General features: G+C 52.6%; 47 protein-coding genes and 1 tRNA gene (2 of these 48 only partly in view). 24 read left to right on the top strand and 24 right to left on the bottom strand.

The window, feature by feature from the left end; genetic code table 11:
* The 6 genes from lysS to ACOQPM_RS02405 form a co-directional block, all read right to left on the bottom strand.
* Window positions 1-1,044 carry the 5' portion of a lysine--tRNA ligase gene (gene lysS / locus ACOQPM_RS02430; RefSeq protein WP_420627633.1) on the bottom strand. It extends 486 nt beyond the left edge of the window, so 1,044 of the gene's 1,530 nt are visible here — the first part of the coding sequence; it begins with the start codon at window positions 1,042-1,044; its stop codon lies off the left edge, out of view.
* Between the two features lie 165 nt (window positions 1,045-1,209).
* Window positions 1,210-1,695 carry a transcription elongation factor GreA gene (gene greA / locus ACOQPM_RS02425; RefSeq protein WP_420627632.1) on the bottom strand — a complete coding sequence of 162 codons (486 nt, stop codon included), beginning with the start codon at window positions 1,693-1,695 and terminating at the stop codon, window positions 1,210-1,212.
* Window positions 1,696-1,882: 187 nt separating this feature from the next.
* Complete coding sequence (gene aroB, locus ACOQPM_RS02420) at window positions 1,883-2,956, bottom strand: 3-dehydroquinate synthase (RefSeq protein WP_420627631.1); 1,074 nt, start codon at window positions 2,954-2,956, stop codon at window positions 1,883-1,885.
* Window positions 2,957-3,074: 118 nt separating this feature from the next.
* Entirely contained in the window at window positions 3,075-3,584 is a 510-nt protein-coding gene (locus tag ACOQPM_RS02415) for a shikimate kinase (RefSeq protein ID WP_420627630.1), read from the bottom strand.
* 56 nt (window positions 3,585-3,640) lie between these two features.
* A tRNA-Lys gene (locus ACOQPM_RS02410) sits at window positions 3,641-3,713 on the bottom strand.
* 46 nt (window positions 3,714-3,759) lie between these two features.
* On the bottom strand, window positions 3,760-6,042 hold the full coding sequence (locus tag ACOQPM_RS02405; protein WP_420627629.1) for a DUF389 domain-containing protein: 2,283 nt from the start codon (window positions 6,040-6,042) through the stop codon (window positions 3,760-3,762).
* Window positions 6,043-6,130: 88 nt separating this feature from the next.
* On the opposite strand from ACOQPM_RS02405, the gene ACOQPM_RS02400 reads away from it, so the two are divergent.
* Window positions 6,131-6,376, top strand: coding sequence for a hypothetical protein (locus ACOQPM_RS02400; RefSeq protein WP_420627628.1), 246 nt, complete (start codon window positions 6,131-6,133; stop codon window positions 6,374-6,376).
* Window positions 6,377-6,513: 137 nt separating this feature from the next.
* Window positions 6,514-7,590 (top strand): hypothetical protein, encoded by a 1,077-nt coding sequence (locus ACOQPM_RS02395; RefSeq protein WP_420627627.1) that lies wholly within the window; start codon window positions 6,514-6,516, stop codon window positions 7,588-7,590.
* A gap of 38 nt (window positions 7,591-7,628) precedes the next feature.
* Here ACOQPM_RS02395 and ACOQPM_RS02390 read toward each other — a convergent pair whose 3' ends face one another.
* Genes ACOQPM_RS02390 through ACOQPM_RS02375 form a run of 4 tightly spaced genes read right to left on the bottom strand, consistent with a single transcriptional unit; the run spans window position 7,629 to window position 10,677 of the window.
* Window positions 7,629-8,390, bottom strand: coding sequence for a hypothetical protein (locus ACOQPM_RS02390; RefSeq protein ID WP_420627626.1), 762 nt, complete (start codon window positions 8,388-8,390; stop codon window positions 7,629-7,631).
* Window positions 8,391-8,394: 4 nt separating this feature from the next.
* Window positions 8,395-9,120, bottom strand: coding sequence for a hypothetical protein (locus ACOQPM_RS02385; protein WP_420627625.1), 726 nt, complete (start codon window positions 9,118-9,120; stop codon window positions 8,395-8,397).
* Window positions 9,117-9,980: an ATP-binding cassette domain-containing protein gene (locus tag ACOQPM_RS02380; protein WP_420627624.1), complete on the bottom strand. Its 864-nt coding sequence runs from the start codon at window positions 9,978-9,980 to the stop codon at window positions 9,117-9,119. Before ACOQPM_RS02380 ends, ACOQPM_RS02385 begins: the two co-directional genes overlap by 4 nt.
* A 7-nt stretch (window positions 9,981-9,987) precedes the next feature.
* Entirely contained in the window at window positions 9,988-10,677 is a 690-nt protein-coding gene (locus tag ACOQPM_RS02375; RefSeq protein ID WP_420627623.1) for a TetR/AcrR family transcriptional regulator, read from the bottom strand.
* Window positions 10,678-10,963: 286 nt separating this feature from the next.
* On the opposite strand from ACOQPM_RS02375, the gene ACOQPM_RS02370 reads away from it, so the two are divergent.
* From ACOQPM_RS02370 to ACOQPM_RS02355, 4 genes are all read left to right on the top strand, one after another.
* The gene (locus tag ACOQPM_RS02370; RefSeq protein ID WP_420627622.1) at window positions 10,964-11,797 is read left to right on the top strand and encodes an IS982 family transposase; all 834 of its coding nucleotides are present in this window, start codon (window positions 10,964-10,966) and stop codon (window positions 11,795-11,797) included.
* Between the two features lie 192 nt (window positions 11,798-11,989).
* Window positions 11,990-12,850, top strand: coding sequence for a hypothetical protein (locus ACOQPM_RS02365; protein ID WP_420627621.1), 861 nt, complete (start codon window positions 11,990-11,992; stop codon window positions 12,848-12,850).
* Between the two features lie 12 nt (window positions 12,851-12,862).
* Window positions 12,863-15,019: a methylmalonyl-CoA mutase gene (gene scpA / locus ACOQPM_RS02360; RefSeq protein WP_420627620.1), complete on the top strand. Its 2,157-nt coding sequence runs from the start codon at window positions 12,863-12,865 to the stop codon at window positions 15,017-15,019.
* 64 nt (window positions 15,020-15,083) lie between these two features.
* Window positions 15,084-15,812, top strand: coding sequence for a hypothetical protein (locus ACOQPM_RS02355; RefSeq protein WP_420627619.1), 729 nt, complete (start codon window positions 15,084-15,086; stop codon window positions 15,810-15,812).
* Between the two features lie 153 nt (window positions 15,813-15,965).
* Here the strand turns inward: ACOQPM_RS02355 and ACOQPM_RS02350 are convergent, their stop codons facing one another.
* From ACOQPM_RS02350 to ACOQPM_RS02335, 4 genes are all read right to left on the bottom strand, one after another.
* Window positions 15,966-16,661 carry a hypothetical protein gene (locus tag ACOQPM_RS02350; protein ID WP_420627618.1) on the bottom strand — a complete coding sequence of 232 codons (696 nt, stop codon included), beginning with the start codon at window positions 16,659-16,661 and terminating at the stop codon, window positions 15,966-15,968.
* Entirely contained in the window at window positions 16,630-17,634 is a 1,005-nt protein-coding gene (locus ACOQPM_RS02345) for an FAD:protein FMN transferase (RefSeq protein ID WP_420627617.1), read from the bottom strand. The genes ACOQPM_RS02350 and ACOQPM_RS02345 overlap by 32 nt, the downstream gene beginning before the upstream one ends.
* Window positions 17,635-17,754: 120 nt before the next feature.
* Window positions 17,755-18,018 (bottom strand): hypothetical protein, encoded by a 264-nt coding sequence (locus ACOQPM_RS02340; protein ID WP_420627616.1) that lies wholly within the window; start codon window positions 18,016-18,018, stop codon window positions 17,755-17,757.
* A complete protein-coding gene (locus tag ACOQPM_RS02335) occupies window positions 18,008-18,379 on the bottom strand; it encodes a hypothetical protein (protein WP_420627615.1) in 372 nt (123 codons plus the stop codon). The genes ACOQPM_RS02340 and ACOQPM_RS02335 overlap by 11 nt, the downstream gene beginning before the upstream one ends.
* Before the next feature lie 34 nt (window positions 18,380-18,413).
* Between ACOQPM_RS02335 and ACOQPM_RS02330 the strand changes: the two genes are divergently transcribed.
* The 5 genes from ACOQPM_RS02330 to ACOQPM_RS02310 all read left to right on the top strand — a co-directional run bounded on the left by ACOQPM_RS02330 (window position 18,414) and on the right by ACOQPM_RS02310 (window position 26,322).
* Window positions 18,414-19,238 carry a response regulator transcription factor gene (locus ACOQPM_RS02330; RefSeq protein ID WP_420627614.1) on the top strand — a complete coding sequence of 275 codons (825 nt, stop codon included), beginning with the start codon at window positions 18,414-18,416 and terminating at the stop codon, window positions 19,236-19,238.
* Entirely contained in the window at window positions 19,238-20,659 is a 1,422-nt protein-coding gene (locus ACOQPM_RS02325) for an ATP-binding protein (RefSeq protein WP_420627613.1), read from the top strand. The genes ACOQPM_RS02330 and ACOQPM_RS02325 overlap by 1 nt, the downstream gene beginning before the upstream one ends.
* A gap of 82 nt (window positions 20,660-20,741) precedes the next feature.
* Window positions 20,742-22,247, top strand: coding sequence for a cyclic nucleotide-binding domain-containing protein (locus ACOQPM_RS02320; RefSeq protein WP_420627612.1), 1,506 nt, complete (start codon window positions 20,742-20,744; stop codon window positions 22,245-22,247).
* A 268-nt stretch (window positions 22,248-22,515) separates the two neighbouring features.
* Complete coding sequence (gene gcvT / locus ACOQPM_RS02315) at window positions 22,516-25,602, top strand: glycine cleavage system aminomethyltransferase GcvT (protein ID WP_420627611.1); 3,087 nt, start codon at window positions 22,516-22,518, stop codon at window positions 25,600-25,602.
* A 216-nt stretch (window positions 25,603-25,818) separates the two neighbouring features.
* The gene (locus tag ACOQPM_RS02310; protein WP_420627610.1) at window positions 25,819-26,322 is read left to right on the top strand and encodes a phosphoribosyltransferase; all 504 of its coding nucleotides are present in this window, start codon (window positions 25,819-25,821) and stop codon (window positions 26,320-26,322) included.
* Window positions 26,323-26,375: 53 nt separating this feature from the next.
* Here the strand turns inward: ACOQPM_RS02310 and ACOQPM_RS02305 are convergent, their stop codons facing one another.
* The 4 genes from ACOQPM_RS02305 to ACOQPM_RS02290 are packed head-to-tail and all read right to left on the bottom strand — an operon-like array spanning window position 26,376 to window position 29,745.
* The gene (locus ACOQPM_RS02305; RefSeq protein WP_420627609.1) at window positions 26,376-27,080 is read right to left on the bottom strand and encodes a lysophospholipid acyltransferase family protein; all 705 of its coding nucleotides are present in this window, start codon (window positions 27,078-27,080) and stop codon (window positions 26,376-26,378) included.
* Between the two features lie 37 nt (window positions 27,081-27,117).
* Window positions 27,118-28,236, bottom strand: coding sequence for an FxLYD domain-containing protein (locus tag ACOQPM_RS02300; protein ID WP_420627608.1), 1,119 nt, complete (start codon window positions 28,234-28,236; stop codon window positions 27,118-27,120).
* Window positions 28,229-29,545: a serine hydrolase domain-containing protein gene (locus tag ACOQPM_RS02295; RefSeq protein ID WP_420627607.1), complete on the bottom strand. Its 1,317-nt coding sequence runs from the start codon at window positions 29,543-29,545 to the stop codon at window positions 28,229-28,231. The genes ACOQPM_RS02300 and ACOQPM_RS02295 overlap by 8 nt, the downstream gene beginning before the upstream one ends.
* Window positions 29,542-29,745, bottom strand: coding sequence for a hypothetical protein (locus ACOQPM_RS02290; protein ID WP_420627606.1), 204 nt, complete (start codon window positions 29,743-29,745; stop codon window positions 29,542-29,544). The genes ACOQPM_RS02295 and ACOQPM_RS02290 overlap by 4 nt, the downstream gene beginning before the upstream one ends.
* 293 nt (window positions 29,746-30,038) lie before the next feature.
* On the opposite strand from ACOQPM_RS02290, the gene ACOQPM_RS02285 reads away from it, so the two are divergent.
* The 4 genes from ACOQPM_RS02285 (at window position 30,039) to ACOQPM_RS02270 (ending at window position 39,431) form a co-directional block, all read left to right on the top strand.
* Window positions 30,039-33,407, top strand: a complete 3,369-nt coding sequence (locus ACOQPM_RS02285) for an ATP-binding protein (RefSeq protein WP_420627605.1) — start codon at window positions 30,039-30,041, stop codon at window positions 33,405-33,407.
* 104 nt (window positions 33,408-33,511) lie between these two features.
* A complete protein-coding gene (locus tag ACOQPM_RS02280) occupies window positions 33,512-34,075 on the top strand; it encodes an RNA polymerase sigma factor (protein WP_420627604.1) in 564 nt (187 codons plus the stop codon).
* Entirely contained in the window at window positions 34,065-36,263 is a 2,199-nt protein-coding gene (locus tag ACOQPM_RS02275) for a hypothetical protein (protein ID WP_420627603.1), read from the top strand. The genes ACOQPM_RS02280 and ACOQPM_RS02275 overlap by 11 nt, the downstream gene beginning before the upstream one ends.
* Before the next feature lie 66 nt (window positions 36,264-36,329).
* Entirely contained in the window at window positions 36,330-39,431 is a 3,102-nt protein-coding gene (locus ACOQPM_RS02270; RefSeq protein ID WP_420627602.1) for an aminotransferase class III-fold pyridoxal phosphate-dependent enzyme, read from the top strand.
* Window positions 39,432-39,479: 48 nt separating this feature from the next.
* Here the strand turns inward: ACOQPM_RS02270 and ACOQPM_RS02265 are convergent, their stop codons facing one another.
* Entirely contained in the window at window positions 39,480-39,665 is a 186-nt protein-coding gene (locus ACOQPM_RS02265; RefSeq protein ID WP_420627601.1) for a PspC domain-containing protein, read from the bottom strand.
* 242 nt (window positions 39,666-39,907) lie between these two features.
* Between ACOQPM_RS02265 and ACOQPM_RS02260 the strand changes: the two genes are divergently transcribed.
* Window positions 39,908-40,381, top strand: a complete 474-nt coding sequence (locus tag ACOQPM_RS02260; RefSeq protein WP_420627600.1) for an SRPBCC family protein — start codon at window positions 39,908-39,910, stop codon at window positions 40,379-40,381.
* Window positions 40,382-40,388: 7 nt separating this feature from the next.
* Here ACOQPM_RS02260 and ACOQPM_RS02255 read toward each other — a convergent pair whose 3' ends face one another.
* The 4 genes from ACOQPM_RS02255 to ACOQPM_RS02240 form a co-directional block, all read right to left on the bottom strand.
* Window positions 40,389-41,348, bottom strand: a complete 960-nt coding sequence (locus ACOQPM_RS02255; protein ID WP_420627599.1) for an NAD-dependent epimerase/dehydratase family protein — start codon at window positions 41,346-41,348, stop codon at window positions 40,389-40,391.
* A gap of 104 nt (window positions 41,349-41,452) precedes the next feature.
* Entirely contained in the window at window positions 41,453-41,818 is a 366-nt protein-coding gene (locus tag ACOQPM_RS02250) for a DUF488 domain-containing protein (RefSeq protein ID WP_420627598.1), read from the bottom strand.
* The gene (locus tag ACOQPM_RS02245) at window positions 41,815-42,960 is read right to left on the bottom strand and encodes a N(5)-(carboxyethyl)ornithine synthase (RefSeq protein WP_420627597.1); all 1,146 of its coding nucleotides are present in this window, start codon (window positions 42,958-42,960) and stop codon (window positions 41,815-41,817) included. Before ACOQPM_RS02245 ends, ACOQPM_RS02250 begins: the two co-directional genes overlap by 4 nt.
* Before the next feature lie 177 nt (window positions 42,961-43,137).
* Window positions 43,138-45,174: a thioredoxin domain-containing protein gene (locus tag ACOQPM_RS02240; RefSeq protein WP_420627596.1), complete on the bottom strand. Its 2,037-nt coding sequence runs from the start codon at window positions 45,172-45,174 to the stop codon at window positions 43,138-43,140.
* A 272-nt stretch (window positions 45,175-45,446) separates the two neighbouring features.
* Here ACOQPM_RS02240 and ACOQPM_RS02235 point away from each other — a divergent pair, with 272 nt between their 5' ends.
* The gene (locus ACOQPM_RS02235) at window positions 45,447-47,426 is read left to right on the top strand and encodes a hypothetical protein (protein WP_420627595.1); all 1,980 of its coding nucleotides are present in this window, start codon (window positions 45,447-45,449) and stop codon (window positions 47,424-47,426) included.
* Between the two features lie 25 nt (window positions 47,427-47,451).
* On the opposite strand, the gene trpA is transcribed toward ACOQPM_RS02235, so the two are convergent.
* The gene (gene trpA / locus ACOQPM_RS02230) at window positions 47,452-48,261 is read right to left on the bottom strand and encodes a tryptophan synthase subunit alpha (RefSeq protein ID WP_420627594.1); all 810 of its coding nucleotides are present in this window, start codon (window positions 48,259-48,261) and stop codon (window positions 47,452-47,454) included.
* Between the two features lie 169 nt (window positions 48,262-48,430).
* On the opposite strand from trpA, the gene ACOQPM_RS02225 reads away from it, so the two are divergent.
* The 7 genes from ACOQPM_RS02225 to phoU form a co-directional block, all read left to right on the top strand.
* Window positions 48,431-49,159, top strand: a complete 729-nt coding sequence (locus ACOQPM_RS02225; protein WP_420627593.1) for a response regulator — start codon at window positions 48,431-48,433, stop codon at window positions 49,157-49,159.
* Between the two features lie 92 nt (window positions 49,160-49,251).
* Window positions 49,252-50,634: an ATP-binding protein gene (locus tag ACOQPM_RS02220; RefSeq protein ID WP_420627592.1), complete on the top strand. Its 1,383-nt coding sequence runs from the start codon at window positions 49,252-49,254 to the stop codon at window positions 50,632-50,634.
* 233 nt (window positions 50,635-50,867) lie between these two features.
* Window positions 50,868-52,820 carry a PstS family phosphate ABC transporter substrate-binding protein gene (locus tag ACOQPM_RS02215; RefSeq protein WP_420627591.1) on the top strand — a complete coding sequence of 651 codons (1,953 nt, stop codon included), beginning with the start codon at window positions 50,868-50,870 and terminating at the stop codon, window positions 52,818-52,820.
* A 221-nt stretch (window positions 52,821-53,041) separates the two neighbouring features.
* The gene (pstC, locus tag ACOQPM_RS02210; RefSeq protein WP_420627590.1) at window positions 53,042-54,253 is read left to right on the top strand and encodes a phosphate ABC transporter permease subunit PstC; all 1,212 of its coding nucleotides are present in this window, start codon (window positions 53,042-53,044) and stop codon (window positions 54,251-54,253) included.
* Window positions 54,253-56,463: a phosphate ABC transporter permease PstA gene (pstA, locus tag ACOQPM_RS02205; RefSeq protein ID WP_420627589.1), complete on the top strand. Its 2,211-nt coding sequence runs from the start codon at window positions 54,253-54,255 to the stop codon at window positions 56,461-56,463. Before pstC ends, pstA begins: the two co-directional genes overlap by 1 nt.
* On the top strand, window positions 56,463-57,248 hold the full coding sequence (pstB, locus tag ACOQPM_RS02200) for a phosphate ABC transporter ATP-binding protein PstB (RefSeq protein ID WP_420627588.1): 786 nt from the start codon (window positions 56,463-56,465) through the stop codon (window positions 57,246-57,248). Before pstA ends, pstB begins: the two co-directional genes overlap by 1 nt.
* A 4-nt stretch (window positions 57,249-57,252) precedes the next feature.
* On the top strand, window positions 57,253-57,671 hold the 5' portion of the coding sequence (gene phoU / locus ACOQPM_RS02195) for a phosphate signaling complex protein PhoU (RefSeq protein ID WP_420627587.1). 268 nt of this gene lie beyond the right edge of the window; 419 of the gene's 687 nt are visible here — the first part of the coding sequence; the start codon lies at window positions 57,253-57,255; its stop codon lies off the right edge, out of view.

Here is a 57,671-nt window from a genome sequence, read left to right as displayed (position 1 = left end):
GGGATGCTCCATGTAATCAATTTCGGCAAATCGCTTAATGGCGTCACGCATCGTAATGCGGGGCCAATTTTCGCCCAGGCTGATGGTTTGCCCCTGATACGTAATTTCTGGCTTACCTAGCACATGTTCAGCAACGTACTTCACCATGCCTTCGGTGAAGTCCATGACGTTATGGTAATCCCAGTAAGCGGCATAAAACTCCAGCATCGTAAATTCTGGGTTGTGTTTGAAGCTAACACCCTCATTGCGGAAGTCGCGCCCAATTTCGTAGACGCGCTCAATGCCGCCAACGAGCAGTCGTTTCAGGTACAGTTCAAAGGAGATTCGCAGGTACAGTTCTTGCTTGAGCTGGTTGTGGTGGGTAGTAAACGGCCGTGCCGCAGCACCCCCATACAAAGGTTGTAAAACCGGGGTTTCCACCTCTAAAAAGTCGTGTTCTTCAAAGTAGCGACGCAGGGCGGAGATAACTTTGGCGCGGGTTTTGAATATCTCGCGCACTTCTGGGTTCACGGCCAGATCGGCATACCGCTGGCGGTAGCGTTCTTCCACGTCGCTGAAGGCGTTGTGGCGCACAATTTCGCCGTCTACTTCCTGCTCTTTCACCACCGGCAGCGGGCTGACGGCTTTAGCCAGCATCTTCCATTCGCTGACGCGCAGGCTCACTTCACCGGTGCGCGTGCGGAACAAGGTGCCAGTCGCTTGTACAAAGTCGCCCAAATCGAGCAGTTTGCGGAAAATTTGATGGGACTCCTCACCGATGGCTTGGCGGCGCACGAACAGTTGGATACGGCCGTATCCATCTTCAATGTGGGCAAAAACCGTCTTGCCCATGTCGCGGCTGCTCACGATACGGCCGCACAATGTGGCCTCAATTCCTGGTGCGTCGTCGGCCTCGGTGGATTCGGCCGTTTCAAAGGCGGCAATCGCCTCGGCGCTGGTGTGGGTGCGATCCACCCGCAGCGGATACGGCTCAATGCCCGCTTCACGCAGCTGATCAATTTTTGCTAATCGTTTTTCTTCCAGCGGTGTAGGTTCCCAAGACATGCCCTTCTCCTTGGGTAAGGGTGAGGCAGTTGGTAGACAAATTGATTTTGCCAAACCATCTGCTTCCCTAACTGCCTCGCCCCTACATTGTCAATCATCAAAAAAGCCCGTGTTCTCCACGGGCTTCAAAAAAATCACAATCGTACCGGGTAACGCCTGCCGATGTTACCCAATCTTAACGACGCGGAATTCTAAAACCCCGTTGGGTGCGTTCACACGCACCACTTCGCCAACCTTCTTGCCCAGCAAGGCCACGCCCAACGGACTCTCGTTAGAAATGCGCCCCGCAGCGGGATCAGCTTCGGCAGCGCCAACCAAATGGTACCGCTCTTCGTCGTCATACCCTTCTTCGCTAACTGTTATCCAGTCGCCAACATTGACAACATCCGGTGAGCCACCGTTGTCATCAATGATTTGGTAATTTTTCAGAATGTCTTCCAATTCCTGAATGCGCCCTTCCAGAAATGCCTGTTCGTTGCGGGCGGCTTCCAGTTCGGCATTTTCCACAAAATCATCATCTTGCCCGTCCTGAAAGGCGCGGTGCAGCCGATCGGCCACCTTTTCTCGCCCTTCGGTACGCAGATGCTCTAATTCCCTTGTGAGTTTGTCTAAACCTGCTTCTGTTAATAAGTGAGGTTTCATTAATGTCATTGTTTACCCCTGAACGAGCCCCTAGGCTCGAAAGATTTTTTTTACCTGAGACCAACAATCTGTAGAAAATAAATTTTCAGCACATCATCCTAAGACGGCAAAAACCGCTGTAAACAGCGGCAAGGAGTGTATTATGGTCGTCAGGCGGGAAATTATATCAAAAACAGTCCTATTGTAAAGAGGCAATTTAGGTGAATTGTACGGCCGTTACACTAGCCAACACCTCATTTTCTGTCGCCGCTGCCGTCACAAACACATCCCCCACATCACGCAGCAAAATGAAGCGCAGCTTGCCTGCTGCTTTTTTCTTGTCAGAGAACATGGCTTGGTAGATGGCGTTTGCCTCAAATTCTGCTGGGATGCGCGTGGGCAGCCCCTGCGCCTGCAAAGCATTCTCAATACGCCCTTGCATTGCTGGGTCGCAATGTTCCAGCCGCGCCGAGAGGTTGGCCGCAGCCACCAATCCCATCGCCACACCCTCGCCGTGCCGCACACGGTAGCCACTCACCTGCTCAATGGCGTGGCCAAAGGTGTGCCCCAGGTTCAACGTGGCGCGTCGCCCCTGTTCAAATGGGTCTTCCTGCACCACGTCTCGTTTAACCTTGATGGCGGTGGCAACAAGAGACTGGAGACTGGAGATTGGAGATTGGTGAGTTAGTCTCCAGTCTCCAGTCTCTAGTCTCCCAAATAATTCAGGATTGCTAATCAGCCCATGCTTCACTACTTCGGCCATGCCTGCAGCGAACTCTTCGGGTGGCAAGGTTTGCAGGGTGGAAACGTCGGCGAGAACGGCCGTTGGCTGTTTGAATGCGCCTACCAAATTTTTACCCTGCGGCATATCCACGCCCGTTTTGCCCCCCACGCTGGCATCCACCATTGCCAGCAGGCTGGTGGGGCATTGCACAAAGGCAACCCCGCGCATGTAGGTGGCAGCCACAAAACCGGCCACGTCTCCCACTACGCCGCCGCCCAGCGCTACAATTGTTGCTTGCCGATCAATGCCAGCCACGAGTAGCTGGTCGTAGACGGTTTGGACGGTTGCCAATGTTTTGTGCTGCTCCCCGGCGGGGATGGTGACCGTGCAGGCTACACCCCCCAGCCGATCGGCGTGCAGCGGCCCCACGTTGCTGTCGGTGATGAGGGCGATTGGCCCGCGAATCTGAGCCAGGTCTGCCAAATTTGGCAGCAACCCTGCCCCGACCAGCACGTCATACTGGCCAGTGGGATGGGTGACGAGGAGGTAAATTGGATCTAATTTCACAGTTGCTGTCCTGTAAAGAGAACGCTGATCATCCTGATTTCCCTGAAAAAATGCTTAAATCAGGTGAATCAGGCAAATCTGCGTTCTATTCTCACTGTTGCACAAAGAAAAGTAGCCACTAATCACCAACCGCTAAAACAATTTCATCGGCAACTTGTGCGGCCGTTTTGCCATCGGTGCTAATTTGGGGGAAACGGCCGTATCCACTACGGCGCATTTCCAACAATTGGGCGATTCGTTCAGCCGGGCTGGGCACGTTGAGCAATGGTCGTTTCTCATCATCCTGCACCCGCGCCAAGATGGTTTCGGGAACGGCCGTTAGGCAAAACACCGGCCCCGACGCAGCCAACGCCTCCGCATTTTCCTTGTCCAGCATCAGCCGCCCGCCCGTGGCAATGATGAGTCCCTGCTGCTGCGCCAGCTCCAGCGATACGGTGCGCTCCCAGTTGCGGAACGTTTCTTCTCCGTCTTCGGCAAAGATTTGGGCAATGGAACGGCCGTCTCGCTCCACAATGAACGCGTCGGTGTCGGTGAACGGCCGTTGCAGCCGCTGCGCCAGCAATTTACCCACAGTGGTTTTACCCGTACCCATAAAGCCCGTGAGGATGATGTTATTTTTTATTGCCAACTCTCATCTCATCTTGCAAACAAAAAGCCGCTCATGAAGAGCGGTCTTATAAAAAGTGACCCTGGAAGGACTCGAACCTTCAACCTGCTGATTAAGAGTCAGTTGCTCTGCCAATTGAGCTACAGGGCCGTGTTTAGGGCGGACGGAATTATACAAAATTCTAGTGTAAAATCAACTATCGCTCTTGCAAGAACTCGGCTGAAAGCCAGCCCACCTGACCATCCAGAAATACCTCTTGCCAGGTGAAACCATCGGCCGTTGCGTTGCCATCCAGCAATACCACAATCGTATCAACAGACAAAACCGCCAGCACTGGTGCATCCAGCCGGGGTTCTAGCCGCAAATTGGTGCCAAAGGGGTAGGTGATAACGGCCGTTCGCGGCGTAGCGGTTGGCGTGGCAGTTGGGGTAAAGGTGGGCGTTGCCGTAGGCGTTTGCGTGGGCGTTTCAGTTGGCAACACCGTCGCGGTAGCTGTGGCGGTTGCCGTTGGCTGCGGCGTTGGCGTAAAAGTTGATGTTGGCGTGGCGGTTGGTGTTGGCCCCGGCGTGAATGTGAGCGTAGGCGTGGGGGTGGGCGTTAGCGTGGGCGGTATCTCCGGGTCTAGCTTCGTTACCTCAATCACTTCCAGCGTCAGCGCCACGCTTTCCAAAATTCCCTCATCCTTCAAGGTGGCACCGATGGCTGTTTGCAACTCTTCTACTATCCGGTGCGGCAATGGCGATGTTGAACGCGCCGTGATGTCTAGCGTAAGCAAATCTCCTTCAAAAGTTGCCTCTGGTGTTCTATCTAGCGTCGCACCAGCTACCTCATCCAGCTTTACTTCCACCACCTCGTAAATCCGCGTCAGGCGTGCCTGCTCCTGTGCCAATTGGTAGGTAAATCCCGAAATGAGCGCAATCACCACGCCCAGCGAAATGAGCGCCACCCGGCCGCTACGCGCCTGCACCTCCCGCCGCGACTTCTGATTTACGGTAGGTCGAAAGCCCAAAATGAGGAACATGAGGGCTGTAGCAGAGCTAATCGAGACAAAGTTGGCCGAAAAGAGCAGCATCGCTCCAAAGGCATGATTGTACCGCCCAGCCGTGAGCGAGATGCCCACGGTAGCCAGCGGCGGTACCAGGGCGGCGGCAATGGCCACGCCGGGCAATGCCCCGGCCGCATCAGAACGTGCCAAAGCGTACCCCCCAGCCAAACCTGAAAACAGGGCAATGCCCAGGTCAATGAGCGTGGGTTGGGTGCGTGCCAGCAATTCTGACGTGGCGGGCTGATTGATACTGAGAAAGCCCACCAATGCGCCAAAGCCAATCGCCAAAAGCATTCCGCGAATCACTGCTCCCAGCGAGAGCCGGATAAAACGGGCGTCGCCCAAAACCACCGCCAAGCCAGTGCCTACCATTGGCGACATTAGCGGCGCAACCAACATAGCACCAATGACAACTGCTGGACTATTAATGATTAACCCCAGCGCCGCAATAATGGTGGAAAGTGAGATGAGCATATAATAATCGAGGTCGGGGCGAGCACTGCGCCGAATGCGAGTGTACGCTTCGACGCGGTCTCGTAGCTCCATGCGCGGCAAATATTGGCGCAATCGCCAGGCGGCGTTGTCCCACCAGCTTCCGAAGCGGCTGCGTGGCTGCCGCACGATAACAACTGGTTTTTTGCTTTGACGCACCACGGCCGCGGGAATGTCACCAAATAAAATCTTGTCAATGGAGCTTTCCTGGCTGGCACCAATTATGACCATATCGCACTCATTTTTGGCCAAATCAGTGATGCCTGCCGTCACGGAGGATGCGGTAACAACTTTGGTTTCGATGCGGTCGTTGGCATCCACAAACTGCATGAGCTGACGCAATCGAGCATGGCCCAGGGCTTCCTGGTTTTGCAAATATTCTTGGGCAATGTAAACGGCCGTTACCTTCACTTTATTTGTCAGCGGCAACAAAAAGGTGAGGGCATGGGCCGTGTTGGGGCCACCAGCAGTGGGGATGATGATGTGGTCCAATTCGTCGTTGAGCGTAACGGCCGTTTCCCCAATCACTTCTTCATGATCGCCACGAATTGCCGCCACTGCACATGAGACGCGGTTCAAATTAAACGCAATCGGCCCATCTAGATGCGCTACGAGCAAATCTATGGCCGCCTCGTTGACAAACTGCGCCAGGGCACGATCAAAGTTTGGGGATGTCATCTGCAAAACGATGATGTCGGTTGCTTCTGGGTCTAGCGCTTTGATTTGTTCGGCCTGGACACGGGCAGCTTTGAGGGCAGCCGGATTCATATCTGGCAGGTAGATGCCTGCAATGAGCTGCCCCCCATTGGCACGAGCCAGCGCCAGGGCAAGCTGCCAAGCGCGGCCTAACGCCTCTTTTGGGGTTAAAATTACCAGGGCGCGCCACAATTTTTCGTCGGGAAGCTGGCCGTCAATAAGCTGCATGGGGTGTAAGTATAGCAAACGGCCGTTACTTTTTGAAAGAAACCGCGAACCAAATGCAGCACAATTTATGCTATAATGAACACATCAGTTTTACAGGAGCAACCAGATGAAACGGTTTGAGCTAGAAGAAGAAGAACGCAAAATGTTGCAAACCTTAGCCAAGCGAGGTGCCATGAGCCCTAGCGAAGTCGCGGCCGAAACGTGGACGCTGCCCGGCAAAACGTTATCAGTACTGCGCGATTTGTCCAGCGCAGGCTTTGTTTTGCTGCGGGATGACACTAACAGTCCCGACGGGATGCTGGTTGCTATCACAACTGAGGCGCGCGTTTACCTCAACGGCAGCCTGACCTAAGCTCACTCAATACACGTTACGCAGAAAACCTTTTTGGCCGCGAATTTCAACGAATTAGCGCGAAACAGTAGGATGATTCGCAAAAATTCGCGTGGTTCGCGGCAAATTTTATTTACCCCCACAACCGGACATTCCCAATGGCTACCACCCCACCAGAAGAGATCACCTTTGGTCGTCGCACAAAAATTACCCGCCGCATGAAAGTTGGTGCAACCATCTTTTTTCTGCTACTGGCTGCGCTTATCACCATCATCGTTTTTCCTATCACTGAGACAACGCCCGCTTGGGTAGAACCGACCCAAAGCAATGTCTATAATTTCATGGCGCGCATCTCGCCCTACATTTTGGTTGGTCTGTTGGGGGCAACCGTCGCCATTGCGGAATTGGTCTCCACCTTCCAAACGTACCCACGCGAGGCGTTGCGGACGCGGTGGGCGTGGATTTTAGTGGCGGTTAACGTGGTTGCTGCCATGATTGCCCTGGTCGTGGTGCGCGTCACAATGACCGAGATGAACCCGAGTCTGCAAATTCTAAGCGTCGGCGTGGGCTTTCAGGCAATTATTCGCACTCGGTTTGTGCTGGCCAAGCGCATTGGGGATGATGGGCAAGAGGGTGAAGTCGCTTTGAATCTGGGCTGGCTGTATGATCAATTCCAGAACCTGGCCCGTACCCAAATTGATCTGGAGTTGATGAATAATAGGCGAACGGCCGTAACCCGCCTACTAGACTATTACCCCTCCATGGCCGAACTGTACGACATCGCCTGGTACACCATCACCGCCCGCGCCACGCTCAGCCGTGAGCAGGAAGAGCAGCGCAAATCAGACCTAGAGAAGCTGCTAGACCCCAAAGCACCAGAAAACTTCGCCAAATCCAGCATCGCCCTCATGATTTTGGAAAATGGTGGGCAGGCGTATGTAGAACTCCTACTCACCCAAGCCATGCAAAACCTCAGCCCCGAAGCCATGACAATGAGCAAGCCATCCAGCACCGACAAGCTCATTTGGCAGCTTGTAGAAACTTACAGCCTACCAGAAATGGTCGCTCTGGCAGAAAAATTGTTCACAACCGAGAAAGCCATTCAATATGTGCGTGAAGCTGCTCAGCCCGATCCCGAAGCGAACACTACAAACCAAAAAGCAACCATCGCCCACTTTTTGGTGCAGCAGCTTGGCACGGAGCCATTGCAAAAAGCATTTGCAGAGCAGGAGTGAGTAGCCGCGGATTCTTTCCGCGCCATAAGAAAACTGTTTTAGCGGTAGGCCACCGTGTTAAAGCGGCGGATAAACCAGGCAATCATTGCCAGTTCCAGCACAATCCCCACCAGCAAAACCAGCCACCACCAACTGCTGCCATCCAGCGCCAACCAGTACGCTTTGGCCACCCAAAACGGTGGGAAGACACCACACAACCATTGCCACGGAGCGGGAATGAACCAGCCAAACATGATAAACATGCCAGAGATGCCCACAAATTTGGAGTAGGCGAAGCCTTGCACCTTGTTTTCCGCAAAGACTGCGAAAAAGAGAGTGACGATGGGGGCTGCTAACGAACTCCCCGCAGCGATCAGAATCATTTGCCACAGTGGCAACACAGCCTGATTGATAATCAAAAACATTCCTAAGACAATTACAAAACCAAAAACGGTAGACATCCCGATCCGGTAGGCCACATATTTGTTAAGCGGAACAGGTGTTATCAGCATGGCTCGCAAAGTATTTTGGTCTTTTTCGTCGAGCAGCATGAAGCCGAAAACTGTACCTACTAACAAGGAACCAGCAAACATGGCAAAGTAAGCCATCAGCATGGGGAAGACATCTGCCAGGCGAATTGGAATGTTGTCACCGGGCATAATGCCAGCGTCAATCAGGTAGTTGTTTAACCAGGGCATCCCGACGCGCAGCACCAGGGCAATGATGGCAGCGTAGACAAACATGAAGATTAGGAAGCTATCTCGGCCAATCAGTTTGGCATCGTTGCGTCCTAATTTGGTTACCAGTTCTGTCATGATCATGATGCTACCCTACCTTTTCGATAATGTGCGTCTGAAACGCACGATATGCCCAGATGGTGAGGCCGACGATTAGTACGGCCGTTCCCACCAAACCATATGCCCACTCCCAGCCAGCCAACGGCCGATACGCACCCACCATCAACATCGTCGGGGCGCTGGTAGGGATAAGCAGCAAAAGCCAATGCTCCACCCACCCCAAGAAGTACAAAAACGGTAGCTGCAAAATAACGGCAATGGCCGCCATCGGCAACAAAAAGTCGGTGATGGACGTGTAGCGCACTACCAGGACAATGCCCGTGAGCGTGTACAAAATGCCAATGGCCACAATGCCCAAAAGTAGCAAGGGAATGTTTGGTAGCGAGATACCCCCGGTAAATTGCATAATTAGCATCGTTCCTGCAATCATCACCACCGACTCAAAGGTTGCCAGCGCGGTTAGGGTGATGATTTTTGACCAGAGGTATTCAGACGGCCGTACCGGAGAGACAATCATCGCCCACAGGGTTCCTTCATCCTTCTCAAACAAAATCATCGCCGCCACGTACAGCAGCGTAGAGCCGCCCACTACCAACAGCATCAGCGTTGGCACTAGCGATACCATCTGGTCTGGGCTAGCCAACTGTGAGAGGACAACGGCCGTAATCACCCCGGCCACTACCCCAATGGTGTACAAATTGGTGCGAACCTGCACCACTACATCCGTCTTCATCGTTGAAAGGAGTCGGCTCATGCGCTTAACTCCTGCCCAGTCACCTGAATGAAGATATTTTCCAATGTGGTTTCTTGGGTGTGGATCGTTTCCAGGCGAACGGCCGTTTGCAAAAGCTGAATAAATGCCTGATCATGCCCTAGGCCATCCAGGGCGAAGGTTTGCTCTTCAATTGCTTCCGCCCCATTGCGGTAGGCTACCAGCACCTCCCGCTTGCCATATTGCTGCTTCAATGCTGCTGGCGCATCAATCACGGAGAGGTTGCCCCCGGTAATAAATGCTACTCGGTCACACAGCTCATCCGCCACGCTCATATTGTGCGTCGTCACAAATACCGTCGTACCTTGCTGCCGCAGCCGCAAAATCAAATCCTTAATTTTTCGGGCATTCACCGGGTCTAGCCCACTGGTTGGCTCATCCAAAAAGAGCATTTTAGGCTGATGAATTAGGCTGCGTGCCACATTCAGCCTCACCTTCATCCCCTTGCTAAATTCGGCCACCTTTTTGCCCGCATCATCCTGCAAATCCACCCAGCTCAGCAGCTCCAGCGGATCGTGCGTCTGGCCGCTGTAAAGCGAGCCAAAATGGTTTAGGTTTTCTAATGCCGTCAGCTTCAGGTAATGGTTGGGCAGCTCAAACGAGACGCCAATCTGCTCATACAAATCGTGTCCCCAATCCGCCACGCTGCGCCCCATAAGCTGTACCCTGCCGCTAAAATGCTTCAACAGCCCAATGAGAATGTTTTGCGTGGTTGATTTACCTGCGCCAGACGGCCCCAAAAAACCAAAAATTTCTCCCTCGGCAATGTCAAAGTTGAGGCCATGTAGCGTCTCCTCATTGGCTCCGGGATATGTGTAAGTTAGGTTCTGAACAGTTATCATTCTCATTTCACTCCTGTTGCATCGTTTCTAGCTGCTGGCGGCCTGCATCTACAAGCTGGTTCACAATGGTTTTGCCTGCCTCGTGATTGCCATCTTTGAGGGTAAGCGCATCGTTCATGATGGTGGCAATTGCTTCAATGACTTCCTCAATTGGCGGGAAACTCTCTTTGGGCAGCACCTCCTCCAAACCGACCAAACCGTAGGCCAGCATATCCATCACATGCGCCACCACTTTGGCGTCTAAATCTTGCCGAATGGCGCCTGCATCTTGCATCATCTTGATGAACACGGTGCGGGTAGATTCGGCCTGCTGCTGACGGAAGGTTTGGAAAAAGTTACCCGGTTTGCGAACGTAGTTGCCAAACACGCGAGAATCTTGCCGAAACAGGGCAGAGATGAAGGGGCTGCTGTTCATGGCATACAGGCTGTTTTTGTACATGCTGCCGATGGTTCCGCCTTGTTCATCTGCTTCCAGGCGACTGAGCCAAACGGCCGTATACCGTTCCATCTCCCGCACAATTAACCCTTCAAACAAAGCTTCCTTGCTATCAAAATGGAGGTAGATGGCACCTTTGCTAATGCCCGCCTCACGGGCAATGTCGCTCACGGTGGTTTTGTCGTAGCCGTAATGAACGATGAGGTTCGCAGCTACGTCCAAAATGCGTTGACGTCTTTCTTCGTTTTCAGATTTTGTCATATTGTTGACCGAATGACCAATTTGCCAATATTGGTCAAAATGTTATCTCGATTTTGCTGCCTTGTCAACTGTTTTGTGTGCAATCGCCCAAATTACTGGCAAATATCATGTCCTAAGCATGTGGTTTGACTTATCCTCCCACCCAAGAAAAGGATATAATGCCGAGAGTTGACAGCATAATATTAGTATTAACCTAAGTTGCTACCTTAACAGTCAAAAATGGTGAAGTCCATGAAAGCCAAGTAAAGTGGGTTTGAACCACCAAACCATTTTTACGAGGACAATCATGGACGAACAAATTGTAGCGATTTACACGCTGGTTAACGACCTTTTGCTTGGTTTAGGTCATCATGAAAACAGTCAATGCCGCATGAACGATTCCGAGGTCATCACCACAGCAATCGTGGCTGCTCTGTTTTTTAGCGGCAATTATGAACTTGCCCGTGCCTTCTTGCATCAAGGCGGCTACATACCAACCATGTTGAGCAAAAGTCGGTATTCACGTCGTCTGCATCGAGTGAGCCATTACATCGTGACCTTTATCGAGATGTTGGGCGCCCACTGGAAAGGGGTCAGTAGCGATTCGATTTACGTGATCGATACCTTTCCTATTGTGGTGTGTGACAATTGGCGCATTCGCCGCTGTCGTCTCTATCGAGAAGAGAAGTATCGCGGCAAGATTGCGAGCAAACGCCGCTACTTCTATGGACTCAAACTACATTTGATGGTCACCAGTCAGGGTCAACCAGTTGAGTTCTTCCTAACACCGGGTTCTGAAAGCGATGTGACTCACCTGCGCTCCTTTCAGTTTGACCTACCGACGGGTTCAGAAATCTATGCAGACAAAATCTACAATGATTATGCCATGGAAGACTTAATCAATGAGACAAGACAGGTGAAACTATGTCCTGTACGCAAGAAAAACAGCAAACGGCCGTATCCACCGTGGCGCACTTATTGGATAAAACTGCATCGCAAGATTGTGGAGACGACAGGGTCATCCATTGCACGCAGGATGCCGAGGAGCATTCATGCAGTCACAGCCGCAGGCTTTGAGCTGAAAATCGCATTATTTGTTCTGGCTGAGAGTGTCAGCCATATTTTTAAGGTAGCAACTTGAGTTAGTATTAACAAACCTTAAACAGATGGTACGGTTGTTTCTCAAGCCACCATCACCACCAAAATGCAAACCATCAAAATGGAACCGCTGTTTGTTTAAGGAGTGGGGCGCAGATAAACGCAGATGACGCGGATAAAAAATGTCTGAATCTCAACATTGTGCCGAAATGGCACAACCGACGGTGACGAGCGAATGAGTTTAGATAAAATTCGCGGAGCAAGGACAGATATTTCGAAATATCTAATTCATTGGACAAAAGAGGATACCTTTTGGGCAATCATCCGATCAGGCTTCTTCATTGCGACAGCGGCTCCCAGATTGCCAGAAGGGGAAACATATGCTTCCCCTACTATTCGTGAAAAAAGAGCTGTCTGCTTTAGCGAAACGCCTATTGGTAATTATTTACAATCAATTGAAGCAAATTCCCGATATGCAGAGAGACAATGGGGTATTGCTATTCCCAAAAAGACAATCTACTTTTACGGAGGACGTCCTGTTCTTTATGGGGACAGAGATTTACTACAAAGACTCGATTCAGAAGATAAATATCTATTTTGCCATTTTAGATACCCAACATATCCCGATTGGACACATGAACGAGAATGGAGAGCATGCGTAAATGTTTCAATCAACAATAGCATCGGCATCTGTAGCAATGACGAATTCCCCCATTTAATTTTTAAAGACGAATACAAAAGAAAACTACGATTCAGGCACTTGGAAACCACACAAGCAGATATGATCATCCCTTTTCACTTAAACAATATAGATGATAAGGGATTTAATAGTCGAAAACTAGGTCAAACCCCTGAATTCGTAATTATTGTAAGGGAAGAAATAAATAAACAAGAACTTGCAGATTTTGTGTCTGAAATTTCGTCACCTCAAAAATCTTGGGAAACACTAGTAGCTACAGTCTATGATTATTATCTGGGTACTTATCGAACCAGGTATCTGGCAGCTTTACAAAATGCCAAAATTATAGCTATAGAAAGTGTGAAAAAGCACAATAATCTCTGGCGGCTTGAGGATTTACTTGATCAAAATAGATAGGACTATTTAATAATGACAATTCCAGATTTTACAAAAATCAACTACCAATCCGAGGTCAAATCAGCAGGGAATACGGCAGTTCCCAACCCCACCATCCCTACCTGGCAAACATTAGAACAAATTGAGGTACGGCCGTTCTACACCCACACCGATCTCCAAAACATAGAGCACCTCGACTTTGTGGCGGGCATTCCCCCGTACCTGCGCGGCCCCTACCCTGCTATGTACGCCGTACGGCCGTGGACCGTGCGTCAATATGCCGGGTTCAGCACCGCCGAAGAGAGCAACGCCTTCTACCGCCGCAACCTCGCTGCCGGGCAGCGCGGCCTTTCCATCGCTTTCGACCTCGCCACCCACCGTGGCTACGACTCTGACCATGAGCGCGTGGAGGGCGACGTCGGCAAAGCTGGCGTGGCTATAGACTCCATTTTAGACATGCGCGTTCTGTTCGATGGTATCCCGCTGGACAAAATGTCCGTCTCCATGACCATGAACGGCGCGGTGCTGCCCATCCTCGCCTTCTACATCGTAGCCGCCGAAGAACAGGGCGTACCGCACGAAAAGCTCACCGGAACCATCCAAAACGACATCCTCAAAGAGTACATGGTGCGTAACACCTACATCTATCCACCTGTGCCCTCCATGCGTATCGTCGGTGACATCTTTGCCTACACATCACAAGAGATGCCCAAATTCAACGCTATCAGCGTCTCCGGTTACCATATGCAGGAAGCAGGTGCCACGGCCGACATCGAGCTGGCTTACACCCTGGCAGACGGTTTGGAATATTTGCGGGCAGGCGTTGCCGCCGGCATGAACATAGATGATTTTGCACCGCGCATCTCCTTCTTTTGGGCAGTGGGCATGAACGTATTTATGGAGATTGCCAAAATGAGGGCAGCACGGATGCTGTGGGCAAAAATCGTGAAGCAATTTAATCCGCAAAACCCCAAATCAATGGCACTACGCACCCACAGCCAAACCTCCGGCTGGAGCCTGACCGAGCAAGACCCATTCAACAACGTCACCCGCACCTGCCTGGAAGCGATGGCCGCAGCCTTTGGCGGCACCCAGTCACTACACACCAATGCCCTGGACGAAGCGATTGCCCTACCCACCGACTTTTCCGCCCGCATTGCCCGCAACACGCAGCTTTATTTGCAGCATGAAACGCGCATCACCCGCACGGTTGATCCGTGGGCTGGCTCGTATTTGGTGGAGACACTCACTCACGAGCTAGCACACCGCGCCTGGGCACACATTCAGGAAGTGGAAGAATTGGGCGGGATGGCCAAAGCGTTGGAAACTGGCCTGCCCAAAATGCGGATCGAGGAAGCGGCCGCACGCCGCCAGGCACATATAGATTCCGGTCAGGAAACGATTGTAGGCGTGAATAAATATCGGCTCGACCACGAAGACCCAATTGATATTTTGGAGGTGGACAACACGGCCGTTCGCCAAGCCCAAATTGCCCGATTAGCAGAACTGCGCGCCAACCGTGACCCCGCAGAAGTTGAAAACGCACTCAACGCCCTCATCCATGCGGCCAAATCTGGTGAAGGCAATTTGCTGGAATTGGCAGTCAACGCCGCCCGCGCCCGCGCCAGCCTGGGTGAGATTTCCGGCGCTCTAGAGCAAGTTTGGGGACGGCACAAAGCCAACATCCGCTCGATAGGTGGCGTGTACAGCAGCGAATTTGGAGAGAAAATGGAAATTGAAACCGTGCGCCAAATGGCCGATGAATTTGAGGAACAAGAGGGTCGCCGCCCGCGCATCATGGTCGCCAAAATCGGTCAGGATGGCCATGATCGCGGCGCAAAAGTGGTCGCCACTGCCTTCGCCGACCTGGGTTTCGATGTGGACATCGGCCCCCTCTTCCAAACCCCGGCTGAGGTAGCCAAACAAGCCATCGAAAATGATGTGCATGTGGTGGGCATTAGCTCATTGGCGGCGGGACACAAGACATTGCTGCCGCAGTTGGTGGAGGAGTTGGAGGAGTACGGCCGTTCCGACATTATGGTTGTCATCGGCGGCGTCATTCCGGCACAGGATTATCAATTCTTGTATGATCACGGCGCAGCCGCCATCTTTGGCCCCGGCACCGTCATCCCCATCGCTGCCCAAAAGGTGCTGCAAGAACTCAGAAATCGTCTAGGACATGAAGCGTAAGTAATCTTGCAAGATCTTACTATATAAAAATTGGCGTCATGTTGTCCATAAAGGTTACCAAAATATGACTCACCAGAACGACCCAAAGTATGACTTTGTCAAGAACACCATTCTCGAAAAAGTTGTTAAAGGATATATCGTCGGTGATCTAAGAAAAATGCTTGGGATCGAAGTAGATCCAAACGCGCATGGAAACCTTAATTTTCCAATAGCTCTTTACACTTTTACGTCTTTGGAATATCTTGGCTATCTTGTCTCAAGTAGGCCATTAACTGAATTAAACGGCCATGGGTACACGCAAAAACGAATTCTAGACTTCATTACACATCATTTCTCTGCCCAAGATAAAGCAGAAGTTTTTAAACTAGAAAACGAATTCGTAAAAATGTTCCGACATGGATTAGCTCACGAGTTTTTTCCCAAAATGAGCGCAGGAATCAGCAGAACTAACAGCACATTATGGTCAAAGTCAAGGGAAAGAGGCTCCTGGGTATTAGATGCAGATATTTTTGCCAATATGTTTATCAACTCTATTCCAAACCTCGAATCTAAAATTGAAGAGACTGATTTTTATTTACGAGTTTATGAAAGATACCATCTGAAGATTGAGGATACACCAGAGAATCTACTTACTACGACCACGACTTTTACAGGTCCATCAAGTGGACCGCACACAACGACTTTGTTACCTCGGGACAATGAATCTTTAGATGGTGATATGGGATCCATTAATCTTCCCTATTCTCAAGGGGACACTGGTGTTGCGGGCATTGACGAAGATATGTCTGAGTAATGTATTTTAGAATGTAAACCGAATACGAAAATCCAGACATTGACGCGAGAGGGTTAGAAACGGCCTTTCCGACATCACGGACATTTTTGACACCGTCATCCTCATCGCCGCTCAAAAAGTGCTGCAAGAACTCAAAAATCGGCTCGGATAAAGTCACCGATTGCCTCGCACTGCTACAAGCAGACGATAGTTGGTTAGGAAGAGAACCCCTAATCCACTCCCCCAATAGAGACCCTGCATTCCAAGATTAGTGCTGTCCGTTCCGGCCATCATGCCGTGGATGGTGGCTCCACCATAGGCCAAAAAGTTGAGCGCGTGCAGCCGTCGCCACCAGGTTTGGCCAATGCGTTTGCGCCAGGAAAAGCTGAGAGAGGTGAGTACCATGATGTACAGGCTAATGACGCCCAATCCTACCCAGCCCGGTGCATACGGTCCGGTAAAAGGGATGAGCAAGTCAGCAACGGTGTAACTGTAAAAGTTATCAAACAGCAAAGCTACAGCGTGTAAACCAGTTAGCCCAATGGCTAGCCAGGACACAATCTTGTGCATCCCCAAAGAGAGAGCGGCCGGAAGCCACTCTTTGATGATTTTTGTGCTGAGCAATAACCCCCAAATGGTTGACCAGGTGAGCAAGACATACGCTACCGTGCCGCTGGCGCGAACGATATGCCAGGCCGTTTGTTCATCTACAGCCAGCCACTGGGAGAAAGTGCCACTTGAGAAGCTGCTGACGATGGGTAGTCGCGCCAGCACAATGAGTAAAAATCCCAAAACTGCCCCAAAGCCCAGGCCAACGGCAAAGTGAGACAGGGTCTCGTCAAGCTGATTTGTTTCTGGTTGTTGAATCATCTAATTTTTCCTTTTGGCGATTGTGAAGGTAAGCCTGCCTCATGGCTGGGGTCGTGTGGACGCTGCCGCTGGTGGTTGCAAGCAAGGCGGGAATGTGCCGTGCCGCCAGCCAATCGGCTCCTTTTTGGCAACCCATCACGCAAACGGCCGTTGCTATCGCTTCTGTCTGGGCGGGGTTGGCTAATAAAACCGTTGCCGTAAGAAGATCATTTTCCGCCGGACGGCCGTGCTGCGGATCAATGAGGTGGTGCGCCTGCCCACCCTGCCACGGCCATTGGCGATTATCTTTGCCAGACGTCATGAGGCAGGCGTTGGCTAACCAAAATTGCAGCAAATTTTGCGGCAATGCCGCTGCACGCGGGGCAGCAATAGCCACAGGCCACCCCGGCCAATTTGGCGGCGGATCGCCAGCGACCAAATCGCCTCCGGCGTTGATGAGACAGCCACCTCCCTCAGATAAAACCTGGGCAGCACGTGCGGCCGTTACCCCCTTCACGATGCCGTTGAGGTCTAGCTTCATCCCCGGCGGTAGCCATACGGCTCTCCTTGGCGAATCTAGCTGGACTGCTTGCCATTGCTGGGGGTGGGTAACGGCCGTTTGCATCACCGAATCAGTTGCAGCCAAGACGCCAGCTTCAAAAGAGTGTGTGTACCCGGCGGCCTCCAGGGCGGCAAGCAAGGTGGGGTCATAATGCCCATCGGTCAATTCGGCTACGGCCAGGGCAGTGACCAGCATCTCCCAAAAGCGGGCAGAAAGCTGAACCCACTCACCAGAACGGCCGTTAACCTGCGAAAGCTCACTGTCGGGTAAAAAGCGGCTAAAGGTTTGCTCATAGCTGTGGAAGAGCCTCTCCGCTTTCTGGAACAGGTCTGTGGCCAGTGCTGCATCGTCACAGGCTAGCCACATTTTGATGCGGCAGCCCATTGCCCAAAACTGGTCTGTGAAAGCGTTTGGTTCTGTTTGCGTTTTCATATTAGTACCGATCCGAATATTGGCCACAGAGCGTTTTGAGACAAAGGCTCATTTCTCAGGTTCTCTTTTTCCTGCTTCGGCTGCGCTCAACACAAGCCTGTGGCTTTTTAGGATAGCTTTTTAGGACGATTGGCTTTGGGTGATGGGGCGGATGACGGGCGAGACGGCCGTTGGCACAGGTGCCAATTCAATGGTCGTGGTCGTTGTTTGCCCGCTTTCCGGTTGGGCAGGAATCACAATGACCGCTGGCGTTGGCTGCGCTGGCTGGGGTTCTGCCCCCAAAAGACGTGTGCCTAGCAAAACGGCCGTTAAGCTCGCCACCGTCAGCCCCACCCCCATCTTATTGAGGAAGCTATCATACTTGCCTGGTCGCCTAGTCGTCATCGTCGTCTTCTTCCTCATACTCATAGTCATCTTCGTCGTGCTCTTCGTCTTCGTAGTCTTCTTCATAGACAGGCTGCTGCGCCGCATCTTGCATGTCCAGGATGGCTTGGTTGGCCGCTTCCAGCTCCTGCTGGTAAGCGTTTTCCCGCTCTTGCATCAGGCGGAGAGCCGCCTCCAGTTCGGCATTGGTTGCTTCCAATCCATCTAGCCCAGAAGGCGCAGCCGTGTCTAGGGAATTGGTTGGCACTTCCTGAAGCTGCTGTTGCTCTAAACTCCGTACCGGCAAGCCAAATGCCAGCAGCGCAATTAAAATCAATCCGGTTACGGAGCCTGCCAATAAAATACCTTTTGTTCGGTTCATGTTGTTACCTCCAATTCGAAAGTGGTTTTTGTTGATGGCAGCAACTCTAATCAATTTGCCTACCCCTGTGGTTAATTACGGCCTAAACAACCTTAAATTCTGCTTAAATCAGCAAACGGCCGTTGATCCACCCCCTAGACTGTGCCACAATGTTCGCATGACCAAGATATTGTTGGTAGACGACGAAGAGATGATTACCGAGCCGCTAGCGCGTTCCCTGAGAGAATCGGGTTATGAGGTGATTGTGGCACATGACGGCCGTCGTGGCTTAGCCCTCGCCCTGAGTGAACAGCCAGATTTAGTTGTACTAGACATTCTTATGCCAGAAATGGACGGTTGGGACGTATGCCGCGCCCTGCGCCAAAAAAGCCCCGTCCCCATCCTCATGCTAACGGCTCTAGGCGAAGAGATTGACCGCATCTTGGGGTTGGAAATTGGTGCAGACGACTATCTAACCAAGCCTTTCAGCACACGAGAGCTAAAAGCACGCATCCGCGCCATGCTGCGCCGGATAGAGCTAGATCGCAACCACACGCCAACTTCTGACATTCTCACGGCAGGTGCTATTCGGCTAGAAACAAATGCGCATCAAGCCTATAAAAATGGTGCCAAGCTCACCCTGCGCCACAAAGAGTTTGAGCTGCTGCGCCTGCTCATGGCTAATTTGGGGCAGGTTGTTACCCGCGCTGAACTGTTCGACCGCATTTGGGGCACCGATTGGCTGGGCGATACGCGCACCCTGGACGTGCATATTCGCTGGCTCCGCGAAAAAATCGAAGAGAATCCCAGCCAACCGCAATACATTCAAACCGTCCGCAGCGTAGGCTACCGCATGGTGGCACCCCAGGCAGAAGCATAATGTTTCGCAAGGTGCGTACCCGGCTCATTGTCACCTACACGGCTCTCATTTTGCTGGGCTTTTTAGGATTGGCTTTGTTGGCTGGGCAGCAAATTTCGCTGGGGGTAACGGAGGACTTCCAGCAAAATTTTGTGGCTCAAGCAACGCTCACCGCCAGAGGCCTGCGAGAACCTTTGGAAGATTATTTTGAGGGTGAAAGCACGGAAGCATTTTTACAAACGGCCGTTACCGACTTTGCCGATGAGCTAGACACACCCATCACCCTGCTGGATGCCGAAGGCCAACTGTGGCTAACCAGCAACGGCCAGCCAGAAAACACCACAAAAAAACAACCAGAAGTTGAAGCCGCCCTGAACCAGCACACTGAATACGACATACGCAACAACGAAAACAATGTTGCTACCATTTATGCCGCCGCCCCAATTATTGAAGACGGCCGTATCCTGGCCGTCGTCCGCCTGGAAACACCGCAAGACACAGCCCAATCATTGGTCGTGCAACGCTGGCTTGCTCTGGCAACTGGCGTTTTGGGGATTACCGTTGTAGTTATCATCGCCAGCTTCGCGTTGGCCGCTTCGCTCACCCGCCCACTTACACAACTGAATGACGCCGCGCTTACTCTAGCAGACGGCCGTTTGTCCCATCGCCTGCCAGAAAACCGCACAGATGAATTTGGCAAGCTCGCCCAAACCTTCAACCACATGGCGCAACAGGTTGAATCCATGATCGAAGAGCAACGTGCCTTCGCCAGCAACGCCTCCCACGAACTCCGCACCCCGCTTACTACCATTCGCCTTCGCAGCGAAGCCCTGCGCGACGGTGGGCTAGATGCACAGACAGCTCAAAAATATGTGGCCGAAATTGATGATGAAGTGACCCGCCTGGGCAATTTGGTGAACGATCTTATTTTGCTCTCACGGCTAGATTCGGGCCGGGCTGAGCTTGGCAGTGACCAAGTGAGTATCGCGTCACTGGTTAAAGGGCTACTGCTGGAATTTCAGCCACAAATTGAGGAAAAACAACTAATTGTGACTACCGACGTCCCGCACAATTTGCCTCCCGTAGCGGCCAATTCGACCCATTTGCGCGTTGTTTTGCACAATCTGCTAAGCAATTCGGTGAAATACACGCCCTCAGGTGGGAAAATTAATTGGCAATGGGCAGCCGATACGGCCGTTGTTCACATGACCCTCACCGACAGTGGCCAGGGCATTGCCCCAGAAGATTTGCCCCACTTGTTTGAGCGATTTTACCGGGCAGACAAAGCCCGTACCCGCACGGTCGTTGGCACTGGGTTGGGTTTGTCTCTCTCGCAATCTATCGTTCAGTTGTATAATGGCCGTCTCCAAATTAGCAGTCCCGGTCTTAATCAAGGAACCCGCGTGCGCCTCACTTGGCCGCAACGTCTCATCGCCGATTAAGACACAACTTTAGGCAACTTTGTTACAATTACGCAAAACAAGCCAGCCGTATCGGTAAGAAAAAGTTGTAGGAGCGTACTGTATGCCCTTTGCCTGGATGGTAAATGCGGTATGGGTGGCGATTACGGCCGTTGTCATTGTCACCCTTATTTCCAGAATTCTTAAAACAAAACTGCCGCTCGGCCTCATCGGTTCAGCAATCCTCACCATTGTTTTAGGCCAGGGGCTCATTATTTGGTCTGGCAATCCAGACGTCCCTGTTCTCACCACGGTGCAGCGAAATATCTGGCTGGCAGCCGCCTTCTTCCTGGCGCTCAGTACCACTTTGCGTGCGATTAAGTGGCTGCTGCTGGAACTTCTCGTTTACCGACGCAGCGTTAAAATCCCCCCTTTTCTGCTCGATATTTCTGAATGGTTCATCCTATTGCTGGTCGTCCTGGCCACCGTTCGGCTGGTATTTGGGGTCGAACTGACGGGTTTGCTTGTTACCTCCACCGTTGCTTCAGCCATTATTGGTTTGGCGCTGCAGGATACTTTAGGCAATCTCATTTCCGGCATTTCGTTGCAAATTGAGGCTCCCTTTGCTGTAGATGATTGGGTGGAAATTGACGGTATCGAAGGCATCATTGTACGCCAAAATTGGCGCACTCTCACCCTGCTCACCCGCGAAGACCATCGCGTGATGCTCACCAACAGCACGGTTGCCCAAAGCAAAATTATCAACTACTCGCGCCCGACTAATCGGCAAATACAAACGGTTTACCTCACCCTGAGTGAATCCTATTCGCCCAATCTGGTCAAAGAAACGCTCATGGCATCGGTACAAGGACTAGATGACGTGAAGCTGCATCCGCGCCTGCGCTCGCATGTGGTTTCCATGCAGGATGGCTGCGTGACGTATGGTCTTAGCTACTGGCTAGACGATTACAGCGACAAAATTATTGCCCGCGACAAGGTTCTCACCCGCGCCTGGTTCAACCTACACCGGGTTGGTATTCACATTCCAGATCCCACCGGCAACTTTAAGTTGCACATGATTCCACAAAATGCCAAACAGTTGGCCATGCACTCCCGACAAGAGGAACTGTTTGCCACGATGCAGTCGCTGGAGTGGCTGGATGTACTTAATGAGACGCAGTTGAAGCAGTTGGCTGATCATTCGGCCGCTTCTACCTATACTTCTGGGGAGCAACTTGTACGGCAGGGGGATGCTGGTGATTCGCTCTTTATCATCAAAGAGGGCGCTGTTTCAGTTTATGTGCAATCAGAAGACGGCCGTTCCGTCTTTACCAATAACTTACATGCTGGCGACTTCTTTGGCGAGATGAGCCTCCTTACAGGGGAAGCCCGTTCCGCTTCTATCCGTGCCGAGGAAGAGACAGAAGTCATCATTATTGATAAAGAGGCTTTTACCAACGTCCTCACGCAAGATCCAACTATTTTGGAGCGATTTGTTACGGCAATAGAGCGTCGTCAAAAAGGCAACACGCAACGATTGCGAGAAGATTCAGCCCGGCGACGGCGTGAGATGGAAAACGGCCGTGATGCCTTTATTCGCCGCATTCGTCGCTACCTGCGCGTGCCTTAATTTTTTGCCACAGAGCGCACAGAGAGGAAAGAGAATAAATTTCTAGCAAGTGCCAGTCACGGGATGAACGATCTCGCATCATGAAAACACTTAATCCCGTGACTGGCACTTCATAGCGTTTCGTCGAATTGGTAGCAGACACAGTAAATCCTGTTAAAATTGGGGGCAACGAGATAAACACGGCCGTTCCACCCCAGAATGCGCCATAGACCCTTCACAATTTCCCAAATTTTGACCGTCACATTTCAAACTTCTACAGGAGTGTTTCATGTCAGACGACTTCATATTTCACGGTTCCCTCAGTGAACTAGACCCCAACCTTTCTGAACTATTAAAGCGCGAAGACGACCGCCAGGACAGCACCATCATTCTCATCGCCTCAGAAAGTGCCTCGCCAGAAGCTGTGCGCGAAGCCATGAGCGGCAAATTCGCCAACATTTACGCCGAAGGCTACCCTCGAGAAGGTAGCCGCCGTCAAACCGAAGCAGAAATCTTCGATATGGATATGGAGCTGGCTCACTACCGACGCTACTCTGACCCCCGCTACTACAAAGGGGTAGAGTACGCCGACATGCTAGAAGCCCTCACCCGCCGCCGGGCTGCCGAACTATTTGCCGCCAACGGCATCATCGCTGACCAGCTTTATGTTAATGTACAGCCGCTCAGCGGTGCACCCGCCAACAGTGCGGTTTATAGCGCACTGCTAAAGCCAGGCGACACCATTTTTGGCCTAAACCTGAACGACGGCGGGCATTTGTCGCACGGAACCCGCATCAATCGCTCTGGCAAACATTACAACGGCGTGGCCTACTTTGTAGATGAACAAACCGAGCTGCTCGATTACGACGACATCGAGCGACGCGCCATCGAAGCCCAGCCACAAATCATCGTGGCAGGCTTCTCCGCCTACCCGCGCATCATAGATTGGCAACGCTTCCGGGCCATTGCCGATAAAGTAGGTGCCTACCTGATGGCCGACATTGCCCACATCTCCGGCCTGGTAGCCTCGGGCGTACACCCCAGCCCCATTGGCATTGCCGATGTGGTTTCTACTACCACCCACAAAAGCCTCTGTGGGCCGCGTGGCGCGATGATCATGACCCATCGCCGTGATCTGTTCCGCAAGATTGACCGGGCTGTTTTTCCTGGCGAACAGGGTGGCCCCCACCTCAACACAATGGCAGCGCTGGCCGTTGCCCTCAAGCTGGCTAACACCGACCAATTCCGTGCCCTGCAGCAGCGCATTGTGGACAACGCCAGCCGGTTGGCAGACAAACTAGCGGAGCATGGTTTACGCATTGTGGGCGGCGGATCCGACAATCATTTGCTGTTGGTAGATACCAAAAGCGTGACGCATAACGGCGTGCATTTGTCTGGTGACATGGCCGCGCGAGTGCTGGATGTGGTAGGCATTGTGCTAAACCGCAACACTATTCCCGGCGATGTGGGCGCATTGAACCCCACGGGCTTACGCCTGGGCACCGTCTGGATTAGCCAGCTAGGCTTTGGCAATGCAGAAGTAGATTTACTGGCAGAAGCGATTGCCACAGCGCTGAATGGTTGCCAACCGTTTATTTACACGGGCTTGGGTGGTAAGCAGCAGCTACGTACCAAAGTGGACTTTATGGCCTTGCGCCGCGCCCGCGAAATTGTGCGCCAGTTGAGAAATGTGCCAGAGTCAACGGTCGTTTCCCACACCATCCAAATTCGCGGTGAAGATGCAACCAGCTTCATGAACTATGCCTATACCAGCGATGTGCTGGCATTGAAAGATGGGGAAACACAACCGTCAAAATTGGGTATTGCTCAGGCAACTGCCACCATTAAACGCATCAGCGCTACCAAATACCAGGTGCGCTATGCCGACGCGGCCACAGCCCTTCGCACCGTAGAGTGGCTGGCCGATTTGTCGGATGGGTACGTGGGTTTTGGTGATTTGTATGCCAAATTGCCCGGTGCTGTGGTGGTGAAAGCCGTCGAGCCAGAGGAAGAACTGCCAGAGCCAACTGAGGTGGATACGGCCGTTTCCCACACCAAACCGTTCTTTGTTGGCAACAGTGCCTTTAGCGCAGAAGATGCGCTTCCTGAATTTAGCTGGATCGAGCCGGAAGATGCCCCCATGAAGCGCACCCCCCTTTACAACTCCCACGTCGCGCTGGGTGGGCGCATGGTGCCGTTTGGCGGCTACGAAATGCCCGTCCGCTACAAAACCTCCGTGGTGGAAGAACATATGGCCGTGCGCGAAGCCGCTGGCCTGTTCGATGCCACCCACATGGGCGTATTCGACGCGCAGGGCGATGACGTCGTTGAATTCCTCAACACGGTGCTCACCAACGATGTTTCTGCATTAAAGGTGGGGCAATCTCACTACACTTACCTGCTACTGCCCGATGGCTCTGTGATTGACGACCTGCTGGTTTACCGACTGGCAAGCAAGCGGTTCATGCTGGTGGTCAACGCCTCGAACAACGACAAAGATTGGGCCTGGCTGAATGCGGTGAACAGTGGCGAGGTGATGATTGATGCGGAACGGCCGTTTGCCAAAATCCAGCATCCCATCCAGCTACGCGACCTGCGTGACCCGCAATACGGTGACGAATGCCGCGTGGACATGCCGCTGCAAGGGCCAAAAGCCACCGAGATTTTGCTGGCACTGTGCGACGACCCCGAGCTGGCAAACCGGATCAAGAGCCTGCCCTGGGCTGGCCTGACGCAAGGCAATGTAGGCGGCTTCGATTTAATCATCTCTCGTACGGGCTACACGGGCGAGCGCATTGCCTACGAGCTATTTGTCCACCCCGATGAAGCCCCCGATTTGTGGGCAGCCCTTCTGAAGGTAGGTGAACCGCTGGGTCTAAAACCGTGCGGACTCGCCGCCCGCGACAGCACCCGCACCGAGGCAGGTCTGCCGCTTTACGGCCACGAATTGGCTGGAGAAATGAACCTGAATCCGGGCGACGCGGGTTTTGGCAGCTACGCCAAGCTGTGGAAACCGTTCTTTGTGGGTCGCGCCGCCTTCATCGCCCGTGAGGAGAGCCGCGACCAGGTTGTGGTGCGCTTCCGCATGGATGAGAAGGGCGTGCGTCGTCCCGATGGCGGCGACCCGGTGCTAGACAAGCGAGGCAAGGTGGTTGGTACCGTCACCAGTTGTGCCATTGACAGTGAGGGGTATTTGCTAGGGCAGGCAGTGCTGCCGTTGAGCATGAGTAAGGAAGGTACGGCCGTATCCATCTACCAGCTCGGTGGGGGAAAACGCACCATCCGGGTGCCAGAGAGCATAAAACCGGGTGCGCGGCTACCCATGCCTGATGGCGCAACGGTTCTGTCTCGCTTCCCATCGCGCAAGAAGAAATAGTTGTTTAAGTAGAATACCCGAAGGGTTTTGTAACCTTAAAAATTCTTCGAAGTAACGTTTGAAAAACCCTTTGGGTCTCGACTTTCGGAAAACTGCGGCAAAATCGAAATTCAGTTGACATGCCGCTGGCTAAGGTGTAGGATTGCGGGTCATTGGTAAGGGTAGAATCGGGAAGGTCTATGCTGCCAAGCCCAAATTCGCTTAAGGAGTCCCCACATGCGCCGTGAGGTTCTAACGTGGTCCGACGTAGACAAACTAATTGATTATCTGGTGCCCCAAATTCAAGGGCGCTATGACTCTATGCTCATCATTACGCGCGGCGGCATCGTGCCGGGTGGCATGTTGGCCGAAGCGCTAAACATCACCTACATTCTCACCGCCTCTGTGCGGTTCCCGGCCGATTTCCCTGGCCTGCAAACCCCTGGGCAAGAAAAATTTGCCATTCCTGAATTCATTCAGTTTCCAGCCGACAGCCTGCTAGCCGGACGGCGCATTTTGGTTGTAGACGACGTATGGACCAAAGGGCGCAACACCGTCACAGTTGCTAACCGCATTGATGCCGCGGGCGGCACGCCCGACACCTGCGTACTGCACTACAAGCCTGCCTCGTCGCTGTATCCGGGCTATACGCCTACGTATTATGCGGCCGTTACCGATGCGTACGTTATCTACCCGTGGGAACTAGACCGCGGGCCAGAGGTTTTGGGCATCTGGAACTGATCTCAGCAATCAGCCTGTCTGTAAAAATCAATATCCTCTTGTTTTGCTAAAAGTTATTCTTGGACGGCCGTTTGGCACACGGGCCACGGATCATCACCAGCCAGAAGCGCGGCCAAGGCTGGGCTATCGGCATAGATGCCCCAGTAGCGTGACGGCAGCAGTGCGGCAACCTTCACCATAATCAGATGAGTGTATGCCGCTAAATCTTGCCCTTTTGCCCGACGGCCGATTTCTGGCAAAGTGTATGGCTCCCCAATTCGCAAGATGCTCCGAGTGGCGCGCAGTCGCTTGAAATTGGCAAAAATCTGGTCGTTGTTTTCAAAACCCACCGGCAGTATTGGCACGTTGGCGCGATCGGCTAAATAAGCCGCGCCCACTTTGGCCTCCTGCATTTGGCCATTTTTGCTGCGGCTGCCCTCAGGTGCCAAACCAAATACCACCCCGCGCTCAATTGTCGCCATTGCGTCCCGCAATCCCCGGCGGTCAACCTCTCCTCGATTGATGTAAATAGCCCCAAGCCAGGCCATAATCGGCCCATAAATTGGATGGCTGCGCCACTTCTCCCCAGCGAAAAAAGCCCACTCCACCAGGGGAAAACCCAGCAACAACAGCGGGGTGTCGGCAACGCTGGTGTGGTTGAGCGTGACGATGTACGGCCCTTCGGCAGGGATATTTTCTCGGCCTACCACTTCCAGGCGGGTGAGCAAAATTGTGCGTGTTGCGTGCATCGCTGCACGAATAAGATGGTATCGAAACATGGCAGAATAATAATCGTTAATGGTGAATTGTAAATGGCTAATTGTTTAAAATTTGGGCTTCGGTGTGGAGGGTGTAGGCGACAGTGGCACCGCCGGGCGGGGCGGCTTCTAGTGAAAACGGCCGTTCCTCCCCAACCCCCAACGCATCTACCATAACCTGCTGCTGAAAGCCTGTCACGTTCCCCTGGGCATCGTAAAAAGTGGCGGTTAGCTGCACGTTTGTAACGGCCGTTTCCCCGTTGTTTTGCAGTTGCCCGGTTAAGCCCACACGTTCGTCATGGATATCCAAGTGAACATCTGCCACACCCACATCCAGCGTGCGAGTTCCCAGCTCTACCACCGCCTGCCCACCAATGACGGCCACATTCGTCTGTGCAAAGCCGCTAGGCGGTTCGTTGATGAGCAAGCCAAACGGCCCGCGCTCCCCTGCCGGAATAATGGCGGTGGCTACCCAGGCCGTAACGCTGCCCAGCAAACGGCCGTCTGCAGCCAGCAGCCCAATCTCTACCTGAATATTCTCGACGGCCGTTTCCCCCTCATTGGTCACCTCGCCCAGCAGCCACAGGCTACCCACCGGGGTTTGGTAAGCATGAATTTTGTTAACGGTGATTTGCAGCGGAACGGCCGTGCCTGGTGCCAGCAGCGGATTAACGGTGGGCGGCGGTGGCAGCACCACTGGCTGCCCTATCTGCAAATTCTCTGGCACAATGCCCGGATTGAGTGCCAAAATCTCCTCAACCGTCGTGCCCCGCTGGATCGCAATCCCCAGCAGCGTATCGCCTGACGCAATCTGGTAAATGATGGGCGTTGGGGAAGGCGTAGCGGTGGCAGTGGGCAGCGGCGTGGGCGTGGTTTGCACAACAGCAGCGGCTGGTGCGGCGCGGGTGGCAAACGAAACGCCAATTTGGGGCGTAGGGGATGGGGTAGCAACGGGAACGGCCGTTGCCACAGCAGCCTGCCCACCTTGCCGACAGCCCGTTAGCAGCAAACTCCCAATCGCAAAAAATAAAATCAGCCTACGCATAACAAGGCAGGGAGTATAGTAAACCGCGCCTTCAAAAACAAAAAGCCAACTGCCCGCAACAGGCGAACAGTTGGCCCAGTGTTGTTCGACAATAGTAACCAACGCGGCTTTCCGCCGGGCTATACTAGCCACTCATTGCCTGTATTGTATAAAGCACTTCAATCACCAAACCCAGATGACCAAAAGCTGGCTCTGACGAGTTGAGCGTTCCCACCAGCACGATGTTCAATTCTGGGATGTAATAAGCAAAATTGTTCCACGTCCCGGAATGTCCTTGCAAATTGCCCAAACCAGGTGCATCTACAGAATCCAGGGCAATGTTAAAGATACCAAAACCGTAAGCCCAGCCAGGGAAACCAGTTTCGACCCAATTCATTATCTCGGCCGCAAGGTTTGGATCGCTAATGAAGTCGCCTTCAACCAAAGCCCGCATAAATTTGAGCTGATCGCCAGCGGTAGAAACGAGGCCGCCTGCGCCCCAATCATACGAGCGGCTTTGATGGTTGGTTAAATCTTCTGTGCCAAAGTAAAGGTGTGACAAGGAACGGCCGTCTGCCACACCCACCGGCTCTTCCCGAAACTCAAGATATGTTTGCGACATCCCCAGCGGCTCAAAAATTAGTTGTCGGTACACTTCCGCCAGGCTCATCCCTGAAGCATTTTCGATGATGAGACCCAGCAATTGGTAATTGAGGTCGCTGTATGCCCAGGCCGCTCCAGGGGGAAACAGAGGTGGCTCTTCAAGAGCGTACGCTAGAACATCTTCGGTTGCCCACATCGTGTCTGGTTCAGCAATCACTAGCTCCTTCAGGTCTGGCACACCGTTGCCGTCCAAATCCCGACTGTCAGAAAAGCCCTCAAAGCCCGTTGTTTGGTTCAGCAGTTGGCGGACGGTAATTTGGTCGCCGTAAGATTCGCCTTCGTAAACATGCAATTGAGCAATCAACTCTTCTGGCAGGTAATTGGCGATGGGAGCATCAATATCCACACTGCCCTGTTCAGCTAGCTTTACGATGGCAACGGCCGTAACCATTTTAGTCACACTCGCCAAAGCAAATTGATCTTCTGGCACCATGTTGATTTCGTTAGTGGGATCAGCCATCCCGGCTGCACCCTGCCACTGCAGCCCCAAGTCTGGCGCATCAACGAGCAGCACAACGCTGGGAAAACCAAGCTCATTCACCTGCTTGTCCACAATTGCCTGGAGTGCTGCTTCTAATTCGACGTTTTCATCTGCTGGCGCGGGTTCTTCCGTTGGCCTGATGGTCGGCGATGGCTCTGGCAATGGTGTATGGGTTGGTTCCGGTGGCGGTGGTTCTGTTTCTGCAATGGTTTCCGGTTCAGGAGCAACGGCAGTTTCCGTCGCACTCTCAGTTTGTGTGCAAGCTACCGTGATCCAAGTCAGCAGCAAAATCCAAACAAATAATTTGTGCTTCATCATTTTTCTTCCTTTCGCCTATGGGTCTGTTCATTTGGCAGTTGTTCCTCCAAGAAGGCACACATGGCTTGTAGATTGGCAAACGTTTGCCAACGGCCGTTGCTAACACACTGCAAAGAGATGCGTTGGACTGGTTTGCCACTCTCATCAACCACCCATAAGCGCAGCAAATAAGATTGGTAGATTGGTTCAAAATTAGACATCGTTCTGAATCCTGAATTGCCTACACTTTAAGCCGCAATCGTTAAGAAAACGTCCAGTAATGATCAAGAGCAAGTCAAACAATTGGGACGCAGACAAGCGCGGAAAAACGCGGCTTAAACCTGGTTCAAATCCGCGTTCATCGGGGTTAATCCGCGTCCTATACGTGTTCAAACAACGTTTAACCTTTACAAAAGTGTCCAGTAAATGTGCCAATTTAGTGATTTTTGTCAGTTGAATTGGTGCTTTTCGTGCGATTAAAATGAGATAGTGGCTTCGGCAAAGGAGTTTGGTTGTGTCCACGCTAAAAATTTTCCTCTTTGGTTCCCCGCGAATCGAGTTAAGTGAACCGGCTGCAAACGGCCGTCCCACCCCCAGTTTCTTATCAGACAAAGTGAGAGCCTTGCTTATCTACCTAGCAGTCGAGCAGGCTAGGCCCTTCCGGCGCGAGGCGCTAGCAGGGCTACTTTGGCCCAACATGCCAGAGGCAAAGGCACGGGCCAACCTGCGCCGTGCTTTGGCTAATTTGCGCCAAGTCATCGCCGATGCAGACGGCCGTTACCTCCACATTAGCCGCCAAACATTGCAATTTAACACAGCCAGCCCCGCATTTGTAGATGCACGTCACTTTGAACAGTTGGTGGAAAATCCAGAACCAACCGTTGCCCAAATGGAACAAGCTGTAAAATTGGTAAACAGCCGTTTTTTAGAAGGGTTCTCCATTCACGACAGCATCGCCTTTGAAGAGTGGGCGCTGCTAAAAAGGGAGCAATACCAGCGACAGGCACTGCGCCTACTCAATCGCTTAACCCGCCATTATGAAGCCCAGCATCAATACCAAGACGCCCTCCATTTTGCCCAGCGGCAAACCGAATTGGAGCCGTGGCACGAACCCGGCCAGCGCCAAATGCTGCGCTTGCTAGCTCGCATCGGGCAGCGCACCAACGCCATCCGCCAATACGAACGGCTCAAAACCGACCTGTCGGTTGAGCTTCAAATCGCACCAGAACCGGAAACTGTTCGACTCTATCAACAAATTGTGAAAGGTGTTTTTGAGCAATCTACAAACGTGCTTCCCGCCTATTTGGAGGAGCCAACGGCCGTGCCGTCCCACCCTTTTGTGGCGCGTCAGAGCGAATTAGCTGCGTTACACAAACAGTTAGAAACGGCCGTTGCCGGGCAGGGCGGTACTGTTTTCATTATTGGTGAAGCGGGCAGCGGCAAAACAATGTTGCTGCGAGAGTTCTCCCAACAGGCGCAAATCCACTTTCCGCAGCTTTTGTGCCTGTTTGGCAACTGCCCAGCGCATGTAGGCAGCAGCAATCCATATGCCCCGTTCCGCACGGCCGTATCCATGCTGGCAGGCAATATTGAACCCCACTGGCACAGTGGGCTGCTCAGTCGCCCGCAGGCCGTTCGCCTGTGGCAGCTACAAGAGAAAGCACAGCAAATTTTGCAGCAACACGGGGCAAATCTGGCTGGCGTGTTATTTACGCAAAGCCAAATGACGGCAAAAAATAGCCCGTCTGCAGCCGCCCTGCCCCAATTCATCTTGTTCGAGCAAGCAACCCATGTTTTGCAAAAAATGTCGCGGCACGCACCCATTTTGCTGCTGCTGGATGATTTGCAATGGATTGATCCCGGCTCTGTAGATTTGCTTTTTCATCTAAGCCGTCAAATGGTTGGCTACCCGATTCTTATTGTTGGTGCCTACCGCCCCGAAGAAGCAAGCAGTCCCAACCAACTGGGCGAACGTCACCCCTTGCTGCGGCTGGTACATGAGCTACAGTCCGTCTGTAGCGAAAATATTGTGCTGAACCAAGCTAATGGACGGCCGTTTGTCAATGCCTGGCTCGATTATGAACCCAACCAGCTCGATGAGTCGTTTCGGCAAACGCTGCACCAGCAAACCAAAGGCCACGCCCTGTTTACCGTTGAATTGGTCGCTGCGCTTAAAGAACGGGGCGACCTGAAGCGAAGCGGCGAAGGTTTTTGGCAAGCTGGACAATCCATCACCTGGGAACTGTTGCCAGCCCGTGCCGAAGCGATGATTGCCGAACGAATTGAACGGCTACCCATCCCCATGCAGCATATTTTGTCGGCAGCGGCCGTTCAGGGTGAACAGTTCATCGCCGAAACAGTGGCCGAAATGGTCAATGCCAATCCGCAAACATTGTTGCGCCAGCTCAGCCAGGATTTGGGGCGCATCCATCGGCTAGTGCGCGCCACTGGTCGCCAGCGGGTAAACGGTCAGCCCATTTCCCGCTATACCTTTCGGCACAGCCTGTTCCAGCGCTATTTATACGGCCGTCTCGACCCCATCGAATGCGCTACCTTGCATCACAAAACCGGGGAGCTGCTCGAAACACTCTACCAACAAAAAGAGGCGCATGGCTCAGATTCAGCTATTGTCGCTACCCTAGCCTGGCATTTTGCAGAAGCAAAGCAATCGCAAAAAGCAATTACCTACCACAAAATGGCTGGCGACCATGCCTTTAAGCTAGCGGCAAACCAGGAAGCTGCCATCCATTACCAGCAAGCACTCAACTTGCTGGCAGAGTTGCCCCCTTCGCCAGAAAACGTGCAGCAAGAGCTGACGCTGCTTACCGCGTTGGGTACGCCATTGGTTGCCCTAAAAGGGTATGCACATCCTGAAGTGGGTAAACTTTACCAACGCGCCCACGCCATTTGTGAGCAAATAGAGCAAGCAGGCGGCGCTACACCGCTGCTCATTCCTGTTTTAGCCTGGCTGGTTTCTTACGACATCACCATTGGTAGCCACCAGCAAGCCCTGGCGCTAGCGCAAAAAACGTCTGCCCTTACCCAAGCCAGCGACGATGAAACCACCCAACTATTGGGGCATTTGCTGCTGTGCGTACCCAACATTTTTTTGGGAAACTTTGAAACGTCACTGCAACACAGTCGCCACATCGCCACAAATTACCAGCAAGAAAAGCACGGCAAGCTGCTGTGGGAATTCGGTTTGGACGCTGGCGTTACGGGTCACTTCTGGACGGCCGCCAACTTACTTTATCTAGGTCAGGCAGAGGCGGCTCAACACCATGCCGAACAAGCGATTGCCCTAGCCAAACGCTTGAATCACCCTTTCATGCACAGCTATGCGCTCATGACCGCAGGCTGCGAGTTTCATTTTTTGAGGCAAAATATTGACGCCGTGCAAAACTATGCTGAGGAGCTTCTTGAAGTTGCCAGCAAAAATGGGTTCATGCTGGATCAGGCACAGGCGCACTTTTACCTGGGCTGGGCAACGGCCGTTCGCCATTCAGACAATCTCGCCTGTATAAAAGAAGGTTGTGAACAGATGGAAACGGCCGTTTCCGTTGGAAAAACAGTTGGCTACACACTCATGATTCCATCCCGCCTCATTACCATCGCCGATTTTTGCGTTAAACTTGGCAAAACCGACAAGGCGCAGCAACTGCTGACCGAAGCCAAAGACCAAATTGAGCAAACTGAAGAGCGGTACTTTAAACCAGAATATCACCGAATCATGGCTGAATTTGGCCAAAAAACTGGGCAATCACCCCAGAAAATTGAGAAACATTACCAAAGCGGTTTGTCACAGGCTCGCCAACAAAAGTCTAAACTGCTAGAAAATCGCGTCGTGTCCAGCTATGAACAGTGGCAACAACACATCAACTAGCCTAATCTCACCAATTTTGAAAGATTTTCCTCTCTTATTCGTTATACAGGCAGAAACAGAGATTGGCGATTTTAATCAACCAATCTCAAAAACCTGAGGTTTTTATGCTTGATAACGAAAAATTGCTTGTCGAACAGGCTCGGCAAGGCCCGGCAGCGTTCGGGGTGCTGTATGACCATTACGTGAACCGCATTTTTGCCTACACGGCCCGGCTCATGCAGGATGATGCGGCGGCTCAGGATGTGACGGCTGTTACCTTCCAAAAAGCATTGGAAAAAATCCGACGGTACAAATGGCAAGATCACGGCTTTGGCCCCTGGCTCTACCGCATTGCCCGCAACGAGGCGCTCTCTCGGCTGCGGCGGCAAAAGTGGCTCTCACCCGGCCAGTGGTTTGGCAGTACAGAACTGCGGGCAACAGAAACGGCCGTGCAGTCTCGCCAAACCAGCCATACCGTCCAACAAGCCTTGGCCCGCTTGCGCCCCAAAGACCGCGACATCATTGTCCTGCGCTATCTGGAAGAGCTGCCTAGCGAAGATGTTGCCAAAATTTTGGCCTGTTCCACCAGCACTGTCTACGTGCGGCTGCACCGTGCCCTGAGCCGGCTTCGTACCGAGCTAGCGCAGGAGCTGCCCACAGCCAGAGAGGTGAATCCCCATGTCTCGTAACGATAACCTGAACCAATTTGATGAGTTGATTGATGAATTGCAACAAAGTGACGAACGGCCGTATCCCCGCCGCGCTTTCAAGCAAGAATTGCGCCGCAATCTGCTGAATCAGTATGAAAACCCCACCTTCTCCCTGGCTAATTTGGGGCGACTAGCAGGAGCGGCCGTTGCCTTTGCCACCTTAGCCTTCATAGTCTGGTTTAGCTGGGTGAGCCTACGGCCGCAGCCAGCACCAATTAATGCCCAAATGAGGCCTGTTGATGTGCCTGGTCGTAATGAATTTATTGTGTACGACCAGCTACGAATTGAACTGCCCATGTGGGTTGAATTTGACGCTGGCTGGGCAGAGCTAACGGCCGAATCATGGCAATCGCTCGACGGCACCTTCTTCCGGGGCGAACTGGTAGACGCTACAGGCAAGCAGCGCGTGTTTGCCCAGAGCGATGGCCAATTCCTCTGGCGCGGCACCTACAATAGCAGCGTCGAGCAGATGGATACGGTTACCCTGCAATATTTTGATGTTTACCACGCGCTGGCCCAGGCCGAAGGCTGGGCAGGCAGTGCCACCACCCCGCCATTTTATGACGATATTGGCTGGGGAGGCCTGATGGAATCGGTCTTGCAGCTGGACTGGGACTGTGAAGGAGCAGAATGTGTGGCCAAATATCTGGCGGAGCCGCCGCTGGACGTTAACAGCCGGGGTGGAGAATATGAACCATATGGTTGGGGTGTTTCCTTGATTGACACAGAAACGACAGCGAACGGCCGTTCCCTCACTATCTACCACATCAACTATTCACCCAACCAGGATGGCACCGCTAGCAGCCAATATCGGCTGGTAAAGCTAGATAGCAACAACCACACCGTCGTTGAAGTGGCCGATTACGACGGTGAAACATTGCTACGCCGCCTGGAGCGCGTGAGCCACCAAATCATGACCAACGCAGATTTGCCAGAGGAGCAGTTTACACACCTGCCAGACGGAACCAGCGTCGCCTTTGTGCTGCCTGAAGGGCGCATAACAGCCAACACGCCACTGCTGGATGCCCCTAACGGCGAACAAGTGGCAACCCTGACCACAGGTGCACAGCTCACGTTAAGTGGTCTCATGAACAATCAACTGCCCGTCACTCACGATGGCACGACCTGGCAGTATGTCTCCGTGCCCGACGTGGGCCAGGGCTGGGTGGATGAAGCTACTCTGGAATGGCCGCTCACCAGCGATGGCCAGTTGGTTGATTTGGATACAGGCCGCCTGCCAACGGCCGTTCCCACAGAAACCCAACTCATCATTCTGCAAAATTACCGAGATGAAATTCTGGCATATCTGCCCCAGGCAAGTGATGATGAACGGCCTCTCGCAGAACAGGCTCTGAATCAAATTGAGGCAGAAATTGCCCGCCTTGAACAGCAGCAAACGGAAGCTGGCCTCTCTTCCTTCAATGATGAGCTACTGCTCACGAGACATCAACTCTCGGCGACGCTGATCAGCGCGGGCGGCACGGTGGACGTCGCCCTGTTTTGGGAAGGTGAACCAGAATCGGCTATCAACGTCGCCGTCCATCTCACCGATGCCAATGGCAACGTGCTTAGCCAGACAGATCAACCATTTTCCGAAGAAATGAATGTGACAGTAGCCGTCCCTGAAACGCTGGCAGATGACGTGTACGAGATCGTCGTCATCCAATACGATGCGGCGACGGGCGTTCGGCAGGATTCTCTGGTGCTGCAAGAAATTGTGGTGGAAACGGCCGTTACCAATCCCGAACCCGCCCCCAACGGCGTCTGGCTCATTGCCGCTACGCAAGAAGCCCGCAGCTCGGCGGATGCTCCCATCACGCTAGAAATCACCGTTGGCTACCAATTTGCTGTGGACGAAGCCGTGACGCTGAAACCCCTGTATGCCCATCCTGAGTGGGACATGGCTAACTTTGGTCGCGTGCCGATAGATGGGCTGGGCGAAGAAATTGTGCTAGATGGCCACGCTGGCACTCATACCTTCACCTTTAGCGAAAGCCCAACTCTCATGCGTGAAGTTGTGGGCAGCGACCAACCCATGCTAGTCATGCAGCTGGCCTACTTAGCAGACGACGGGGTCGGTGACACGCGCCTCCACATTCTAGCGATGCCTACCTTTACAGGCTTCGCCATTGATTTGACCAGCAGCGAGGAAATCGTTTATCCATAAACATTGCAAGGCAATGTCTCTACGTTTTACAATACCCTCTTCAAATTTACCGAAGGGGGTATTTTTATGCCTGATGTTACCATTTTGCGGCCCACGTTCAGTCTGGAAGAGGCCGTTCAACTCGCCCAAACGCATTACAATCTCACCGTCACCGCCCGCACCCTACCCAGCGAGCGCGACCAAAACTTCCATCTTACGGCCGTAGATGGCACACAATACATCCTCAAAATCGCCGGGCTCACCGAATCCCCGGAAACTTTAGCACTAGAGAACGCCCTCATCACCCACCTCAATCTCCAGCTTCCAATCTCCAATCTCATCCCAAAACTCGTTCCAACCGCCAATAACCAAACCATCCCCAAAGCCGCTGCCTCCGGTGGCACAAATTACCCCATCAGGCTAATCACCTACCTGCCCGGCAAGCTACTAGCGCACACCAAGCCACACAGCCCCGCCCTGCTGCACCACCTCGGCCACACTCTCGGCCAGCTAGACGCCGCTCTAACCCATTTTGAGCATCCCGCTGCTCACCGCGACTTAAAGTGGGATTTGAAAGTAGCCGGATTTATTGCCGACTACCTGCAATTCATTCTTGACAGTGCTCAACGCCAGCTTGTACAGGGCTTTCTCGATCACTTTTTGCAGCGTACGCAGCCCCGGCTGGCAAACTTGCCCCACAGCATCATCCACAACGACGCCAACGACTACAACGTTCTCACCATCAACCAGAAAATCAGCGGCATCTTCGACTTTGGCGATGCGCTTCACACCGCCACCATTTGTGAACTAGCCATCGCCGCCGCTTATGCCATTTTGCACAAGCCAAACCCGCTATCCGCGGCTGCCCACGTCGTGGGTGGCTACCACGCCGCCCATCCGCTCAGTGAGCAAGAAATTGCACTGCTGTTCCCGCTCATCGCCATGCGCCTTTGCGTCAGCGTCACGATGAGTGCTTACCAGGCTACCCAAGAGCCAGACAACGATTATCTGCAAATTTCGGCTGCACCCGCCTGGGAAACATTAGAGATTCTGGCCCAAACCAGCCCGCTGCTGGCCGAAGCCACCTTCCGCCACGCCTGCAATTGGGAACCTGTGGCAAAATCTCCTCAGGTCACAAACTGGCTACGCGAAAATAGAAGTTGGTTTGCCAATGTGTTAAACACGGATTGGAAAGAAACACCGACAACCGTTTTTGATCTGACGCCCGGTAGTTTGCTCCTCGGCTCCCTCCAAAACCCGGATGACACGCAAGAATTTACGAATCTCCTCTTCACTACGATGACCCAAAGCGGGGTCTCTCAAACCTCTTATTCCTCTGTGCCCTCTGTGGCTAAAATAGGGATTGGTCGGTACGATGAGCCGCGCCGGATTTACTCAGCCAATGCTTTCCGCATTCCCGGCAACGACTGGGATGAGTGGCGTACGATTCACATGGGGATTGATTTGTTTGTGGCGGCGGGAACGGCCGTACACGCCCCCCTCCCCGGCAAAATTCACAGCTTCGCTAACAACACCGTCCGCCTGGACTACGGCCCCATCATCGTTTTGCAACATGACGTTAGCGATGATCTGACTTTCTACACGCTCTACGGCCACCTCAGCGAAGCCTCGCTAGATGGTCTCACCGTCGGGCAACCCATCGCCAAAGGGCAAAAATTCGCCGAAATTGGCAGCTTCCCTACCAATGGTGATTGGCCACCCCACCTACACCTGCAAATCATGTGTGACTTGCTGCACTCGCACGCAGCCACCAACTTCCCCGGCGTGGCAGCTCCCAGCCAACGTGAAATTTGGCGCAGCCTCTGCCCCGATCCAAACCTGATTCTGGGCATTCCAGATGATTATTTTCCACCACCAGCCCGCAGCAAAGATGAAATCTTAGCGTTACGCAAAAAGCACCTGGGGCCGTCACTCAATTTGTCGTATAAAAATCCGCTGCACATTATACGTGGCCAGGGGCAATATTTGTACGATGCGAACAACCAGCCCTACCTGGATGCGGTAAATAATGTGCCACACGTAGGGCATAATCACCCCAAAGTTGTTGAGGCGGCGCAGCGGCAAACGGCCGTTCTCAACACCAACACCCGCTACCTGCACAACAACCTGGTGGAATACGCTGCCCGGCTCACCGCCACGCTGCCAGAGCCGCTTTCGGTTTGTTATTTCGTGTGCAGCGGCAGCGAGGCCAATGAGCTGGCCTTGCGGCTGGCGCGTACCCACACGGGCCAGCAGGATTTGCTGATACTGGATGGCGCTTATCATGGCAATACGGCCGCTCTCATCAACATTAGTTCTTACAAGTTTGATGGCCCTGGTGGAGCTGGCGCACCCCAGCATGTGCATGTGCTGCCAATGCCAGATCCGTACCGTGGCCTGTACCGGGGGAATGATGAAGGAAACGGCCGTCGCTACGCCCAACACGCTCAGGAAATTATTGAGAAGCTGCAAGCGCAGGGCAAAGGAATTGGCAAACCCTTCGGCATTGCTGGATTCATCGGTGAGCCGCTGCTGGGCTGCGGCGGCCAAATTGTGCTGCCCGACGGCTACTTCCAGGCGCTGTTCCCGATTATTCGGGCCGTAGGCGGCGTTTGCATTGCCGATGAGGTGCAGGTGGGCTTTGGTCGCGTGGGCAGCCACATGTGGGCCTTTGAGACGCAAGGGGTCGTGCCCGACATCGTGACCATGGGCAAACCAATTGGCAATGGGCACCCGCTGGCTGCCGTGGTCACCACGCCGGAAATTGCCGAATCGTTTGCCAACGGGATGGAATATTTCAATACCTTTGGTGGTAATCCAGTCTCTTGCGCCATTGGAACGGCCGTTTTGGATGTGCTAACGCGGGAAAAACTACAAGAAAATGCACTGGTGGTCGGCAATCACTTGCTGGCCGGTTTGCGAAACTTGCAAACTCAATTCCCGCTCATCGGGGATGTTCGGGGGCTGGGACTGTACATCGGCACAGAGCTAGTCCGCGACCCGCAAACGCTGGAACCAGCCGCAGAGGAAGCATCATATATCGCTAACCGAATGCGCGACAAAGGCATCCTCATCAGCACCGACGGCCCACTGCACAACGTGCTAAAAATCAAGCCGCCGCTCGTTTTTACCGCCGAAAACGCCGATTTTTTGGTAGAAACGTTGGGGGAGATTTTAGAGGAATTGTGAATTGTGAACGGAATCATTCACAATTCACGACTACTTATTCACAATTAACTATTTTTTTGGCATCACAAGCCACAAAATGAAATAGGGTAGTGCCGACGCGCCACCTGGCAATAGCAAGATCCCGAATAACAGTCGGAACCAAAATACGTTGATGCCAGTCCAGGCGGCCAAGCCACCACAGACGCCTAAGAAGATGCCATTTTGTCGCCGCAAGCGATTGTCTTTTACTGTCATTATTACCTCCACATATCGATCCACTTGCCTTAATGTAGGCAAATAGTTTATTGTTTCGTTCTGCATATTTCTACGCAAATAACGAAGATCCGTTGCAAAATAAGAATCTATCCGAAAAAGCCACAGGTCCGTCCTGAGCGTAGCCGAAGGGCTTATGCTACGCAACCGAAGCAGAAAAAAGAGTAGTGCCTCAAAGTCCTCTGTGAACGCTGTGGCCAATATTCGGATAAAGAGGGAAATCTATGGCAAGTAACGAATATGCTTTTGTAACCCATTGGCGCATGCAAAGCACCTGTGAAGAAATCAGCGACGTTTTAGGCAATGCCCCTGATCTGGCACGCTGGTGGCCGTCTGTTTATCTGGAAGTAAAAGAGTTAGAGTCAGGCGATGAAAACGGCATCGGCAAGGTGGTTGATTTACACACCAAAGGCTGGTTGCCCTACACACTGCGCTGGCAGTTTCGCGTCACTGAAAATAGGCATCCCCACGGATTTTCCCTGGAAGCCTGGGGAGATTTTGAAGGCAGCGGCATTTGGACATTTGAGCAAGATGGCGACTGGGTAAATATCCACTACGATTGGCGCATCCGTGCCGAAAAACCGTTGCTGCGAACCCTCTCCTTTCTGCTCAAGCCAATCTTTTCTGCCAACCACCATTGGGCAATGCGCCAGGGCGAGATGAGCCTAAAGCAAGAACTGGCTCGTCGCCACGCATGATTGTTTCTTAAACATTGTGCAACCCGTTGGCGTAAATGCGATTCACATACCAATCTACCTCCGCTTCTAGCCCGTCGGCAAGCTGGGTGTGAGGTGCGTAGCCTAGCAGTTCTCGCGCTTTGCCAATGTTGGCACAGGTGTGTAGCTGGTCGCCAGGCCGCTTGGGGCGGATGTCCAGTTTAGCCTTTTTACCCATGATTTCCTCAATAAGGCCAATACCTTGCCCCGTAGTCATCTCCACATCGCTGCCCAGGTTGATAATTTCACCAATCACATTTTCAGGTCGCTCTAGTACAGACACAAAGCCTTCGATGATGTCACCCACAAACGTGTAGCTGCGCGAATGATTTTCGCTGCCTTCAAACAGGGGGAACGGCGTATCGGTAAGGATGCTGCGGATGAGTTTGGGATACAGCTTCTCTGGCCGCTCACGCGGGCCGTAAACAGAAAATATCCGCAGCGAACAGGCGGGGAAGCCTTTTTCACGATGGGCTGCCAGTGCCAACTGCTCGGCAGCCAGCTTGGTGACGCCGTAGTACGAGGTTGGTTTGGGGGGTTCGGTTTCGGGGTCATAGGCGTGACGGCCGTATACCGACGACGTAGACACGTTCACAAAACAGCGCAGAGACTTCTGCTGCTGGCAAGCCGTTAGTAGCCTGTCGGCCACTACCACATTGTTCCTCATATAATCCGCCAGCGACACCGTGGCCGAAATGCCCGGCTGCCCCGCCAAATGAAACACAAATTCCACATCTGCCAATAAAGATGAGAGATCATCCTCAGCCAAATCCAAGCGATGCAGCGTTACCCCCGCTGCCGCAATATCTTCCGCATTGGCTTGTTTAAGCTGCGCCGAGTAGTAATTGGCAAAGTTGTCAATCCCAACAACCTCATGCCCCTGTTTCACCAACGCTTCAGCTAAATGGGAACCGATAAAGCCAGCAGCCCCTGTTACAGCAATTTTCATTAATTTCCTCCAAAATGGTTACATTTTTTACTGAGTGTACGAGGATACGTAACTTGCACCGCACCGACAACGAGACGATCTACCTATTTTATTTTAAAGATACGCTACTCTTCCCCTTCAAGGTACATTTTTAAGGCAACCGCGTGGTTGTGCTGCACATCTTTGGCAGCAAAAAGCAGCGTTATTTTGCCGCTGGTCGCTTTCTGAAACAGCTCTGTCACCACCTGCGGGTTTGCATCGAGTTCAGCAAAGTAACGCTCTAGAAAATCGTCCCAGCGAGTTGGATCGTGACCAAACCATTTGCGGAGACGGGAAGAGGGGGAAATATCACCCAGCCATAAATCAAGCTGGGCATCTTCCTTCCTAATGCCGCGCGGCCAGAGGCGGTCTACCAGCACACGAAAGCCGTCATGGGAGTCGGGCGTATCGTAAATGCGCTTGATTTGAAAAGTAATCTCGTCGTCATTCATTTGGACAGAAACTCATGTGGATAGGCTGCGGAACGGTTCTGAAACTGCAAAATATCCTCATTTTGAATCACGCCATTTTCAATCTCGATAGCGCGGCGAATGGTTTCATTTTCGCGCCAGGCATCTGGCCCATTCATCACCACCTCAATGTACGGCAAGAGCGCAAAGCTAATTTCATACGTGGCTGAGCGCCAAAGGTATGATGGCGAGTGATCAACTGCGTAATAAGTAATGCCATTCCCAACCGCAAAGATAGGATCGGCAAAAGATGTGGGTTTGGCAAAATCAAAGCCCATGCCAGCATCGCAGCTTACATCCACAATGAGGGAGCCTGGCCGAAAACGATCAATCTCATCCCCCTGCACAAACATCAACGGCCGATTTGGATTTTGCAAAATACAGTTCACCACAATGTCAAAATCAGCCAGCACCTCAGCGATTGACTCTGTTTGATCATCCTGCACTACCAAAACGTCCCCCGCATCTGAGAGCGTGTATTCCCAATAGGTGACGCCGGGCATTTGGGCCACAATTGCTAACTGATGCCGATAAGTGATGACGGTAATATCATGATACCCTTGGCTGCGTAACGCATGAATGGCACCTCGGCTGGTGGAGCCAAAGCTGATCACCGCTGCCCGCTTTGGTGGGCCGTACAAGCCCGTCATGCCATTGAGCTGCAAAGCGTGAAGGACGCTGCAATAGCCGGCCAGCTCATTGTTCTTCTGAAAAACGTGTGCCTGCCAGATATCGTTGCGCCAAATGTTCATCGCTTCCCAAGCAATCATGGTGAGTCGCTTGTCTATGCCTGCTTGCGTGATGGCTGGCCCTTGTACGCAATGGGGCCAGCCCCACAAAATCTGCCCCTCACGAAAGGAGGGTAGATCTGCCTCGGTTGGTTTGGGCAGCAAAATAATGTCGCAATGCTCAAACAGCGCCTCGCGGGGCATCAATCCGGCCACCTGCTTCTCCAGTTCGACATCTGTGACGTTGAAGCGGGTGCCATACCCGGTCTCCATAAAAATGCGCTGCCGCAGGCCAGGGTCAATTTGCCCTAAATGAACCGGATCAAGCGGGGCGCGTTGTTCGTTTTCCTTGTTGGCCGTGCCGATGACGCCCATGGTTAGCTGTTTGTCAGACATTGCTCGTCTCCTCTGGAAATTATGAATTAGGAAGGATGAATTATGAATTGATGTTACGCAGCGTAGATTTTAAAAGTCTCGGTTTACTCTGGTGCTGAACGAATCATCAAGAAGACTTTTGGAATCTTTTCCCGATAAATGATAGCTGCATAATTGAAATTTTGCCTACCCGATCATTTAGCTAGCCAGCTGCGCTGCCAGGGCTTCTGGCGTATTTACTGGCTGCTGGCAAACGAAGTGGCGGCAGACGTAGGCGGTAGCTTTGTCCTCCAAACGTTGGCGCTCGGTGAGGAGGGGGATTTGGCTGCTAGCTTCCCCAGCAGCCACCATGAGGTTGGGGCGGAAGGCGGCAAAGGTGGTGTGGATGAGTGCCTGGGTGTCTGGCGCAGCCGGGTCACCGATGATGGCCACTTCTTTGGGCTGGCTGGTAATGAAAACGGCCGTACACAACCAATGAGCAAATGCATTCGGATGTTGCACCATCGCGCCGTAGAGGGAGGAAACGGCCGTTTCGGCCACGTCCCAATAGTTCTGATTCCCCAAATACAAACTGAGCTTGAGCAGCACCTGCGCCGCCATGGCGTTGGCGCTGGGCACGGCGTTGTCCTGCAAATCTTTGGGGCGGTGGATGAGGGCTTCGTGGTCGTCGGAGGTATCAAAAAAGCCGCCATGATCGGCGTCGTAAAAGTGGGTTCGCATCATCTCTGCCAGCTCGTGTGCCCAGGTGAACCATTGCTCATCGAAGGTGGTTTGGTAAAGTGCCAGCAGCCCATCGGCCAGGTAGGCATAATCTTCGAGGTAGCCGTTGTATTTTGCTTCTGAGCCAGATTTCCAGGTGCGTAGCAGACGGCCGTCCCCTGTTCGCATGGTTTTGTAGAGGAATTGGGCGTTGCGGACGGCCGTTTCCGTGTAGTCTGGCCGATTCAAGACACGCCCAGCCTCGGCAAAGGTTGCCAGCATGAGGCCGTTCCAGGCGGTTAGCACCTTGTCATCCAGCCCTGGCCAAATGCGTTGGGCACGGATATCGTATAGTTTTTGCTTGGCGGCAGCCAGTCGCTCCGCTGCCTCTTTTTCGCTCATTTTGGCTGCCCAGGCCACCTCATCCAGCTCTTTTTGGATGTTGAGAATATTGGTTCCTTCCCAGTTGCCCGTCTCGGTAACGCCGTAGTAAAGTTTGAAAAGCTCAGCGTCTTCACCCAGATACCCTTCAATTTCTGGGGCAGACCAGGTGTAAAATTTACCCTCTTCACCTTCGCTGTCGGCGTCGTAGCTGCTGTAGAAGCCACCAGCTTCGTGGCGCAGTTCGCGCACTACAAAATCCAGCGTTTCCTCGGCGATGCGACGATAGAGCGGCTCCTCGGTCACTTGGTAGGCGTGCAGGTAAACGCGAGCCAGCAGGGCGTTGTCGTACAGCATCTTTTCAAAGTGGGGAACAAGCCAATGAATATCTGTAGAGTAGCGGGCGAAGCCGCCGCCAAGCTGGTCGTACATGCCCCCGTAGGCCATCTTTTTGAGCGTGGTCTCGGCCATGTGCAGGGTGCGGCTATCTTTGTGCAGCACAAAGCTTTGCAGCAAATATTCCACTGTCATCGAAGGGGGAAATTTCGGTGCGCCGCCAAAGCCGCCGCGCTCGTGGTCAAACGTTTGGGCTAATGCGGCCGTTGCTTTGCCAAACATGCCTGGGGTTAGCACATCTTCTTCGCCCGTGAGAACGGCCGTTCGCCTTAAATGTTTGGTGATGTCCCCCGCGCTTTGCAAAATCTCTTGCCGCTTGGTTTGCCAGGCATTGATGATGCCTTGCATGAGCTGGATAAAGCTGGGCATCCCATACCGTGGTGCGGGTGGAAAGTAAGTACCGCCGTAAAACGGCTGGCCATCGGGTGTCAGGAAAACCGTCATCGGCCAGCCGCCCTGCCCTGTCATGGCCACCACGGCCTGCATGTAAATGGCGTCCAGGTCGGGGCGTTCTTCCCGGTCTACCTTCACGTTGACAAAATGTTTGTTCATGAAAGCGGCCGTTGTCGGGTCTTCAAACGATTCATGGGCCATGACATGGCACCAGTGGCAGGCGGCGTAGCCAATACTAAGCAATATTGGCTTATCTTCGTGCCTGGCTCTGTGCAACGCTTCCTCGTCCCAGGAATACCAATCAACAGGATTATCAACGTGTTGCAGCAAGTATGGGCTACTTTCTTGCGCTAATTTGTTGGGCATAAATCTCCTTCACAAGATAGGTGACTGGCACTGGTCAAACCATTCGACAGGTGCATCATCTAAAACCAGTGCCAGTCACCTCGGATTTTGACAATTAACCATTTACCATTAACAATTAACGATTCATGCAAACCACAGAAAATATCTTAAAAACTAACGGATAATTTCGCTGTGGTTTGCTCAAGTAAAAGCCAACTATCCGCTCAATCTAATTCAAGATATTTGTTGGCTTTTACACAAAAAACATTCTCTGGATGATACAACAAGAACGGATGACACGAAACAAGCTGTATTCACGACTGGCATTTATCGGCCTCCTTCTCATTACGCTCTCAATCTATTATCCGCCGTTTGACTGGGCGTTTGTAGGCGATGACTATGTGCAATTTGATTATATCAAGACGGCCGTTGCCAATCCCCTAGAATATTTTTCTCTCTTCAACCCTTATGCCACAAACTGGTATTATCGGCCGCTGCAACTGGTGTGGTTGGGTGCATTAGAGGCGGTTTTTCACTTTTTGCCCAACGGCTATTATTGGGTGGCACTGCTGTTTCATGCTTTGACGGTTTCGGCGGTTTATCGTGTAGCGCAACAGCTAAAAATTGGGTCGGTTACGGCTGTTCTCGTCGCCACACTTTTTGCCATTCATAGCCATTGGGTGGATGTGGTGAGCTGGTTGAGCAGCATTGCCATTGTGCTGGCGGCACTCTTTTCTTTGCTGGCGGTGAGTGCGTGGTTACGGTATTTGCAACGGCCGTCCAACCGCCACCTTCTACTCACCCTCCTCTTCTGCCTGCTCACCTTTTGGTCTCATGAAGAAAGCATATTGCTGCCACCATTTTTGTTTCTGCTACTGTTGGCAGAGAGATCGAAGATTGGAGACTGGAGATTAAACGTTCGCGGCGTAATCTCTAATCTCCAATCTCTACTCTCCCAAAAAGAACTTTTCGCCTTCGTTGGCCTCGCTCTGTTCACCGTAGTTTACATCATCATCATGTTCACTCGCCCCAACCTCACCGTGGACATTGGCAGCCGAGAAACGGCCGAATGGTTCACATATTTTACCTGGACTGAGCTATCCCAATTTGTCGCCGTCACCGCATACCGGTTTACTTACCTCACAAATTTATTGAATCTGGGTGGAACGGCCGTTTCCTTGTTTGCAATGGCCATGATTGGGCTGCTGGGCATCTGGTTTTGGCGGGGAAATGGCACCGTACGGCTGGGGCTGGCGTGGCTATTGCTGCATCTGGCTTTTATCTATTTGGCGCTGTGGACGCAGTTACCGGAACTGTACGCGGGGCGGCACATTTATCAGGGCATAATTGGACTGATACTGGCTATCGGTGCCACGTTTGAGATGATTTTGGCTCACTTTTTTTCACTACGGAGAACCCAGAGAAAAGAGAAAAAGATGAACCAGTCGCGGTGGGTTATGGGAATGGCAGTGGTGATGGTTACGGCCGTATCTCTTTACCATCTTAGCCACATCCGCCAAATCCAACAGAAATGGCTGGCAAACGTCACGGAAGAAGCGGAAGCGCGTGCCCAACTTGCGGAACTGTTCCCCACTATCTCATCAGATGATCATTTCTTTGCCGTGCGGTTCCCCATTGCGCCACAATTTACGCGCACGGTGGTACAGCTTTGGTACGATACGCCGCTAGAGCGACCCGGTGGCACTCTGTCACAACTACGCCTCACAGACCGGGCCGACCCCACGTTTAAGGTGCTGGATTATCAGGATGGGCAAGTTTACAATCTGATGCCATCGCTGCAACAGTATGAAGAAACGATTTTTTTGTGGACACAGGCGGGGCAGCAAGTTTGGCGGGATGAGGATGGGAGCGAAACGGCCGTATCCGACCCCGCCGCCGTCACCAGCCTTGCGGTTTACCGCGCCCCAAACGGCAGCCAGCTAGCATTGAGCATGAAGCCGCAAAATAATTGGTGGTTGTCGCACAAAATTGACCTGACGCTGCCGGGAAATAGTGAATTGCATACGGCCGTCTTGCCCACACCGGGCCTGCAATACCGTATTCGGCTTGTTACCAGCAGCGGTGAAGAACAAATATTGTATGAATCTGGCGACGCTGTGGGAACCGGGTGGCAGCCTGTGAAAATACCGCTGGCACTTTTCTCGGATACGGCCGTCTCGCTCTATTTTGAACTGTTCGGGGAAAATTTAGCGGAAGACGCCACTGCTTACTGGGCGAATCCTCGTCTGGTGCGTGGAGAACTGAGTAATTAGTAATTTAGCAATTTTCATTCACAATTCACAATTCCATCTGTAAGCCTTCACGCAGCGATTTTACAAACCGAACGGCCGCATCCACCTTGTCCTCCGCCGCATTCACCGCGTTAATGAGCGCACTGCCAATAATGACGCCATCAGCCAGTTCCCCAACCTTTGCCGCCTGGGTGGGATTGCTAATGCCAAAACCAACTGCTAGGGGAACGGCCGTCTTCTCGCGCACACGCTGCACAAAATCCGCCAAATCCATCTGCATCTTGCTGCGCGCCCCCGTCACGCCCGTCACGCTCAACAGGTAAATGAACCCACGCGCTTGCGCCGTCACCATCTGGATGCGGCTGGGGTTGCTGGTGGGTGCCAAAAATGGAATCAAGGCCAGGCCAGCCTCGGCAGCTTTGCTATCCAGCGATTCCGCTTCTTCCGGCGGCAAATCTGGCACGATGAAACCATCCGCACCCGCATCTGCCGCATCGCGCACGTACTTTTCTTCGCCATAGGCCAAAATTGGGTTCACGTACCCCATCAGCATGATTGGCGTTTGTACGCCGCGCTGGCGCAGCTCCCGAACCATTGCCAGGCAGCTTGCCGTTGTTGTGCCATTTTCCAGCGAAATCTGGGTGCTGTGCTGCACGGTTGGCCCGTCTGCCAGCGGGTCGCTGAACGGCACGCCCAGCTCCAGCAAATCGCTGTACGGTGCAATCGCCTCGATGATGTCTAGCGACGTTGCGGCGTCTGGGTAGCCCAATGTGAAGTACGGCATGAGTGCGGCCGTTTGCTTTTGTTTGGCGTGGCTAAAAGCGGCCGTAATGCGTTCTGTTCCAGATTTTGTCATCGTCTTACCCTGGTAGCCGCAGATTCTTTCTGCGCTTTGGTACGCAGGAAAAATCCATGATTACAGATTAGGAATTGTGTAAAGACGGCAAGTATATAATGCCAGCAGCAACTGGGCGAGTGGAAAAGTGCCATTGACGCCACCACGTTTCAGAGATACAAAAGAAAAAATGGAAACAAAAATTCTTGTTGTCGAAGACGACAATACCTTACTAGAAATGCTGGAATACAACCTGAGCCGCCAAGGTTATCATGTTGTGACGGCCAAGAACGGCCGTTCCGCCCTCACCTTTGCCCGCCAGGAAAAACCAGACCTTATTGTGCTGGATGTGATGCTGCCGGGAATAGATGGCTTTGAAGTGTGCCGCATTTTACGCAAGGAATTTAGTTTCCCCATCCTCATGCTCACCGCCCGCACCGAAGAAGTAGATAAAATCGTAGGGTTAGAAATGGGCGCAGACGATTATCTTACCAAACCATTCAGCATGAGAGAGCTGATGGCCAGGGTAAAAGCATTATTGCGCCGTGTAGACCTCATCCGCGAAGCACTAAACAGCCAAACAAACGGCAACGCCGATGCCAACCTGGAAGCACCCATCCCGCTGCTAACCTTTGGCAATTTAGAAATAGACCAAAATCGGCGTGAGGTGCGCCTGAATGATAAACCGTTGCGCCTCAAGCCCAAGGAGTTTGATCTCATTTTGTTCCTTGCACGCCATCAGGGCATTGCCCTCTCGCGCGATCTCATTTTGGAGCGCGTCTGGGGCTGGACGTATGACGGCAACAGCCGCACGGTGGATGTCCACGTCCGCTGGCTGCGCGAAAAAATCGAAGAAGACCCCAGCAACGCTCGCCGCATCCTCACCGTGCGCGGCATCGGCTACCGTTTCGACGGCTAACTTCCGGTAATCGGTATTCGGTAACCAGTAATCGGTAAACCCAGCCGATTACCGTTCACGGATTACCGTTTACCGCTCACGGTTTACCGAAAATGTTCCCCCAAATTCGCTGGCGTATCGCAATTTCATATCTCATTTTGGTGACGGTTGTCATGGCTGGGCTGGCAAGTTACCTTTCTCGGCCAGGGTGCTTGGGTGACGCTGGCTGTGTGCGGCAGGGGGTTTCGGTTACGGCCGTTATCCTACTCATCATGGCAGCGGCAATTGCCTTTCCGGTAGCGGCACGCACCACCAGACCTGTGCGCCACCTCACCTCGGTCATTCGTCGCATCACCGAGGGCGAATGGGAAGCTCGCGTATTGCCCCAGACGCGAGACGAAATGGGGGAACTCATTTTAGCCTTCAATGACATGATTGATGCCCTGCGGCAGCAGCATTTAGCGCTACTGGAAGAAAACGGGCAGTTCGACACGGTGCTCAACTACATGGCCGATGGGGTGCTCATCACCGACACCGCTGGCCGCGTTCGGTTGATTAACCCGGCGGCCAGCAAGCTGTTTTCGCTCTCAGAAAAATCTGCGCTTCAACGCACCTTTGCCGAGGCGGTGCGCCACCATCAGCTCATAGATTTGTGGCAAGCATGCCAGCAAAGCGGGGAAGAGGTAACGGCCGCTGTGGAAATGGGGCGCGTCTTTTTGCAAGTCATTATTACCCCGTTCAAAGAAGGCTGGGCAGAAGGATATTTGGTCATTCTGCAAGATTTAACCACCATGCGGCATTTACAAACGGTGCGGCGCGACTTTATCAGCAATGTGTCTCATGAGCTACGCACGCCGCTGGCTTCTTTGCGGGTCATCATCGAAACCTTGCAAGAAAACGCCTACGACGACCCAGAAACGGCCGTTCACTTTCTGGATCGTGCTGCTGGCGAAATTGATGTGCTCACCCAAATGGTGCAGGAATTGCTGGAGCTATCCCGCATCGAATCGGGTCAGGTGCCGCTGCGGTTGAAAGCAACGGCCGTTGCCGACCTGCTGTTGGTGCCAATGGATCGCTTAAAACACCAAGCGGAGCGAGCAAATTTGCATCTTATTTTGGATTTACCCGCTGCGCTGCCACTGGTGCTGGCCGACCCGACCCGCATTCACCAAGTCGTCTCCAATTTACTGCACAACGCCATCAAATTCACCCCAGACGGGGGCAAGATTACGCTAAAAGCCAATGTAGAAACCGAAAAAAATGAGGTTGTTGTTACTATTCAAGACAGCGGCATCGGTATTGCCAAAGAGGAATTGGAGCGTATTTTTGAACGCTTCTACAAATCTGACCGCGCCAGAACCCGCAGCCTGGGGGGAACCGGGTTGGGATTGGCTATTTCACGCCACGTTGTGCAGGCGCATAACGGCCGAATCTGGGTCAAAAGTAAAGAACACAAAGGCAGCTCTTTTTATTTCACGTTACCCATCAGCAGCTAACCAATTTGCACAAAAAACGCACAAATTACCTGTGCATTTTATAAGGTTATGTCAACTTTTAACAGAACCTTTACCCAACCATAGCTAAACGTTAACCGATCCCCACTGCCCCAACAAAATACGTCTGCTAAACTCCCAATTAAGTTCTTTTACTTTCTGGCAAAATGTGCAAACCGTGTAGGTTTGCGCTTTGTTTTTGCCAATCTTATTGGGAAATTTAGGAGAAGAAAAACATGCGAAACAAACTTTTTGCAATTCTGGCGATTTTCGCCCTACTTCTGGTAGCTTGCGGTGGCGGGGAAGCCGATACCACAGAGCCAGAAACCATCACCGAAACCGTGCAGGTTGAGGTAACCCGCGTTGTAACCGAAACCGAGACAGTTACCGAAACCGTGACTGAAACGGTTACAGAAACCGTTGTTGAGACAGTTGAAGTATTGGCACTACCCGCCGTAGACCCGCTGGCCGTAAGCGGCGACATCGTCATTGCCGGCAGTTCCACCGTCTTCCCCCTGGCCGAGCGCATGATTGAGCGTTGGCAGGACGAGGGCGGCCCCGCTGGCACTTACGACTCCATCGGCTCTGGTGCTGGCTTTGAACGTTTCTGTGTCGCTGGCGAATCTGACATCTCAGGGGCTAGCCGCGCTATCAAGGATTCTGAAATCGAATCCTGCCAAGCCATTGGCCGCGACCCCATCGAGTTCCGCATTGGCACCGATGCACTGGCCGTAACGGTTAGCTCTGAAAACGACTTTGTTACCAACCTGAGCCTGGAGCAGCTTGCCATGGCTTTCAGCACGGCCGAAACTTGGGCAGATGTTGACCCCAGCTTCCCGGCCGAACCCATTCAGCGTTTCATCCCCGGCACCGACTCTGGTACCTTCGACTTCTTCGTGGAAGAGGTTTTTGATGAAGATGAAGGCCCCATTTTGGCGGCCAGCAACACCCAGCTTTCTGAAGATGACAACGTGCTGGTTCAAGGTATCCAGGGCAGCCCCTACGCTATCGGCTTCTTTGGCTACGCTTACTACCAAGAAAATGCTGCTGCGCTCAATATCCTCAACATTGAAGGCATTGAAGCCAACGCTGCCAATGTTGATAATGGTTCTTACCCGCTGGGACGGCCGTTGTTCATGTACTCCGATGCCACCATCATGGCTGAGAAACCACAGGTTGCCGCTTTCCTCAACTTTGTTCTCACCTTTGTGAATGAAGAGGTTGTGGATGTTGGCTACTTCCCGGCCAGTACGGCCGCTCTGAATGCAGCCAAAGAAGGTTGGGCAGGCGCACAAGGTGTGGCAGTTGGCGGTGGTGCTTCCGCTGGCGTTATCTTGCCCGCCGTAGACCCACTGGCTGTAAGTGGCGACCTGGTCATTGCCGGTAGCTCCACCGTCTTTCCGCTGGCCGAACGCATGATTGAGCGTTGGCAGGACGAGGGTGGCCCCGCTGGCACCTACGACTCTATCGGCTCTGGGGCTGGTTTTGAACGCTTCTGCGTCGCTGGCGAATCCGACATCTCTGGCGCCAGCCGCGCCATTAAAGATTCCGAGATCGAATCTTGCCAAGCCATTGGCCGCGACCCCATCGAGTTCCGCATTGGCACCGATGCACTGGCCGTGACCGTCAGCGCAGACAACGATTTCCTTACGGAACTATCGCTAGAACAGTTAGCCATGGCCTTTAGTACCGCAGAAACCTGGGCCGACATTGACCCCAGCTACCCAGCCGAGCCTATCCAACGCTTCATCCCCGGCACCGATTCTGGTACCTTCGACTTCTTCGTGGAAGAGGTTTTTGATGAAGATGAGGGCCCCATCCTGGCCGCCAGCAACACCCAGCTTTCTGAAGATGACAACGTGCTGGTTCAGGGCATTCAGGGCAGCCCCTACGCTATCGGCTTCTTTGGCTACGCCTACTACCAGGAAAATGCTGCTGCGCTCAATATCCTCAACATCGAGGGGATTGAAGCGAACGCCGCCAACGTTGACAATGGCTCTTACCCACTGGGACGGCCGTTGTTCATGTACTCCGATGCCACCATCATGGCTGAGAAACCGCAGGTTGCTGCTTTCCTCAACTTCGTGCTCACTTACGTGAATGAAGAAGTGGTAGACGTCGGTTACTTCCCAGCGAGTGAAGATGCCTTGAACTCGGCAAAACTCGGTTGGCTGAACGCAAATAACTAATTCCAGACCTTACAATTTAGCGCGATGTGGCTCCAAAACGAGCCACATCGCGCTAAAGCAAAAAGGATGGGATTAGCCCATAAACCTTTTGAGAATGGGGAGCTGGATTTTACCAACTCCTCTTTTTCTCTTTTACCAATCTGGCCTGTTTTTCGGTAAAATAGCTGAGTTTTTTATTAACCTCTTCGGGAAAAGAGAAAAGTGTGAAGCAGGAGGAATCAATGGCCACACAAAATCCTGCCACGCCAATGGTCGGTACAGCAATTAGAGCAGGTGAATTAGCAAAAAAACCTCGCATTGGTGAATCGATCATACAAACAATTTTGTTTGTCTGTGGCGCCATTTCAATTTTAACAACGGTTGGCATTGTCTACATTTTGGGCAGCGAGTCGCTGAACTTCTTTACCAAAACGAATTGGGAAGACACCAACAAGCGGCTTGTTGTGGACATGAGCCAAGCCGCCACCACGCTGGAAGCGGCCGAATCCGGTGCCGCCATCGAAGTGGGTGAAACCATTCGCCTTAGTGATGAAATCATGGAGGTAACGGCGATCAACGGCACAATTGTGTCCGTAGCGCGGGGTGTGGACGGCAGTGAAATTGTGCCCCACAATGCGGGTGTCACCATTGAGCGTGCCACGGATGTCTCCGTTTGGGATACCCTTACCTCGACAAATTGGACGCCACAGCTCGGTAATTTTGGGCTGTGGCCGCTCATTCTGGCGACTATGATGACCAGCGTTATTGCCATGTTGGTGGCCTTGCCCGTCGGCTTGGCAACAGCCATTTACCTAAGTGAATACGCCTCTGAAAAAGCAAGATCGACCCTGAAACCAATTTTGGAAGTTCTGGCGGGTGTGCCCACTGTGGTGTATGGTTATTTTGCCCTCACTTTTATGACTCCCTTGCTGCGTAGTCTGTTTGGTTTAGAAACGGTAAAGATCTTCAACACGGCCTCGGCGGGCATTGTGGTGGGCATTCTCATCATTCCGCTGGTTACCTCGATGAGTGAAGATGCGCTTCATGCCGTCCCTGATTCGCTCCGACAGGCTGCCTATGGTTTGGGTGCCACCAAGCTAGAAACATCATTGCGGATTGTGTTGCCTGCGGCGCTTTCGGGGATTACGGCCGCATTCGTCGTTGCCATTTCCCGCGCCATTGGTGAAACGATGGTGGTTGCCATTGCTGCCGGGTCTGGCCCCAAGAACTTCGACTTTGGCGAAGATAGCCTGTTTGGCTACATCCTGAATCCGTTTGAATCGGCCGAAACGATGACCGGGCACATTGTGCGGATTAGCGGCGGTGATTTGAGCTACGACTCGATTGATTACAACAGTATTTTTGCCATCGGTTTAGGCTTGTTCCTTATGACGCTCACGCTAAACATCATTAGCCGCCGCATTGTGGCTAAATACCGCGAGGTGTATGAGTAATGGCAGAGCAAAATTATTACCCAGAAGGGGACAAATTAGAAAAGCAGATTCACAAGCGACACCGCTCCGGTTCCATCTGGCGCACCCTTTTTCAGGCATCAACCATTATTGGCATTCTGGCACTGACGGCCCTGCTGTACAACATCATCAACGAGACGTTTGGCTTGGTAGCTGTGCAAAACAGCGTGGAGCCAGACAAGCTGGTGCTCGATTTGGAAGAAGCCATTCTGCTGGAAGCCGAGAACACGCTTTCCAGTGAGGATGACAACGTTTTGGCAGAAGGCATCGTCAGCGATGAATTTGGCATTGGCTTTTTTGGCTATGCCTATTACCGCGAAAACAGCGACAGCTTGAAAATCTTGTCGGTGGAAGGGGTAGAAGCATCTGCTGAGACTGCTGGCGATGGAAGCTATCTGATGACACGGCCGTTATACCTCTACACTTCCGAAGAAATATTGCAAAATAACCAGGCCGCCAGCATTTACCTCAACTATTTACTCACCAACATCAACAGTGAGATTAGTGAAGTTGGTTACTTCCCGCTGAGTCCAAACGGGCTGTCTGCGTCGCAGGTGGCCTGGGTGCAAAACAGTGGCTTCGATTTACAACCTGGCCAGTGGGCGGCCATTGATCCGGCTGGGCTTGGCGGCAATATCGTCATTGCTGGCGGTTCCACCGTTTTCCCGGTAACAGAGCATATGAGCAACCAAATTGCCGCCGACGGCTTTGCGGCCAACGTGACCCTGCAAAGCGTGGGCAGCACTGCTGGCATTGAGCTGTTCTGCGTGGATGAGCGCATTGACATCGCCGCAGCCAGCCGCCCTATCCGACCTGGCGAATATGAAGCCTGCCGCGACAATTTCATCCAGCCCATCGAGCTACAAATTGGCACCGATGCTTTGGCGGTGGTGGTGAGTCGTGAGAACAGCTTCCTGGAAAATGTAACGGTTGAGGAGCTGAAGCAGATTTTTACAACGGCCGTTTCCTGGTCAGACGTTAACTCGGCCTGGCCGAATGAACCCATCAGTCGGTACATTCCTGGGGCAGATTCTGGCACGCTCGATTTCTTTACCGAAACGGTATTTCCAGCATCTTTGGACGAACTACCCAAAGAAACTCTGGTGCAAATCCTGCAAAACAACATCTCGGTTGGTTTGGGGCGTAACCTGGAGCGGCAGCAGCGGTTCTTTGAAGAGAGTTTTGCCTTTGAAAACCCAGACCTCTTTGCCGAAGTCTGTGCCGGAGAAGAACCGCCCGCAGGCTGCACTCTGCCCGCCCGTGACCAGGAAAACGTTTACGATCTGCTCATTCAGGAAGTGGTGCAGCCAGACGTGGTGCAAACCTGGACGCTAATGGATTCGCTCACCAGCCGCAGCGAAATTGAGGCGTTTACGGCCGAAGCGTATCCCAACGCCCAGTTAGAGTTCCGTTCCTGGCTGTCGGGGCGCTTTCTCACCTCGCCACAGTCTAGCACGCCGGAGTTTGCCGGGGTGCGTACCGCCATTTTTGGCTCGCTGTGGGTGGTGCTGATCACCATTTTGTTCTCGTTCCCGGTGGGCGTGGCGGCTTCCATCTATTTGGAAGAGTATGCAGAAGACAATAGGCTCAACCGCATCATCCAGACCAACATCAACAATTTGGCGGGCGTTCCTTCCATTATCTACGGGATGCTGGGGCTGGTTATCTTTGTGCGCCTGCTGGAATCCTTTTCTAGCGGTGCGCTGTTTGGTTTAGTGGATGATTCGTCAACGGCAAACGGCCGTACCGTCATCTCAGCAGGTCTAACCTTAGGTTTACTCATCCTCCCCATCATCATCATCAATTCGCAAGAGGCCATTCGTGCCGTGCCTAGCTCGCTGCGACAGGCAGGCATGGCGCTGGGCGCCACCAAGTGGCAAACAATTTGGCACCATGTGATTCCCAATGCCTTACCCGGCATTTTAACTGGAACCATTCTTGCTCTTGCCCGCGCTATTGGCGAAACGGCTCCGCTGGTCGTCGTCGGTGCCTCGACCTTCATCACCGTAGACCCCAGCGGGCCCTTCTCAAAATTCACCGTTTTGCCCATCCAAATTTATCAATGGACTTCCCGGCCTCAGGCAGAATTCCGCAATATTGCCGCCGCCGCCATCGTGGTGCTGCTGGTTTTATTGCTGTCGCTGAATGCTTCGGCCGTTTATCTGCGTAATCGCTACTCAAGGAGAGCCTAATGTCTTCCAATGGAGTTAGTGGCCCTATCGCCATCGAATCGCACAACCTGCACGTTTATTATGGCGACTTTAGGGCTGTCAAAAATATCTCATTAAAATTTCCGTCTGAAAAAATCACTGCGCTGATTGGCCCCTCAGGCTGTGGAAAATCCACCGTTTTGCGCTCCTTCAATCGGATGAACGATCTCTATTCAGTTGCCCGTGTAGAGGGTGAAGTGACTTACCGAGGTACGAACATCTACGACGCCAAAATTGATCCCGTAGAAATTCGCCGACGCATTGGTATGGTGTTCCAAAAACCAAATCCCTTCCCCAAAACCATCTATGAAAATGTTGCTTGGGGTGCTCGCATCAATGGCTATCAAGGCGATATGGATCAATTAGTAGAAGAATCACTTCGTCAGGCTGCCCTTTGGGATGAAGTGAAGGATAAGCTCAATCAGAGTGGTCTTTCACTCTCTGGTGGGCAGCAGCAGCGCTTGTGCATCGCCCGCACCATTGCCGTTAAGCCAGAGATTATCTTGATGGATGAACCCACCTCTGCCCTTGACCCCGTGGCCACGCTTCGCATTGAGGAGCTGATTCAGGAGCTTAAGAAAAAGTACACCATTATTATTGTTACCCACAATATGCAGCAGGCAGCCCGTGCCTCTGACTTTACTGCGTTCTTCAATATGGATAGTGACCGTGCTGGTTATTTGGTGGAATCTAGTGAAACAAACGAATTGTTCACTAACCCCAAAAATGAACTGACAGAACAATATATTACAGGACGTTTTGGTTAACATAATGATTATTCGAGAACATTACGAGCGTGACCTTCGCAACATGCAGGATGAAATTCTACGCATGGGTAGCGAAGTAGAAGAGAATCTCATCAAAGTGGTAACCGCCTTGCTAAAGCGAGATTTAGTCGCCTCCGATGAGCTAGTGAAGTCCGATAAGTGGTTCAATCAGCGGCGCATAGACATCATGAACCAAATCTTTGGCATCATTGCCACCCAACAGCCTATAGCCAGCGACTTACGTTTGCTGGCGGCTGCATTGGAAATTGCGGGGGAGCTGGAGCGCATTCACGATTACGTGAAGGGCATCGGCAGCATTAGTCTGATGATTGGGGAAGGTGAAGTGCCAGCCGAATTGGTGGTGCATATGCCGCAAATGGCAGAAAAGGGGCGTTTTATGCTGCATCGTTCTTTAGATGCATT

The organism is Candidatus Leptofilum sp., from assembly GCF_965223525.1.
In the GTDB taxonomy this organism is placed as follows: domain Bacteria; phylum Chloroflexota; class Anaerolineae; order Promineifilales; family Promineifilaceae; genus Leptofilum.
Note: the sequence above shows the minus strand (reverse complement) of the source record. Positions and strands in the feature narration are given on the sequence as shown.

What these genes read in the sequence shown, in the direction of transcription:
- ACOQPM_RS02250 (WP_420627598.1), bottom strand. Translation starts at nt 41,818, where the DNA reads ATGAATGACGACGAGATTACTTTTCAAATCAAGCGCATTTACGATACG.
- ACOQPM_RS02280 (WP_420627604.1), top strand. Translation starts at nt 33,512, where the DNA reads ATGCTTGATAACGAAAAATTGCTTGTCGAACAGGCTCGGCAAGGCCCG.
- ACOQPM_RS02380 (WP_420627624.1), bottom strand. Translation starts at nt 9,980, where the DNA reads ATGATAACTGTTCAGAACCTAACTTACACATATCCCGGAGCCAATGAG.
- ACOQPM_RS02290 (WP_420627606.1), bottom strand. Translation starts at nt 29,745, where the DNA reads ATGTCTAATTTTGAACCAATCTACCAATCTTATTTGCTGCGCTTATGG.
- gcvT (WP_420627611.1), top strand. Translation starts at nt 22,516, where the DNA reads ATGTCAGACGACTTCATATTTCACGGTTCCCTCAGTGAACTAGACCCC.
- ACOQPM_RS02265 (WP_420627601.1), bottom strand. Translation starts at nt 39,665, where the DNA reads ATGACAGTAAAAGACAATCGCTTGCGGCGACAAAATGGCATCTTCTTA.
- ACOQPM_RS02245 (WP_420627597.1), bottom strand. Translation starts at nt 42,960, where the DNA reads ATGTCTGACAAACAGCTAACCATGGGCGTCATCGGCACGGCCAACAAG.
- ACOQPM_RS02215 (WP_420627591.1), top strand. Translation starts at nt 50,868, where the DNA reads ATGCGAAACAAACTTTTTGCAATTCTGGCGATTTTCGCCCTACTTCTG.
- ACOQPM_RS02295 (WP_420627607.1), bottom strand. Translation starts at nt 29,545, where the DNA reads ATGATGAAGCACAAATTATTTGTTTGGATTTTGCTGCTGACTTGGATC.
- ACOQPM_RS02255 (WP_420627599.1), bottom strand. Translation starts at nt 41,348, where the DNA reads ATGAAAATTGCTGTAACAGGGGCTGCTGGCTTTATCGGTTCCCATTTA.
- pstB (WP_420627588.1), top strand. Translation starts at nt 56,463, where the DNA reads ATGTCTTCCAATGGAGTTAGTGGCCCTATCGCCATCGAATCGCACAAC.
- ACOQPM_RS02260 (WP_420627600.1), top strand. Translation starts at nt 39,908, where the DNA reads ATGGCAAGTAACGAATATGCTTTTGTAACCCATTGGCGCATGCAAAGC.
- ACOQPM_RS02240 (WP_420627596.1), bottom strand. Translation starts at nt 45,174, where the DNA reads ATGCCCAACAAATTAGCGCAAGAAAGTAGCCCATACTTGCTGCAACAC.
- scpA (WP_420627620.1), top strand. Translation starts at nt 12,863, where the DNA reads ATGACAATTCCAGATTTTACAAAAATCAACTACCAATCCGAGGTCAAA.
- ACOQPM_RS02270 (WP_420627602.1), top strand. Translation starts at nt 36,330, where the DNA reads ATGCCTGATGTTACCATTTTGCGGCCCACGTTCAGTCTGGAAGAGGCC.
- ACOQPM_RS02350 (WP_420627618.1), bottom strand. Translation starts at nt 16,661, where the DNA reads ATGATTCAACAACCAGAAACAAATCAGCTTGACGAGACCCTGTCTCAC.
- ACOQPM_RS02325 (WP_420627613.1), top strand. Translation starts at nt 19,238, where the DNA reads ATGTTTCGCAAGGTGCGTACCCGGCTCATTGTCACCTACACGGCTCTC.
- ACOQPM_RS02365 (WP_420627621.1), top strand. Translation starts at nt 11,990, where the DNA reads ATGAGTTTAGATAAAATTCGCGGAGCAAGGACAGATATTTCGAAATAT.
- ACOQPM_RS02305 (WP_420627609.1), bottom strand. Translation starts at nt 27,080, where the DNA reads ATGTTTCGATACCATCTTATTCGTGCAGCGATGCACGCAACACGCACA.
- trpA (WP_420627594.1), bottom strand. Translation starts at nt 48,261, where the DNA reads ATGACAAAATCTGGAACAGAACGCATTACGGCCGCTTTTAGCCACGCC.
- greA (WP_420627632.1), bottom strand. Translation starts at nt 1,695, where the DNA reads ATGACATTAATGAAACCTCACTTATTAACAGAAGCAGGTTTAGACAAA.
- ACOQPM_RS02400 (WP_420627628.1), top strand. Translation starts at nt 6,131, where the DNA reads ATGAAACGGTTTGAGCTAGAAGAAGAAGAACGCAAAATGTTGCAAACC.
- ACOQPM_RS02310 (WP_420627610.1), top strand. Translation starts at nt 25,819, where the DNA reads ATGCGCCGTGAGGTTCTAACGTGGTCCGACGTAGACAAACTAATTGAT.
- ACOQPM_RS02335 (WP_420627615.1), bottom strand. Translation starts at nt 18,379, where the DNA reads ATGAACCGAACAAAAGGTATTTTATTGGCAGGCTCCGTAACCGGATTG.
- ACOQPM_RS02375 (WP_420627623.1), bottom strand. Translation starts at nt 10,677, where the DNA reads ATGACAAAATCTGAAAACGAAGAAAGACGTCAACGCATTTTGGACGTA.
- ACOQPM_RS02225 (WP_420627593.1), top strand. Translation starts at nt 48,431, where the DNA reads ATGGAAACAAAAATTCTTGTTGTCGAAGACGACAATACCTTACTAGAA.
- ACOQPM_RS02275 (WP_420627603.1), top strand. Translation starts at nt 34,065, where the DNA reads ATGTCTCGTAACGATAACCTGAACCAATTTGATGAGTTGATTGATGAA.
- ACOQPM_RS02330 (WP_420627614.1), top strand. Translation starts at nt 18,414, where the DNA reads ATGGCAGCAACTCTAATCAATTTGCCTACCCCTGTGGTTAATTACGGC.
- ACOQPM_RS02220 (WP_420627592.1), top strand. Translation starts at nt 49,252, where the DNA reads ATGTTCCCCCAAATTCGCTGGCGTATCGCAATTTCATATCTCATTTTG.
- ACOQPM_RS02340 (WP_420627616.1), bottom strand. Translation starts at nt 18,018, where the DNA reads ATGACGACTAGGCGACCAGGCAAGTATGATAGCTTCCTCAATAAGATG.
- ACOQPM_RS02235 (WP_420627595.1), top strand. Translation starts at nt 45,447, where the DNA reads ATGACACGAAACAAGCTGTATTCACGACTGGCATTTATCGGCCTCCTT.
- ACOQPM_RS02395 (WP_420627627.1), top strand. Translation starts at nt 6,514, where the DNA reads ATGGCTACCACCCCACCAGAAGAGATCACCTTTGGTCGTCGCACAAAA.
- ACOQPM_RS02345 (WP_420627617.1), bottom strand. Translation starts at nt 17,634, where the DNA reads ATGAAAACGCAAACAGAACCAAACGCTTTCACAGACCAGTTTTGGGCA.
- ACOQPM_RS02385 (WP_420627625.1), bottom strand. Translation starts at nt 9,120, where the DNA reads ATGAGCCGACTCCTTTCAACGATGAAGACGGATGTAGTGGTGCAGGTT.
- pstA (WP_420627589.1), top strand. Translation starts at nt 54,253, where the DNA reads ATGGCAGAGCAAAATTATTACCCAGAAGGGGACAAATTAGAAAAGCAG.
- ACOQPM_RS02355 (WP_420627619.1), top strand. Translation starts at nt 15,084, where the DNA reads ATGACTCACCAGAACGACCCAAAGTATGACTTTGTCAAGAACACCATT.
- pstC (WP_420627590.1), top strand. Translation starts at nt 53,042, where the DNA reads ATGGCCACACAAAATCCTGCCACGCCAATGGTCGGTACAGCAATTAGA.
- ACOQPM_RS02390 (WP_420627626.1), bottom strand. Translation starts at nt 8,390, where the DNA reads ATGATCATGACAGAACTGGTAACCAAATTAGGACGCAACGATGCCAAA.
- ACOQPM_RS02370 (WP_420627622.1), top strand. Translation starts at nt 10,964, where the DNA reads ATGGACGAACAAATTGTAGCGATTTACACGCTGGTTAACGACCTTTTG.
- ACOQPM_RS02320 (WP_420627612.1), top strand. Translation starts at nt 20,742, where the DNA reads ATGCCCTTTGCCTGGATGGTAAATGCGGTATGGGTGGCGATTACGGCC.